52 protein-coding genes (1 of these 52 running past the window's edge) are annotated in these 57,671 nt (G+C 67.7%); 7 read left to right on the forward strand and 45 right to left on the reverse strand.

The features are described 5' to 3' along the window. The 3 genes from ispG to dxr all read right to left on the reverse strand — a co-directional run. A partial coding sequence (gene ispG, locus BLR41_RS20815; RefSeq protein ID WP_092632012.1) for a flavodoxin-dependent (E)-4-hydroxy-3-methylbut-2-enyl-diphosphate synthase occupies positions 1-1,086 on the reverse strand: 1,086 nt, incomplete at its 3' end. Between the two features lie 247 nt (positions 1,087-1,333). After that, positions 1,334-2,614, reverse strand: coding sequence for a M50 family metallopeptidase (locus BLR41_RS20820; protein WP_092632015.1), 1,281 nt, complete (start codon positions 2,612-2,614; stop codon positions 1,334-1,336). After that, positions 2,614-3,867, reverse strand: coding sequence for a 1-deoxy-D-xylulose-5-phosphate reductoisomerase (gene dxr / locus BLR41_RS20825; protein ID WP_092632018.1), 1,254 nt, complete (start codon positions 3,865-3,867; stop codon positions 2,614-2,616). Before dxr ends, BLR41_RS20820 begins: the two co-directional genes overlap by 1 nt. 307 nt (positions 3,868-4,174) lie before the next feature. Between dxr and BLR41_RS20830 the strand changes: the two genes are divergently transcribed. Beyond that, positions 4,175-4,474 (forward strand): DUF2631 domain-containing protein, encoded by a 300-nt coding sequence (locus tag BLR41_RS20830; RefSeq protein ID WP_092632254.1) that lies wholly within the window; start codon positions 4,175-4,177, stop codon positions 4,472-4,474. Between the two features lie 227 nt (positions 4,475-4,701). Here BLR41_RS20830 and rlmN read toward each other — a convergent pair whose 3' ends face one another. Then, on the reverse strand, positions 4,702-5,817 hold the full coding sequence (rlmN, locus tag BLR41_RS20835) for a dual-specificity RNA methyltransferase RlmN (protein ID WP_092632021.1): 1,116 nt from the start codon (positions 5,815-5,817) through the stop codon (positions 4,702-4,704). A gap of 204 nt (positions 5,818-6,021) precedes the next feature. On the opposite strand from rlmN, the gene BLR41_RS20840 reads away from it, so the two are divergent. Beyond that, positions 6,022-6,708 carry a metal-dependent transcriptional regulator gene (locus BLR41_RS20840; RefSeq protein WP_092632024.1) on the forward strand — a complete coding sequence of 229 codons (687 nt, stop codon included), beginning with the start codon at positions 6,022-6,024 and terminating at the stop codon, positions 6,706-6,708. A 70-nt stretch (positions 6,709-6,778) separates the two neighbouring features. Here BLR41_RS20840 and BLR41_RS20845 read toward each other — a convergent pair whose 3' ends face one another. From BLR41_RS20845 to rpsB, 7 genes are all read right to left on the reverse strand, one after another. Further along, positions 6,779-7,261, reverse strand: a complete 483-nt coding sequence (locus BLR41_RS20845; RefSeq protein WP_092632027.1) for a hypothetical protein — start codon at positions 7,259-7,261, stop codon at positions 6,779-6,781. A 327-nt stretch (positions 7,262-7,588) separates the two neighbouring features. Continuing rightward, a complete protein-coding gene (locus tag BLR41_RS20850; RefSeq protein ID WP_092632030.1) occupies positions 7,589-8,341 on the reverse strand; it encodes a class I SAM-dependent methyltransferase in 753 nt (250 codons plus the stop codon). Positions 8,342-8,350: 9 nt separating this feature from the next. Further along, positions 8,351-9,196, reverse strand: coding sequence for a phosphatidate cytidylyltransferase (locus BLR41_RS20855; protein WP_092632033.1), 846 nt, complete (start codon positions 9,194-9,196; stop codon positions 8,351-8,353). Positions 9,197-9,236: 40 nt separating this feature from the next. Then, complete coding sequence (frr, locus tag BLR41_RS20860) at positions 9,237-9,794, reverse strand: ribosome recycling factor (RefSeq protein ID WP_092632036.1); 558 nt, start codon at positions 9,792-9,794, stop codon at positions 9,237-9,239. A gap of 121 nt (positions 9,795-9,915) precedes the next feature. Further along, on the reverse strand, positions 9,916-10,668 hold the full coding sequence (gene pyrH, locus BLR41_RS20865; RefSeq protein WP_092632038.1) for a UMP kinase: 753 nt from the start codon (positions 10,666-10,668) through the stop codon (positions 9,916-9,918). Positions 10,669-10,944: 276 nt separating this feature from the next. Further along, positions 10,945-11,760 (reverse strand): translation elongation factor Ts, encoded by an 816-nt coding sequence (tsf, locus tag BLR41_RS20870; protein WP_092632041.1) that lies wholly within the window; start codon positions 11,758-11,760, stop codon positions 10,945-10,947. 95 nt (positions 11,761-11,855) lie between these two features. Further along, positions 11,856-12,692, reverse strand: a complete 837-nt coding sequence (gene rpsB, locus BLR41_RS20875) for a 30S ribosomal protein S2 (RefSeq protein WP_092632044.1) — start codon at positions 12,690-12,692, stop codon at positions 11,856-11,858. Between the two features lie 516 nt (positions 12,693-13,208). On the opposite strand from rpsB, the gene BLR41_RS20885 reads away from it, so the two are divergent. Continuing rightward, positions 13,209-13,841 (forward strand): murein hydrolase activator EnvC family protein, encoded by a 633-nt coding sequence (locus tag BLR41_RS20885; RefSeq protein WP_092632050.1) that lies wholly within the window; start codon positions 13,209-13,211, stop codon positions 13,839-13,841. An 88-nt stretch (positions 13,842-13,929) separates the two neighbouring features. Here the strand turns inward: BLR41_RS20885 and whiG are convergent, their stop codons facing one another. From whiG to ftsY, 21 genes are all read right to left on the reverse strand, one after another. After that, positions 13,930-14,922, reverse strand: a complete 993-nt coding sequence (gene whiG, locus BLR41_RS20890; RefSeq protein ID WP_092632053.1) for an RNA polymerase sigma factor WhiG — start codon at positions 14,920-14,922, stop codon at positions 13,930-13,932. Further along, a complete protein-coding gene (locus BLR41_RS20895; protein WP_092632056.1) occupies positions 14,897-15,877 on the reverse strand; it encodes a tyrosine recombinase XerC in 981 nt (326 codons plus the stop codon). Before BLR41_RS20895 ends, whiG begins: the two co-directional genes overlap by 26 nt. Before the next feature lie 69 nt (positions 15,878-15,946). Then, a complete protein-coding gene (gene dprA, locus BLR41_RS20900; protein ID WP_092632059.1) occupies positions 15,947-17,098 on the reverse strand; it encodes a DNA-processing protein DprA in 1,152 nt (383 codons plus the stop codon). Further along, on the reverse strand, positions 17,095-18,618 hold the full coding sequence (locus tag BLR41_RS20905; protein WP_092632062.1) for a YifB family Mg chelatase-like AAA ATPase: 1,524 nt from the start codon (positions 18,616-18,618) through the stop codon (positions 17,095-17,097). The genes dprA and BLR41_RS20905 overlap by 4 nt, the downstream gene beginning before the upstream one ends. Position 18,619: 1 nt before the next feature. After that, entirely contained in the window at positions 18,620-19,021 is a 402-nt protein-coding gene (locus tag BLR41_RS20910; RefSeq protein ID WP_092632065.1) for a YraN family protein, read from the reverse strand. A 311-nt stretch (positions 19,022-19,332) separates the two neighbouring features. Continuing rightward, the gene (locus tag BLR41_RS20915) at positions 19,333-19,656 is read right to left on the reverse strand and encodes a DUF2469 domain-containing protein (RefSeq protein ID WP_043572207.1); all 324 of its coding nucleotides are present in this window, start codon (positions 19,654-19,656) and stop codon (positions 19,333-19,335) included. A 21-nt stretch (positions 19,657-19,677) separates the two neighbouring features. Beyond that, entirely contained in the window at positions 19,678-20,460 is a 783-nt protein-coding gene (locus BLR41_RS20920) for a ribonuclease HII (RefSeq protein ID WP_218120297.1), read from the reverse strand. A gap of 2 nt (positions 20,461-20,462) precedes the next feature. After that, positions 20,463-21,413 carry a signal peptidase I gene (gene lepB / locus BLR41_RS20925; RefSeq protein WP_218120298.1) on the reverse strand — a complete coding sequence of 317 codons (951 nt, stop codon included), beginning with the start codon at positions 21,411-21,413 and terminating at the stop codon, positions 20,463-20,465. A gap of 352 nt (positions 21,414-21,765) precedes the next feature. Then, positions 21,766-22,125: a 50S ribosomal protein L19 gene (gene rplS / locus BLR41_RS20930; RefSeq protein WP_043572209.1), complete on the reverse strand. Its 360-nt coding sequence runs from the start codon at positions 22,123-22,125 to the stop codon at positions 21,766-21,768. 444 nt (positions 22,126-22,569) lie between these two features. Then, positions 22,570-23,340, reverse strand: a complete 771-nt coding sequence (gene trmD, locus BLR41_RS20935; protein ID WP_092632262.1) for a tRNA (guanosine(37)-N1)-methyltransferase TrmD — start codon at positions 23,338-23,340, stop codon at positions 22,570-22,572. A gap of 142 nt (positions 23,341-23,482) precedes the next feature. After that, positions 23,483-24,025, reverse strand: a complete 543-nt coding sequence (rimM, locus tag BLR41_RS20940) for a ribosome maturation factor RimM (protein ID WP_092632265.1) — start codon at positions 24,023-24,025, stop codon at positions 23,483-23,485. A gap of 10 nt (positions 24,026-24,035) precedes the next feature. Continuing rightward, positions 24,036-24,275: an RNA-binding protein gene (locus tag BLR41_RS20945; protein WP_092632068.1), complete on the reverse strand. Its 240-nt coding sequence runs from the start codon at positions 24,273-24,275 to the stop codon at positions 24,036-24,038. Further along, a complete protein-coding gene (gene rpsP / locus BLR41_RS20950; RefSeq protein ID WP_092632071.1) occupies positions 24,272-24,727 on the reverse strand; it encodes a 30S ribosomal protein S16 in 456 nt (151 codons plus the stop codon). The genes BLR41_RS20945 and rpsP overlap by 4 nt, the downstream gene beginning before the upstream one ends. A gap of 234 nt (positions 24,728-24,961) precedes the next feature. Continuing rightward, positions 24,962-25,753: a CPBP family intramembrane glutamic endopeptidase gene (locus tag BLR41_RS20955; RefSeq protein WP_092632074.1), complete on the reverse strand. Its 792-nt coding sequence runs from the start codon at positions 25,751-25,753 to the stop codon at positions 24,962-24,964. Positions 25,754-25,906: 153 nt separating this feature from the next. Next, positions 25,907-26,980 (reverse strand): metal-dependent hydrolase family protein, encoded by a 1,074-nt coding sequence (locus tag BLR41_RS20960; RefSeq protein WP_176798086.1) that lies wholly within the window; start codon positions 26,978-26,980, stop codon positions 25,907-25,909. A 194-nt stretch (positions 26,981-27,174) separates the two neighbouring features. Beyond that, complete coding sequence (ffh, locus tag BLR41_RS20965) at positions 27,175-28,719, reverse strand: signal recognition particle protein (protein ID WP_092632077.1); 1,545 nt, start codon at positions 28,717-28,719, stop codon at positions 27,175-27,177. A 93-nt stretch (positions 28,720-28,812) separates the two neighbouring features. Next, a complete protein-coding gene (locus BLR41_RS20970) occupies positions 28,813-30,561 on the reverse strand; it encodes a DEAD/DEAH box helicase (RefSeq protein ID WP_092632080.1) in 1,749 nt (582 codons plus the stop codon). A gap of 297 nt (positions 30,562-30,858) precedes the next feature. Continuing rightward, on the reverse strand, positions 30,859-31,497 hold the full coding sequence (locus BLR41_RS20975) for an ATP-binding protein (RefSeq protein WP_245694666.1): 639 nt from the start codon (positions 31,495-31,497) through the stop codon (positions 30,859-30,861). Positions 31,498-31,976: 479 nt separating this feature from the next. After that, on the reverse strand, positions 31,977-32,315 hold the full coding sequence (locus BLR41_RS20980) for a P-II family nitrogen regulator (RefSeq protein WP_092632082.1): 339 nt from the start codon (positions 32,313-32,315) through the stop codon (positions 31,977-31,979). Further along, positions 32,312-33,652 (reverse strand): ammonium transporter, encoded by a 1,341-nt coding sequence (locus BLR41_RS20985; protein ID WP_092632085.1) that lies wholly within the window; start codon positions 33,650-33,652, stop codon positions 32,312-32,314. The genes BLR41_RS20980 and BLR41_RS20985 overlap by 4 nt, the downstream gene beginning before the upstream one ends. Before the next feature lie 164 nt (positions 33,653-33,816). Further along, positions 33,817-35,373, reverse strand: a complete 1,557-nt coding sequence (gene ftsY / locus BLR41_RS20990) for a signal recognition particle-docking protein FtsY (protein WP_092632088.1) — start codon at positions 35,371-35,373, stop codon at positions 33,817-33,819. A 155-nt stretch (positions 35,374-35,528) separates the two neighbouring features. On the opposite strand from ftsY, the gene BLR41_RS20995 reads away from it, so the two are divergent. Together BLR41_RS20995 and BLR41_RS21000 are read left to right on the forward strand one after the other, a co-directional pair. Continuing rightward, entirely contained in the window at positions 35,529-36,749 is a 1,221-nt protein-coding gene (locus BLR41_RS20995; protein WP_245694668.1) for an anhydro-N-acetylmuramic acid kinase, read from the forward strand. Beyond that, positions 36,725-38,239: a sodium:solute symporter gene (locus tag BLR41_RS21000; protein WP_092632091.1), complete on the forward strand. Its 1,515-nt coding sequence runs from the start codon at positions 36,725-36,727 to the stop codon at positions 38,237-38,239. Before BLR41_RS20995 ends, BLR41_RS21000 begins: the two co-directional genes overlap by 25 nt. A gap of 99 nt (positions 38,240-38,338) precedes the next feature. Here the strand turns inward: BLR41_RS21000 and smc are convergent, their stop codons facing one another. The 8 genes from smc to BLR41_RS21045 all read right to left on the reverse strand — a co-directional run bounded on the left by smc (position 38,339) and on the right by BLR41_RS21045 (position 47,966). Then, positions 38,339-42,007, reverse strand: a complete 3,669-nt coding sequence (smc, locus tag BLR41_RS21005) for a chromosome segregation protein SMC (protein WP_092632094.1) — start codon at positions 42,005-42,007, stop codon at positions 38,339-38,341. A gap of 121 nt (positions 42,008-42,128) precedes the next feature. Beyond that, the gene (locus BLR41_RS21010; protein ID WP_092632097.1) at positions 42,129-42,422 is read right to left on the reverse strand and encodes an acylphosphatase; all 294 of its coding nucleotides are present in this window, start codon (positions 42,420-42,422) and stop codon (positions 42,129-42,131) included. A gap of 1,001 nt (positions 42,423-43,423) precedes the next feature. Continuing rightward, positions 43,424-44,095, reverse strand: a complete 672-nt coding sequence (locus tag BLR41_RS21020) for a nucleoside/nucleotide kinase family protein (RefSeq protein WP_092632103.1) — start codon at positions 44,093-44,095, stop codon at positions 43,424-43,426. 209 nt (positions 44,096-44,304) lie between these two features. Next, positions 44,305-45,237, reverse strand: a complete 933-nt coding sequence (gene mutM / locus BLR41_RS21025) for a bifunctional DNA-formamidopyrimidine glycosylase/DNA-(apurinic or apyrimidinic site) lyase (RefSeq protein ID WP_092632276.1) — start codon at positions 45,235-45,237, stop codon at positions 44,305-44,307. A gap of 137 nt (positions 45,238-45,374) precedes the next feature. Further along, positions 45,375-46,133, reverse strand: coding sequence for a ribonuclease III (rnc, locus tag BLR41_RS21030; RefSeq protein ID WP_092632106.1), 759 nt, complete (start codon positions 46,131-46,133; stop codon positions 45,375-45,377). A 12-nt stretch (positions 46,134-46,145) separates the two neighbouring features. Beyond that, positions 46,146-46,328 carry a 50S ribosomal protein L32 gene (gene rpmF, locus BLR41_RS21035; RefSeq protein WP_092632109.1) on the reverse strand — a complete coding sequence of 61 codons (183 nt, stop codon included), beginning with the start codon at positions 46,326-46,328 and terminating at the stop codon, positions 46,146-46,148. A 2-nt stretch (positions 46,329-46,330) separates the two neighbouring features. Further along, positions 46,331-46,906, reverse strand: coding sequence for a YceD family protein (locus BLR41_RS21040; protein ID WP_245694672.1), 576 nt, complete (start codon positions 46,904-46,906; stop codon positions 46,331-46,333). 316 nt (positions 46,907-47,222) lie between these two features. Next, a complete protein-coding gene (locus BLR41_RS21045; protein ID WP_092632111.1) occupies positions 47,223-47,966 on the reverse strand; it encodes a F0F1 ATP synthase subunit B in 744 nt (247 codons plus the stop codon). Between the two features lie 284 nt (positions 47,967-48,250). Here BLR41_RS21045 and BLR41_RS21050 point away from each other — a divergent pair, with 284 nt between their 5' ends. Further along, complete coding sequence (locus tag BLR41_RS21050) at positions 48,251-49,300, forward strand: NAD-binding protein (protein WP_092632282.1); 1,050 nt, start codon at positions 48,251-48,253, stop codon at positions 49,298-49,300. Between the two features lie 91 nt (positions 49,301-49,391). Here BLR41_RS21050 and BLR41_RS21055 read toward each other — a convergent pair whose 3' ends face one another. Beyond that, on the reverse strand, positions 49,392-49,829 hold the full coding sequence (locus BLR41_RS21055; RefSeq protein ID WP_092632114.1) for a guanyl-specific ribonuclease: 438 nt from the start codon (positions 49,827-49,829) through the stop codon (positions 49,392-49,394). A 119-nt stretch (positions 49,830-49,948) separates the two neighbouring features. Between BLR41_RS21055 and BLR41_RS21060 the strand changes: the two genes are divergently transcribed. After that, the gene (locus BLR41_RS21060) at positions 49,949-50,404 is read left to right on the forward strand and encodes a GNAT family N-acetyltransferase (protein ID WP_092632117.1); all 456 of its coding nucleotides are present in this window, start codon (positions 49,949-49,951) and stop codon (positions 50,402-50,404) included. 48 nt (positions 50,405-50,452) lie between these two features. On the opposite strand, the gene coaD is transcribed toward BLR41_RS21060, so the two are convergent. The 4 genes from coaD to recG all read right to left on the reverse strand — a co-directional run. Next, complete coding sequence (coaD, locus tag BLR41_RS21065; RefSeq protein ID WP_092632120.1) at positions 50,453-50,938, reverse strand: pantetheine-phosphate adenylyltransferase; 486 nt, start codon at positions 50,936-50,938, stop codon at positions 50,453-50,455. A 101-nt stretch (positions 50,939-51,039) separates the two neighbouring features. Next, positions 51,040-51,603: a 16S rRNA (guanine(966)-N(2))-methyltransferase RsmD gene (gene rsmD, locus BLR41_RS21070; protein ID WP_092632287.1), complete on the reverse strand. Its 564-nt coding sequence runs from the start codon at positions 51,601-51,603 to the stop codon at positions 51,040-51,042. A gap of 143 nt (positions 51,604-51,746) precedes the next feature. Then, entirely contained in the window at positions 51,747-55,124 is a 3,378-nt protein-coding gene (locus BLR41_RS21075; protein WP_092632123.1) for a pyruvate carboxylase, read from the reverse strand. Between the two features lie 536 nt (positions 55,125-55,660). Then, positions 55,661-57,671: the 3' portion of an ATP-dependent DNA helicase RecG gene (recG, locus tag BLR41_RS21085; RefSeq protein WP_092632129.1), read on the reverse strand. Its footprint extends 242 nt past the window's final position; 2,011 of the gene's 2,253 nt are visible here — the last part of the coding sequence; its start codon lies beyond the right edge, outside the window; the stop codon is at positions 55,661-55,663.

A 57,671-nucleotide genomic window follows, 5' to 3' on the forward strand; every position in this document is an offset into this window, starting at 1 on the left:
GGCTTCCTCGATGAGGGTTTCCACGATCTGGTTCTCCGGCACGGTCTTGATCACCTCGCCCTTGACGAAGATCTGCCCCTTGCCGTTGCCCGAGGCCACCCCGAGGTCGGCCTCGCGGGCCTCACCGGGACCGTTGACCACGCAGCCCATCACGGCCACGCGGAGGGGAACCTCCATGCCCTCCAAACCGGCGGTGACCTCGTCGGCGAGTTTGTAGACGTCGACCTGCGCCCGGCCGCAGGACGGGCAGGAGACGATCTCCAGCTTGCGCGGCCGCAGGTTCAGCGACTCCAGAATCTGGGTGCCGACCTTGACCTCCTCGACCGGCGGGGCGGACAGCGACACGCGGATCGTGTCGCCGATGCCCTGCCGCAGCAGCGAACCGAAGGCCACGGCCGACTTGACCGTGCCCTGCATCGCCGGACCGGCCTCGGTCACACCGAGGTGCAGCGGGTAGTCGCACTGCTCGGCCAGCAGTTCGTAGGCCCGCACCATCACCACGGGATCGTTGTGCTTGACCGAGATCTTGACGTCGTGGAAGTCGTGCTCGGCGAACAGCGAGGCCTCCCACAACGCCGACTCGACGAGCGCCTCCGGTGTGGCCTTGCCGTACTTCTCCAGCAGACGCTTGTCCAGCGAGCCCGCGTTGACGCCGATGCGGATCGGCGTGCCGTGGTCCTTGGCCGCCTTGGAGATCTCCTTGACCTGATCGTCGAACTTGCGGATGTTGCCCGGATTGACCCGCACGGCGGCGCAGCCCGCCTCGATGGCCGCGAAGACGTACTTCGGCTGGAAGTGGATGTCGGCGATCACCGGGATCTTCGACTTCTGGGCGATCGCGGGCAGCGCCGCCGCGTCGTCGGCGGTCGGGCACGCCACACGCACGATGTCACAGCCCGAGGCGGTCAACTCGGCGATCTGCTGCAGCGTGCCGTTGATGTCGGTGGTGTTCGTCGTGGTCATCGACTGCACCGAGACCGGGTGATCACTACCGACACCGACCGGCCCAACCTGTAACTGGCGGGTTTTACGCCGTTCCGCGAGTACCGGTTCGGGATTGGCGGGCATACCCAGATCGACGGTCATCGCGTCTTCTCCACCTTCGCAATGCGGATCGAATTGTCGGTCCCGCGACATGACGGGAACCTCGGGGTGACGGGGCCCGGCGGGTGAGAGGCACCGGACCGCCACCCACGATACCGGCACGGACCACGGCTCGAACGGGAAGTCACCTTTCGAGTGATGCCCGCCTTCTTACCAGGCCTGTCGAGTGAGGTTAGTAACACGGTGCGTGGTACCGCGGGGGCGCTCAGCCCACCGGCTCCGGGGAACCTCAGGTGAGTGTCACCGGGTTGACCACGTCCGCGACCAACACCAGCAGCGAGTACGCGATGAACACGATGCTGATCCCGTAGGCCAGCGGCATCAGCTTGGCCGTGTCGAACGGCCCCGGATCGGGCCTGCGGGTCAGCTTCGCGAAGTTGCGCCGCAGCGCCTCCCAGAACGCACCCGCGATGTGCCCCCCGTCCAGCGGCAGCAGGGGCAGCATGTTGATCAGGAACAGCGAGAGGTTCACACCCGCCAGCAGCTGGACCATCATGATCAACCGGGCACTCACGGAGAGCTCGTCGTAGGAGAGCACCTCGCCGCCCAGCCGACTCGCGCCGACCACCCCCACGGGGGAGTCCTTCGCTCGCTCCTGCCCGCCGATGGCGGCCACCAGATCGGGCACCTTGCTGGGCAGCTCGACAACCTTCTGCGCGGTCGCGCCGATCATGGTGCCGATTCGAGTGACCACTTGGCCGAAGTTCTGCCGCACCAGGTGATCGGTGGGGCTCACTCCGAGGAAACCGACCTCGACCAAGCCCTCCGCCTCACCCAGTCTCGGCTGGGGATTCTGCATGAGCTCGGGGCGGAGCGTGATCCTCTCCCCGTCCCGCTCGACGAGCACGGTCGTCGTGCCGGAGGCATCGCGGATCGAGTTGCGCAGCTCCGACCACGACTCGACCCACTGGCCGTTGAACCGCAGGATCTCGTCACCGGGCCGGAAACCCGCCGCCGCCGCGGGTGACTTCGGCGCGTCGGGCGGGCATTCCTGGGTGCTCTGACCGGCTGGCACCACGCACTCGCTGACCGAGCGAATCGTAGTGGTGGGCTCCGCGACCCCGTAGCCCATCAGCACCGAGGTGAAGATGCCGACGGCCAGGATCAGGTTCATGAACGGCCCCGCGGCCATCACGATGATCCGCTTCCAGGGTTTGCGCTGGTAGAACTGCCGGTGGGAGTCCTCGGGCCGGACCTCCTCGGCCACGGCCTGCCTGGCGTCCTCGACCATGGCCCGCCACGGCGCGGAGGAAGCCGTGCGCCCGTACTCCTCATCCCGCTTCGGCGGGAACATGCCGATCATCCGGATGAAACCGCCGAACGGAACGGCCTTGACGCCGTACTCCGTTTCCTTGCCCTGCCTGGAGAACAGCGTGCGGCCGAACCCGACCATGTACTGGGTCACCTTGACGCCGAACATCTTCGCCGTCGCGAGGTGGCCCAACTCGTGCCAAGCGATCGAGAACAACAGCCCGAGGAAGAAAATCAGGATGCCCAGCACGACAAGCATCAATGCGCTCTTTCCATACCGGCGAGTTCGCGGGCCCTGCGACGAGCCCACTCCTCGGCTTCGAACACCTCGTCCACGCTGGCCGGCTCGGCGCACCAGGCGTCGGCCCCTGCCAGTACCTCCTCCACAGTGTGCACGATGCTGGTGAAACGACTGTTACCGGCGACGAACGCGGCCACGGCCTCCTCGTTCGCGGCGTTGTAGATCGCGGGCAGGCATCCGCCCCGCCCACCGGCCTCCCGAGCCAACCGCACGGCGGGGAAGGCCGTGTCGTCGAGCGGCTCGAACGTCCACGAGGCCGCCTGCTCGAAGGTCAGCCGTGGGGTGACTCCGCCGATCCGGTCGGGCCAGCCCAGCCCGAGCGCGATCGGCAGCCGCATGTCGGGGGTACTGGCCTGCGCAATGGTAGCGCCGTCGACGTAGGTGACCATCGAGTGCACGATCGACTGCGGATGCACCACGACGTCGATGCGCTCGTACTCCACGCCGAACAGCAGGTGGGCCTCGATCAGTTCCAGGCTCTTGTTCACCATCGTCGCCGAATTGATGGTCACTACCGTCCCCATGGCCCACGTGGGGTGGGCGAGCGCCTGCTCGACGCTCACCTCGTGCAGCGCCTCACGGTCGTAGCCCCGGAACGGCCCCCCGGAGGCGGTAAGCACGAGCCGTTCCACCTCTGCAGCACGACCGGCCCACAGGCACTGCGCCAGCGCGGAGTGCTCGGAATCCACCGGGACGATCTGCCCGGGGGAAGCGGCCCTCGTGACCAGCGCTCCCCCCGCGACCAGCGACTCCTTGTTCGCCAGCGCCAACCGCGAGCCCGCGTGCAGGGCGGCGAGCGTGGGACGCAGGCCCCGCGAGCCGTCCATGCCGTTGAGGACCACGTCGGCCTCGGTCTCGCGCACCAGATCGGTGGCGGCGTCCGGTCCGGCCAACAGCCGTGGCAGCCGGAAACGGCCGGTCGAGTAGCCGAGCCGCTGCGCCTCGGCGTAGAGCGCGAGCTGCACGTCCTCGACGGCCGTGGCCCGAGCCACGGCCACGACCTCCACCCCGAGTTCGAGGGCCTGCGCGGCCAGCGCAGCGGGATCGTTGCCACCGGCGGCCAGACCGACCACCCGGAACCGCTCGGGGGCCTGCCGGATGACTTCCAACGCCTGGGTACCGATGGAGCCGGTGGATCCCAGCAGCGTGACGGTGTGCACGGTGTCGCGTTCGTCGTGCCGGGCGCGCGCGTCCGGTTGGGCGGAGACCATCGGGGGTCATTCTCGCCCACCGGCGACGTCACGCGTCATCGCGGTCTCGTTCCGCGGAACCGAGTGGCCGGCGAGCCGGCCCGCAGTGACCGGGAGGCAGGAGTGAGGGGCACCCGGGGTGACCGGTCACACTGCCGACAACGCTGCGGCGGTCACCGCCCGAGGGTGTGCGAGGATGGTCGACATCGGCGGTCCGCGTGCCGTGCGGCAGTTCGATCCGCGACGAAGCCGTGTACCGCCCCATGCCGACGATTCGGCGTCCGCGGCTCGGAGGCCGGGAGTCGCGACGGTTACAGGAGGGGAACGCGTGGCAAGCACGGAGCTGGAACAGACCCAGAGTGAACGGACACCGACCCAGGCGATCGATCCCGCCGAAGAGCCCTCGGTGGAATGGGGCTGGCACGGATCGTTCCCGAAAGGCATCCAGATCGCGGGCTGGTTCTCCACCTTCGCGATGGTGATGATGCTCATCGGCAACCACCAGGGACTCCTCAGTGGTGGTGGCAGCCCCATCAGCGCGGACATCTGGCTGATCGCGATCGCGCTGGGAATGGCGATCGCACTGATCTACGACCTGCGCAGGCGCCGCGTCTCGTGGCGACGCTGAATCCGGGGGCGAGGTTGACCCGCCCTCCGGGCAGTGGGCCGTATCGCCGGGGTTCGGGCGAGGAGCTAGCCGGCGTCGCGTAGGCGCACTACGCGACGCCGCTCCCACGGCCGCTCACCAATGCTTTCCTGGCGTGTTGTCGATGCGCGCGGATCTTCCCGGAGCCGGAAATCCTCGAAAAGGCACCGCCGAGCGAGCATCCCGACAACCCGGCCGGAAAACTTCGATCAGGAGTTCTCGGCGGCCAGCTGCCCGCATGCGGCGGCGATCTCCTGACCGCGGGTGTCGCGAACCGTGCAGGAAACTCCGGCCTCACGGACCCGCCGCACGAACTCGCGCTCCACCGGTTTCGGACTCGCGTCCCACTTGCTTCCCGGCGTGGGATTCAACGGGATGACGTTGACGTGGGCGAACCTCCCCAGATGCTCGTGCAGCAGTTTACCGAGCAGATCGGCCCGCCAGGGCTGGTCGTTCATCTCGCGGATCAACGCGTACTCCACCGAGACGCGCCTGCCGGTGTGCTCGGCGTAACCCCGTGCCGCCTGCAGCACTTCCTCGACCTTCCAGCGGTTGTTGACCGGAACCAGGGTGTCCCGCAACTCGTCGTCGGGAGTGTGCAGCGAAACGGCGAGCGTGACCTGGAGGCCTTCCTCCGTCATTCGTCGAATGGCGGGCGCGAGCCCCACGGTGGAGATGGTCACCGAGCGCTGGGACAGTCCCAGCCCGTCGGGGGCGGGGTCACAGATGCGGTGCACCGCGTCGATGACCCTCCGGTAGTTCGCCAGTGGCTCCCCCATCCCCATGAAAACGACGTTGGAGAGCCTGCCCGCCCCACCGGGCAGCTCACCGTCCTGCATCATGGCGGCGGCCTGCCGAACCTGCTCGACTATCTCCGCGGTCGACAGGTTGCGCTGCAGACCTCCCTGCCCCGTGGCACAGAACGGGCAGGCCATGCCACAACCAGCCTGGCTGGAGATGCAAACGGTGGCCCGTTCCGGATAGCGCATCAGAACGCTTTCCAGGGTGGTTCCGTCGTGAGCCCGCCACAACGTCTTGCGGGTCTCACCCTCGTCCGTGTCGAGGTTGTTCACGGCGGTCAACAGCGTGGGCAGCAGCTCGTTCGCCAACACCTGCCTGCTGGAGGCCGGGACATCACTCATCGACCACACATCGGCCGTGAGCCTGCCGAAGTAGTGCTGCGCGAGTTGCCGCGCACGAAACGGCTTCTCACCCAGTTCGGAGACGGCGGCACGACGCTGTTCCGCGGACAGATCGGCGAGATGCCGGGGAGGCATCCCCCGCTTGGGCGCGTCGAAGACGAGGGGTAGGGACTGCGAGGTCATAGCACCCGCAGTATCCCACGAGGACGAGCGAACGAACGCGGCGGTCACCCGCAACGCCCGACGGGGCACTTCCCGCGTCCCCATCCGCACCGGCACGAGGAACCTCTGTTACGGAGCGAACACATCCGGGCACGTGAAGTCGCACACGGTACCCGCTTCGCGGGGTGCGGGCGAGTTTTCGAAGCGCCGTCCTATCGTGAAGCCATGACTGGCATGGTTGAGCGCCACTCAGCCTCCGTGGAGGACTACGTACGGACGATCTACGGGCTGGGCGAACGCGGCGCGGCGGTCACGAACACCACGCTGACCGCTCGTCTGGGGCTGAGCCCGTCATCGGTGTCAGGGATGATCAACAAGCTGGCGCAGCTCGGCCTGGTCACCCACGAGCGGTACCGGAGTGTCGAACTCACCACCGAGGGGCGCAGACTCGCCTGCGACGTGCTGCGCAGGCACCGGCTGCTGGAGTTGTTCCTGGTGGAGATCCTCGGCTACACCTGGGACGAGGTGCACGACGAGGCGGACTCGCTGGAGCACGCCGTCTCGGACGAGCTCGTCGAGCACATAGCGGCCAAGCTCGAACACCCCACCCACGATCCGCACGGCGATCCGATCCCGAGTGCGGACGGAGTAGTGGAAAAACCCACGACCAGACTGCTGGAGCACCTGGAACCGGGCACCGTCGGCACGATCGCGCGGGTGTGGGACACCGACTCCGAACTGCTGCGTTACCTCACCGACCACGGTTTGACGCTGGGAAACCGGATCGAGGTCGTGGAGCGCAAACCCTTCGGCGGGCCACTGGTGGTACGAGTGGGCGACTCCGAAACGGTCGAGACGCACTTCCTCGGCTCCGAGATAGCCCAGACGCTGTCCATCACGGTCCAGAAGTGATTTCCGCCACAGCGGAACGGTGGTGGTACTGCACCGTAATGGTAACGGCCACGGTAGTGCCGGGACTTTTTCACTTCGGGTCGTCGGAGACCGAACAGTCCCCGGACCGGTGGCTTCCCCCGGAATGATGGCCACACCCTGACTCGTGGCCGCCGCTGGAGGCGTGCTCGTTATCCCGACAGCTCTCGCCGAACAACGCGGCAGGCTCCGCGGCGCCATTCCGGGAACCAGAGCACCCCCGCGAGTCCGCCGCGGCGAAACCGTCCCCGGTCCGTTCGGCATCGTAGGCGCCCAGGACGGCGAGCAGCAGGTCGAACCGGTTGTCGGTGAGCCGGACGACCACCCATCCGAAACCGAACAACCCCGCGAACACGAATCCCGCCACCCATTCGATCGGAGCGTGCTGGGCCAATAACAGCACGGCCACGCACAGCGCCAGCCCGGAGGCGAAGGCGGCGATCCGCGCCACGGTGACCGTGTTCCGCAGTGATCGGTACATCGGGCAGTTCCCGTCCAGAGCCCGCACCGCGTCGGTACGCTCGCCGGGCTCCATTCGTGCGACTCGATCCAATGCCGTCACGAGCGTTTCGACCGGTCCCCCAGCCATAGCTATCGCACTCCCGCCAACCAACCGGAATTCTCCGAAGCGACAGCCCCCCGACTTCGTTCGAACACAGTCGATCATGGAAACGCGAGAATGGCAAGGCGTCGTTCGGGTTACTGACCAGCCACGAAACGGGCCCGTTCGAAATCGGCGCTCCGAATCCGGAACGCTGGTGGACGGCGGAAAACGAAACCGACCGATGCGCCACGGCCACACGAAAACGCACGGAAGCGGGTCGTTCGATCGATAGGCACGACACCGAACGAAGAAAACCGATCACTCTTCGCGGCGAATTCGAATCCGGTAGTTCACCGGGAGAGAGGTGCCGGGAACCGATTCGACCGCCCGACGGGCCACGGACGGGGAAAACTCGATCCGCAGTACGGCTTCCAGGCTCTTCCGGTCGTCGAATTCCCAGCGGGTCTCGACGTCGAAACTGTCGAACCCGCGGGCGGCGAAGAAACGCTCTATCCGCTCGGGATCGAAACCGGCAAGGTCGGCACGCATCCACTCGCCGTACGGTGCGCTGCGCCCGTCCAGGTCGACGACCACCAGCGCACCACCGGACCGCAGCACACGCCGCGCTTCGGCGAGGCCTGCCTCGCAGCCCGGACCGAAGAAATAGGCGGTGCGAGCGTGTATCAGGTCCACGGATCCCGCTAGTAACGGCACCCGGTGAGCAGCGGCACGAACCACCCGGACCGAATCGCGGCACCGCGAAAGCGCGACCCTGCGCCGAGCACGGCGAACCAGTGGGCGGTAGGGCTCGACCCCCAGCACGCTGCGTGCCCGTCTCGCGAAAACCGGCAGATGAAACCCGGCGCCACAGCCGATGTCGACCACGTCGAGCCCCTGCCAGTCATGGAGGCGGCGGAGTTCCGCCCATATGGCACCGGTGACGTCCTGCGCGGCGTTTTCCAACTCGTAGACATCCGGCCAGTTCCACACGTTGGGGCTCGGTCGGACCTCGACCTCGTCGAAGCCCACCGCACGAGCGGCCGCGAGTTTGACCGAAAGTCCAGCCAACATCGCCCTAGGTCAGCTCGGAAGCAACCAGAACAGTGTGCTCCAGGCGACCACCGCCGAAGGCAGCAACGAATCCATCCGGTCCATCAGACCACCGTGCCCCGGCAACAGGGTCCCCATGTCCTTGATGTCGAGATCCCGTTTGATCAGCGACTCCATCAGGTCACCGATGGTGGAGCTGCAGACCACCGCCAGGCCGAACAGCGCCCCCACCCACCAGGCTCCGCCGAGCAGCAGCCCCACGGAGAGCACGCCCGCGGCCACTCCGGAGAGCAGCGAACCGACGAATCCCTCCCACGACTTGTTGGGACTCACCCGGGGGGCCATCGGGTGTCGCCCGAACAGAACTCCGGAAGCGTAACCACCGGTGTCGGAGGCGACGACACCGATCATGAAGCACAGCGCGCGGAAACCACCGTCGGGCGGAAGGGCCAACATGGCCCCGAACGCGGCGAAGACGAAGACGTAGGCGGTGGTGAACACCGAGGCCGTGACGTCACGCAGGTACCCGTCGACCCCCAGTCGAACACGCCAGACCAGACACGCCAGCGTCGTGAGGGCGAAGGCGACCAGCACGGCGGGCAAGCCGTAAGGCCAGGACAACCAGATGATCGCCTGCCCACCAAGCAGCACGGGGAACAGCGCCAGTCGAATACCGGCCCCACGCCGCAGTGCTCCCGCCAGTTCCAGCGCGGAAAGTGCCGCCGCCACGGCAACGATGCCGATGAACAGGTGGCGATAAGTCAGCAGAGCGGCGACGATTCCCGCGCCGAGCAACAGCCCGACCGCCAACGCGGCGGGCAGGTTCCGTCCGGCGCGGGAAGGGCGTGCGGCGTCGCCCGGCACGTCGACCGACATTCCGGACTCACCTTCGCGCTGGTCAGTGGTTACCACGTCCTCAGACCTCGAGCAGTTCGTTTTCCTTGTGCTTGACCAGCTCGTCGATCTGGGAAACGTAGCGATGGGTGATGTTTTCCAATTCCTTCTCACCACGCGTGCCCTCGTCTTCACCGACCTCACCGTCCTTGACGGTTCGATCGATCTCTTCCTTGGCCTTACGACGCAGATTCCGCACGGTGATACGAGCGTCCTCGCCCTTCTGCTTGGCGAGCTTGGCCATCTCCTTGCGCCGTTCCTCGGTCATCTCGGGGATCTGTATGCGGATGACGTTGCCGTCATTACTGGGATTGACCCCGAGATTGGAATCCCGGACAGCGCGTTCCATGGCACCGAGCTGACTGGCATCGTACGGCTTGATGACCACGAGCTTCGCCTCGGGCACGTTGATGCTCGCCAACTGATTCAGCGGAGTCGGCGAACCGTAGTAGTTGACGACGATGCCGGAAAACATCGCCGGATTGGCACGGCCGGTCCGAACGGTGGACAGATCGTCCTTGGCCACCGTCACCGCCTTCTGCATCTTCTCCTCGGCTTCGAGAAGAGTCTCGTCAATCACGGCTGCTCCTTCGGTACGGGGCCGGCAGGCTCCGACGGGTTTGTCGACACTGGTTACCGCTCCGGCGGGGAGTGATCGCACCGGAGCCCGAACAGGATCCCAGCACGAGCTCCGGGGAGTGCTAACCGGGGGTGCTGACCAGCGTCCCGATTTTCGCACCACTGGCGGCACGGGCTATGTTGCCTTCCACCAGGAGATTGAAGACGAGAATCCGCATGTGATTGTCCATGCACAAGCTGAAAGCCGTCGCGTCGGCGACCTTCAGTCCCCGCTCCAGAACCTCGCGGTGGGTAATGCTGTCGAAGAGCTCCGCGCTCGGTGTGGTCTTGGGATCGGCCGAGTAGACACCGTCCACCCCCTTGGCCATCAGCACCACCTCGGCACCGATCTCCAGAGCCCGCTGGGCGGCGGCCGTGTCGGTGGAGAAGTACGGCATACCGGTCCCGGCACCGAAAATGACGACGCGCCCCTTCTCCAGGTGCCGACTGGCGCGACGCGGAATGTAGGGTTCGGCGACCTGCCCCATGCTGATGGCGGTCATCACACGGGTGTCGATACCGTGTTCGCGCTCCAGGAAGTCCTGCAACGCCAGGCAGTTCATCGCGGTGCCCAGCATCGCCATGTAGTCGCCGCGAGCACGTTCCATACCCCGTTGCTGGAGCTCCGCACCGCGGAAGAAGTTCCCGCCCCCGATGACGACCGCGACCTCGACCCCGTTGGCGACCACCTCGGCCAGCTGTCGCGCGACCGTACCCACGACGTCGGGATCTACCCCCACGCTGCCGCCGCCGAACATCTCGCCACCCAGCTTGAGCAGTACTCGTCGGTAACCGGCTTCACCGACATGGCCAACGGGTACGCCGTCGTCAGTCACTCGTTCCTCCTGAGAAAACGCCCCGCCCTCGGGCTGCGAAGGCGGGGCGCGGACACCGATTCCTGGAGCGGTCCGGAAACGACGAGGCCACGTACGGGCGCCGACTCACGTGCCGGATTCACATCCCGCTCGCTCGTGGTCCCGTTCCGCGGTCATCCCGGAACAGCTCCCGCGCGGAGTGCTCCGCCGGAGACGGAACACTCCGGTAAACATCCTGGCCGCCGGAACCGCGGAGCGCACGACAAAAGCACGATTCCACGGCCGGCAACGCGAAGCTCAGGACTGACCGACTTCGAACCTCGCGAAACGGGTGATGCTGACTCCGGCCTCGTCCAGCAGATCCTTGACGGAACGCTTGTTGTCCTGCACGGAGGGCTGGTCCAGCAGCACGTTGTCCTTGTAGAATCCGTTGAGCCTGCCCTCGATGATCTTGGGCATGGCCTTTTCCGGCTTGCCCTCGGAACGGGCGGTCTCCTCGGCGATCCTGCGCTCGTTCTCGACGATGTCCTCGGGGACGTCCTCCCGGGAGAGGTACTGCGGCTTCAACGCCGCGATCTGCATCGCGGCGCCCCGCGCGGCCTCCTCGTCGGAACCGGTGTACTCGACCTGGACCCCCACTGCGGGCGGCAGTCCCGCCGCACGACGGTGCAAGTAGGTGGCCACCTGGCCGTCGAAGACGCTGATCCTGCGCAGTTCCAGTTTCTCGCCGATCTTGGCGGACAGGTCGTGAATAGCCGTGCCGACGGTGCTGTCACCCAGCTTGGCTTCGCCGACCGTCTCGACGTCGGTGGAGCCCGCTTCCTTGGCCGCGGCGACGATCTTGTCGGCCAGCTCCACGAACTCGTCGTTCTTCGCGACGAAGTCCGTCTCGCTGTTGAACTCGATCAGGACACCGTTCCCACCTGCGACCAGGCCTTCCGCGGTGGAGCGCTCGGCCCGCTTGCCCACGTCCTTGGCGCCCTTGATGCGCAGGTTCTCGATCGCCTTGTCGAAGTCGCCCTCGGTCTCCTCGAGCGCCTTCTTGCAATCCATCATGCCGGAGCCGGTGACGTCACGGAGACGCTTCACATCGGCCGCACTGTAGTTCGCCATCGTGCGTTGTCCGTCCTCGTCGGAGTGTGTACGCGGTGGGGAAATCGAAGTGACGGGGCGCGCCCGCCCGACAGGCACGGGCACGCCCCCGTTCGTCAGGACTGCGCCGGCTGCTGGCCTGCCTCGGAGTTCGCGGCGGCCTCGGACTCACCGGAACCGGTCAGCAGTTCCTTCTCCCACTCCGCGAGCGGCTCCTCGGCAGCTGCCTGCTGGTTCTCGTTGGTCTCGGCGCTCTCGCCGCGGCCACTCCGGGCCATCAGGCCCTCCGCGACACCGTCCGCGACCACACGGGTCAGCATGGCCGCCGAGCGGATCGCGTCGTCGTTACCGGGGATGGGGTAGTCCACCTCGTCCGGATCACAGTTCGTGTCGAGGATGGCGACGATCGGGATCCCCAGCTTGCGGGCCTCACCGACCGCGATGTGCTCCTTCTTGGTGTCCACGATCCAGATCGCGCTCGGGACCTTGGACATGTCACGGATACCGCCGAGCGTGCGCTCCAGCTTCTCCTTCTCGCGGGTCAGCATCAAGATCTCTTTCTTGGTGCGCCCCTCGAAACCACCGGTCTGCTCCATCGTCTCCAGCTCCTTGAGACGCTGCAGCCTACGGTGCACGGTCTGGAAGTTGGTGAGCATACCGCCCAACCAGCGCTGGTTGACGAACGGCATGTTGACGCGCTGCGCCTGCTCGGCGATGGCTTCCTGCGCCTGCTTCTTCGTCCCGACGAACAGAATGGTGCCGCCGTGGGCGACGGTCTGCTTGACGAAGTCGTAAGCCCCGTCGATGTAGGACAGGGTCTTCTGCAGATCGATGATGTAGATGCCGTTGCGCTCGGTGAAGATGTAGCGCTTCATCTTCGGGTTCCAGCGGCGGGTCTGGTGCCCGAAATGCACACCGCTGTCGAGCAACTGCTTCATGGTGACGACGGCCATGGCCTGCTTCGCACCTCACGTGTCGGGCGCGCCGTTCGACGGCGCGCGATTTCGGTTGCCGTGATGAGCCGGGTGACCCATCACCCTGGTACGCGCGGAGCCGCCGCCCGGACACCCTCGGTGAGACCGGGACCGCGGACGACTCCTCGTGACCGCCGCACCGTCGCCCCGCACCATGATTCCACCACCAGGGGCGGAAACCCTTTCGTATCGGTTGCCGTCCTCGGGCAACCCACACGGGCGGCTCTCCTCGGGACCGGCCCGCGAGGGATCGTCGGAACGAAGCACCTCGACCGATCCGGGAGACGGACTCCGAATACGGAATCCGGGGGTGATGCGATCGATACGCGCGTACGCGAAGTCGAACTCGTCGTAGGACGAGTCGCGGGAACGAGTGTACGCCACAACAGGTGGCAACCACATCGCGGTGGCGATTTTCCACAGCTTCTCGATCGGTCCACCCGAGGGAAACTCCGGCCTCGCCGGTGAGCGCACGACTCCGGCAGTGTGATCCGCATGCGTGGTTGGGTAGTAGCACTGGTGCTGGCCCTGGGAACCGGAACCGTCACCGCGTCGAGCAGCCCCGACATTCCCGTGGACTCCCCCGGAGGTCCCGCGGATCCTCCCGGCACGAGCACCCCCGGCCTCCGGCTGCGGGAGCCGTTGCGTGGCTCGGTGGAAGTGGTTCGGGATTTCCGAAGCCCACCGAACCGCTACGGCCCCGGCCACCGGGGAGTGGATCTGCGGGCGTCTCCCGGCGAAGCGGTTCTCGCGGCGGCCTCCGGAACGGTCGAGTACGCCGGGTTCGTGGTGGACAGGCACGTGATCGCCATCGGCCACGGCAACGGCCTGAGCACCACCTACGAACCGGTTCTCCCCGAAGTCACCACCGGGCAGTCGGTCGAGCGAGGCGAGATCATCGGCGCAGTAACCCGAGGCCACCCCGAATGTGCCGCGAAGACCCCCCGCACCTGCCTGCACTGGGGACTACGCGAGCACGAGACCTATCTCGACCCGTTGCTCCGGCTCGCCACGGGCCATGTCCGACTCCTGCCGTGGCCCCGTCCAACGGGGCCACCGGGACACCGACGGGGCCGCCACCCGCGGCTCTTCCCGCACCGCGCTCCCGGGAGGGCACCGGAGACGTGACGCGTTGGTTACCCGCTGTCCCCGGTACCGCTGCGCCGGCGGGATTCACTCCTCGAGCGGTTCGTCAACCCGGCGCGAAGATCCTCGATCAGTTTCCCGGCTCGGTCAATTTCCCCCGCAGACGCAACACAGCCCTGGTGTGCAGTTGACACACCCTGGACTCGGTGACGCCGAGCACCTTCCCGATCTCGGCGAGGGTGAGATTCTCGAAGTAGTACAGCGTCACAACGATGCGGTCCCGTTCGCTCAACCGCTCCACCGCCTCGGCCAGCTGGCGTCTGCTGTCACGGTCGACGAGGGTGTTGACCGGATCCTCGGCACGCTCGTCCGGCAGCGTTTCGGCCAGCGAAGCGGTGCCCCGCCCCACTCCGATGAGATCGTCGAGCGCGGCCACGCTGGTCATCTGCAGCTGCGCGAACAACTCTCGCAGCTCCTCGACGGACAGCGAGAGCTCCTCGGCCAGTTCCGAGTCGGTGGCCGTGCGCTGCAGCTTGGCCTCCAGGCGCTCCGAGGCGCGTTCGACGTCCCGGGCACGGCTGCGCACCGAACGGGGAACCCAGTCCTGCGCTCGCAGATCGTCGAGGATCGCCCCGCGGATGCGCTGCATGGCATAGGTCTCGAACTTCAGTCCTCGCTCGGGTTCGAACTTCTCGATCGCGTCGACGAGTCCGAACACCCCGGACTGGATCAGATCGGAGACCTCCACGTGGGCGGGCAGCCCGGTGCCGATGCGGCCGGCCACGTACTTGACCAGCGGCGCGTAGTGCAGCACCAGCCGATCACGAAGCCGCTGGTCCCGGTTCCGGCCGAATGCCTGCCACAGTGCGACTATCCCGGCCGTGACGTCTTCGCCCTCACGATCCTCGGCATGGCCGGCGGTGGAGGTGGCATCGCCCCGCGGCCACCACTCCTTCCGGAGCATCGAGTCGAATCGAGAGGTACCTTCGCCGCGCTGTCCGTTGCCGTGCCGGGGATGCTGCTCCGTCTCCTCCGCCTCTTCGGCGGGCCGCATGCCTGATCGCGCGGTTGCCGCTCGGGCCGCGCCCCCGGCATCGTCAGGAACGGGGGTGGGTTCGCTCATGGATCGCCTTCAACCGTTCGACGGTCACGTGAGTGTAGAGCTGCGTTGTCGAAAGCGTAGCGTGACCGAGCAACTCCTGTACGCTACGCAGGTCCGCGCCTCCTTCCAGAAGATGCGTCGCGGCGGAATGACGCAGACCGTGCGGACTCAACCGACCGGCATCGTGGACGGTGCTGACGGCGTCGTGGACGATACGTCGCACGCTGCGCGGATTGAGCCGACCACCGCGAACACCGAGCAGCAGAGCGTTGCCCGAGGCGGTACCGGACAGCTCCGGACGTCCGACCTCCAACCACCGGGCCAGGGCACGTGCGGCCGGAGTGCCGAACGGAACCGCTCGCTGCCGGTCGGCCTTGCCGATCACACGCAGCATGCGGTGTTCGTGATCGATGTGTTCCAGGTCGAGTCCACAAAGTTCGGAGACCCGCACACCGGTCGCGTAGAGCAGTTCGAGCACCGCGTGATCACGTAGCGCGACTGGGTCCTCCTGCTCGGCTCCGGCAGCGGCCGCACGCAGCGCCGAGTCCGCCTGATCCTCGCGAAGGACGGACGGCAACCTGCGTCGGCCGCCCGGAACGGACAGCCGAGGCCCGGGATCCTCCGCCAGCAGCTCCCGGCGATGTGCCCAAGCCGTGAAAGCCCGGACGGCCGCCGCACGCCGAGCGAGCGTGGTTCTACTGGCACCTCGTTCGTGCTCGGCGCTCAGCCAGGCACGAAGCGAGTCGATACCGAGATCGTGAAGCCTCGGGTCCTGCTCCGTGCACTCGGACACGAAATGTGCCAGTAACGAGACGACATCGGTGACGTAGGCACGCACGGTGTGGTTGGAGAGCCCTCTCTCCCAGGCCAGATACCGCTCGAAACGATCGACTGCCGTAGCCGGTTCGGTGGGAAGACCTCGACGAGTCGCGAGCAGGTCCGGCCTGGTCGACTGCTGGGAACGTTTCTGATTCATGCCGAGTGACGTCGCTGGGTACATTCGCCGGAATCAAGTAGCACGACGCCACGATACGCGCTCGACATCTCACTGCTCGCAACGTGTCCATCCTCGATCGTCACAGCGGACGAATCCGGAAATCTCCAACGCGCTCAGGCAGGTGACCACCGACTTTCGCGTTATCCCCGTGTCTTGTGCGAGCTGTTCGGCGGTACGACGGCGGGTCGGCGAGAGTGAATCGTGGACACGTTTGGAGACCTCGTCGAGTTCGTCCGTGGGACGTGGGCTGGGGTCACGTTCCGGCGCCGGGGCGGTACCGATGCCCGAGACAACCTCAAGCACGTCCGCGGCGGCGGTCACCAGTACGGCTTTTCCGGAACGGATCAGCTCGTGGCAACCGGACGAATTGGCCGAGGTGATCGGACCGGGCACAGCCATCACCGGTAGCCCCAGGGTGTCGGTGGTGGCCGCGGTGTTCCCCGCCCCGCTCCGGAGTCCCGCCTCCACCACAACGGTCCCGGCGGTCGCGGCCGCGATCAGGCGGTTGCGAATCAGAAACCGGTGTTTCCGCGGCGGGGTCCCGGGTGGGTACTCGCTGCACACCATCCCGTTCTCGGCGATCCGTGCGATGAGCCTGGCATGCCCCGCCGGGTAGTCGAGCTCCGGACCGCACGCCAGAATCGCCGCCGTAGCTCCACCCGCGGCGAGCGCACCGCGATGTGCGGCACCGTCGATTCCGTAGGCGGCTCCCGAGACCACGGTCGCTCCGGAACGGGCCAGTTCATACCCCAGTTCCGCCGCGCAGGACTCGCCGTAACCCGTCGCGGCACGGGCACCGACCACCGCGACCGCGTTGCGCAACACGGCTTCCGGTGAGACGGCCCCACGACACCAGAGTGCCATCGGAGCGGCCATCCCGGACAGGCCGACCTCGGTCGCCCCCTCCAGGAAAGCGGTCCGGCCACCGGGCCACTCCCGATGTTCGGGAGTAATCAGCCGAATTCCGGACCGGTGGGCGCGCTCCAACAGTTCGGCACCACACACGTGCTCCCGACGAGCGGCGGTCTCGTTGATCACCGCGCCGGGAACGTCGCCCGCTCGAATCCGATCGGCGGCGATCTCGGCACCGTGCACCGCGACGAAACCGTAGGAAGCCGGAGCCGGGGGTTCGGCGACGGCGGAGAGATACGCCCAGGCACACAGTCGCTCGTGGGTTACAGGGTCGACGGAGGCGTTCATGCGATGGCCCTGTCACGAAACTGCAGCGCAGCGGCAACGTGCTCCGCATCCGGGGATTCCGCCCCGTCAAGATCGCTCAGCGTCCAGGCGACGCGCAGACACCGATCGGCTCCCCTTGCCGTCAACGCACCCGTGTCGAGTCCTTTGTCCAGCAGTCTCGTGGCACTGTCCGGCAGTGGGAACTCACGGCGCAGCACGGGGCCGGGAACTTCGGCGTTCGAACGCCAGCCGTGCTTCTCCCACCGCAGGAGAGCGGCTCGGTGTGCTCGGGCCACCCGCTCACGCACTGCCGAGGAGGACTCGGGGGCTTCGGCGGCGGGCAGTTCCATCGTGGACATCGGACGCATCCGCACACGCAGGTCGATACGGTCCAACAACGGCCCGGAAAGCCTGCCGAAGTACTTTCGGCGAGCGTGCGGTGTGCACTGGCAGTCGATGTCCCTGGCGGGTGCGCAGGGACACGGATTGGTGGCCATGACCAGTTGGAATCGGGCCGGATAACGCAGGGTGCCCTCACTCCGGGACAATCGGATCTCCCCCTCTTCGAGAGCGGTCCGCATGGATTCCAGCCGTTTCGTCCCCCATTCGCAGGCTTCGTCCAGGAACAGCACTCCGTGGTGGGCGCGACTGACGGCACCAGGCCTGGCGAGCCCGGTTCCTCCGCCTATCAGACCGGGAACGGATATCGAGTGGTGCGGAGCCACGAACGGCGGGGTACGCAGCAGAGTGGCGTTCTCGGGCAGCTCACCCGCGACGGAGTGCACCGCGGTGGTCTCCAGGGCCTGCGGTACCGACAGTTCCGGAAGCAGGCCGGACAGTCTCCCCGCCAGCATCGTCTTGCCCGTCCCCGGCGGACCGACCATCAGGAGATGATGGCCCCCCGCCGCCGCTATCTCCAGTGCCCATCGCGCTTCCGGTTGCCCGAGGACGTCGACCAGATCCGGCGCCGGAGTCGACCGCGGCACGTCCTCGTCCGCCGGATCGGGGGCGGACCACAGCTCTCCGGTGCCTCGTATCCAGTCGAGCACCTCCCGCAGAGTCTCGGCGCCGAGGATCTCGATCCCTTCGACGAGACCGGCTTCCCGCAGCCCCTCCAACGGCACGACCGCACGTCGCATACCGCCAGATACGGCTGCCAACAGCCCGGGCACGAGTCCGCGTACCGGACGAATACGACCGTCCAGCGCCAGCTCCCCGAAGAAGACGGTTCCGTGGAGCCCGCCCGCGGGTACGCGTTCGGCCCCGGCGAGCACCGCCATGGCCAGGGCGATGTCGAACGAGGTGCCGGTCTTCGGCATGGCAGCCGGTGACAACGCCAGGGTGATGCAGGACTGCGGCCAGTACTCCCCGGAGTTCCTGATCGCGGCACGGACCCGGTTCTTCGATTCCTGCAGCGCCGCGTCCGGCAGCCCCAGCAGCTGAACACTGGGGATACCCCCACTCCGGACGTCGGACTCGATCTCGACCAGCACACCGTCCACACCGAACAACGCCACCGCCCAGGTGGTGTGCAGCGACAACTCAGCACACCTCCTCGTGGTGCTCGATGCGGACCGGCGAGTCGGGTGGCCACAGCACGGACAACACATCGAATCGGACCGGACAGTTGCGGACGTCGTGGGCCCGGAGCCAGGCGGCGGCGACCTCTCGCAGTTTGCGTACCTTGTGCGGGCTCACTGCCTCGACCGGGGAACCGTAATCGATCCCGGATCGCGTCTTCACCTCGCAGACGATCACGCGACGACCGTCGGTACAGACGATGTCGAGTTCCCCCTGCGAGCAGCTCCAGTTACGGGAGAGCACCACCAGTCCCCGTTGTCGGAGATACTCCGCCGCCAGTTGCTCGCCCGCTCTTCCCAGGGCGTGTCTCCTGCCGTGCGTGTCGTCGTCCGAGACTGCTCCGATGATGGGTCTCGGTGTCATGGGCGCCTCCGGGATCGGTTGGATCGGACACTTCCAACCTGCACGGAGCGCCACACGCCCACCAAACTCGAATCGTTCGGTTGTGAAGCACCGCAGGCGATGTGGACAACCGCGTTGCCGTGGCTCACCAGTTCGTGGCGGAGCTCGCTCACTCGGCCGGTGCCGGTACCTGAGCCGTCTCCCGGCCGCGTTCGGGAGACGACACCCTCCAGAAGGACGACACGTGGGTATTCATGCCGATCCCCGGCACCTCCCGTGGCATCCGTCCCGCACCCTCGCCGCTCGCCCCCCGATGCGAGCAAGCGAACCGGTCAGCCGAACGGAGTCCCGCTCTCCGGGAGCCGGAGTTCCGGCTTGTCGAGCTCCTCGACGTTGACGTCCTTGAACGTGATCACACGAACGTTCTTGACGAACCGAGCCGGGCGGTACATGTCCCAGACCCAGGCATCCGACATGACCACCTCGAAATACACCTCGGTATCCGAGTTGCGCACCTGAACGTCCACCCCGTTGGCCAGGTAGAAACGCCGTTCGGTCTCCACCACGTAGGTGAACTGACCAACGATGTCGCGGTACTCCTTGTAGAGTTGCAGCTCCATCTCGGTCTCGTACTTCTCGAGATCCTCGGCGCTCATGGCTGTGCGAGCCCTTTCCTGTCACTGATCGGTCCACGGATGCCCAATGGCGGCACTCCCATTGTCCATCACAGCTTGATCAAAAGCATCGAACAATCCGGATTCACTACTGTTGCCTCGTGGCGAACGCATACCGTGAGTAACCGCGGACTTCACCACGTTCGAGTAACTCCAGCGATGCTCCGTGGTGGGACCGTGTAACCGGAGAGCAGCGGTGTGTCGCGCTGTCGAATACCCTTTGTGCACGTCGAAACCGTATCCCGGGCACGAGTCGTGCAGTTCGTTCATCATTCGGTCCCGGCTGACCTTCGCGAGCACGGAAGCCGCCGCCACGCAGCCGGCCGCCCGGTCCCCCTTGCGCACGGCCACGCTGGGAGTGGCCAACCCCTCAACCCGGAAACCATCGGTGAGTACGTAACCGGGGTGAACCCCGAGACCGGCGACCGCACGGCGCATTCCTTCCAGGTTGGCGACGTGCACCCCCATGGCATCGATCTCGGCGGGTTCGACCGAAACCACGCAGTATCCCACCGCCGAAGAACGGACCACCTCGAACCAGTGATCACGCGCCCGGGCGGTGAGCAGCTTGGAGTCGGTCAACCCGTCGAACCGACGGCCCGAGCCCGCGCGCAGCACGCAGGCGGCTACCACCAGTGGCCCGGCGCAAGCGCCGCGCCCCGCCTCGTCGACACCGGCCACCGGGCCGAGCCCACGACGTTCCAGTGCGTTCTGCAGTGCCCAGCTACCGGCATCCCTGCGCACGATGGTGCGCGGCAACCCCAGCTCAGCGGATTTGTTCCGCAAGCTCAGCGTCGCTCCCACATCCGCGAGCGTGCGGCAACCAGCGAACCACGGCGAGTCGACCAGACGGCCGGTACGACCACCAGGTACCGCAGTCCTTCCCAGCCGGGAGGCTCCGACCACGGATCCTCGTCGGCCCGGAGGGCCACGGCCTGCGGGTTCGATTCCTCGATACCCTGCCACCGTCCCGGCGGCAGCAGAATCACCTGCGCCTTGCCGACCACGTTGTCGAGCGGAACGGCACCGGCACGACCACCACCACCCTGGTACCTGGAGTCCAGCGAGTTGTTCCGGTTGTCACCCATGACCCAGAGGTGATCCTCCGGCACGGTCACCGGACCGAACTCCTCCTGCTTTTGCGGGGTTCCGGGAGCCCAGTGGATGTAGGGCTCGTCGAGCGGCTCGCCATCCACCAGAACCCGGTTCTGCTCGTCGCAGCATTCCACGGTCTGCCCGCCGGTGGCGATCACGCGCTTGACGAAGTCCTTCTGGGCGGGCTCGACCAGGTGAAGCAGCGAACCGACGCGGTGGAAGAAACCGACCACGGGGTTGGCGGGTTCGGAGACACCGCCCTCGTCGGCCATCCAGCTCTTCGGTCCGCTGAACACGACCACGTCGCCGGGCTGGGGATCGCTGAACCGATAGGTGATCTTGTCGACGAGGATTCGGTCGTTGCTGCATCCGTCACAACCGTGCAGCGTCTGCTCCATCGAGCGTGAGGGGATCAGGAACACCCGCGCGACGAACAGCTGCAGCAGCACGGTCAGCACCAGCGCGGTGCTTATCAGGACGAACAGTTCCCACCAGAAGGAACCCTTCCGGGGCTTTCCGGACCGCTTCGAGGCGTTTCGCGCCGAGGAGCGCGTCTCGTCCGGCTGCTCGGCGGCTGCCTGCTCGTCCGAGGAGCCCTCCGGGGGGTCCTCGTCGGGTCCTTGGGAACGCATGACGTCGGCCACGCGGCCAGGCTACTGGATACACGACGCCCGTTTCCCGCGACCCCGCGCCGGAACACGCGTAACAGTTGCCGGATTCATCACGGTTGCGGTGCGCTTTTACCGATCTGTCACGATCATCCCACCCGGTTTTCGGACCGGGTGGCCCACGATCGGGCGGGACGCGTCGGCACCGAGCCCGCCGGTTTCACCTGATCGAAGGAAACCCACCCGCAACTCCGTACGGCGCGAAGGAGTCGGGCGGAAAACTCCGAACACTCGGGACGACAAAATGCACGGCCCCGAGCTTCGGGACCGTGCATCGTCGATGACGTTCCGCCCGGTGGTCGATAGCTGCCACCGGCGCGGGAGCGCGTCAGGAGGAGGACTTGGCCAACTTCTTCTCCTTGACGCGCGCAGCCTTGCCGACCCGGTTACGCAGGTAGTACAGCTTCGCCCGCCGGACGTCGCCACGCGTGGCGACCTCGATCTTGGCGATGTTGGGGCTGTGCACCGGGAAGGTGCGCTCCACGCCGACACCGAAGGAGACCTTGCGAACGGTGAAGGTCTCCCGAATGCCACCGCCCTGCCGGCGGATGACCACACCCTGGAAGACCTGGACACGCTCGCGCGAACCCTCGATGACGCGGACGTGGACCTTCAGCGTGTCGCCGGGCCGGAAGTCTGGGATGTCGGAACGCATCGACTGGGCGTCCAGCGCGTCCAGCTTGTTCATCGGTGGTCCGTCCTCATCCGTGTCGTTGAACGTTCACTCACGACAGTGAAATCTGTTCGGGCGAGCCGCGACTCGCGTCACGGCGACCGATCCGCCTCTCGGCCCGGACGGGCCGCGCGGATTCCCCTGTGACCCACCCGACAACACCGATCGGGCCTCGGGTGGTCACCGAGCCGTTTTGCGTCACCCCGTACCACGAGGAAGACGTCTGCCGAAGCAGAAAAGCGATCACCGGTGGTACTGCCACCGCACCGGTCGCATTGTCTCACCGGGCAGCTTATCAGCCGGGTTCGTCGTCCCCGAACGAGCCCCGGAACCACCGCGCACGAGAGCGTCGAGGCGCCTCCCCGAGCAGTCGGACCCGGCGACCGAACCCGGCGACCGAACCCGGTGGCCGAACCCGGCAGCCGAACAGGGCGACCGAACCGGGCAGTGCCGTCCCGGCTACTCCTCACCTGACGAGGCGCGCTCCCGTCGCAGCCGTTCCAGCAGCGCCCGGTCGTGCTCGTCCAGTTCCTCCGGAGGAAGCGTGTCGAGCAGCTCGGGGCGGCGGAGCCACGTACGCTCCAACCCCTGCTGTCTGCGCCAGCGCCGCACCGCCGCGTGGTCGCCGGAGCGCAGCACATCGGGGACGGAGAGCCCCCGCCAGGTTTCCGGGCGCGTGTAGCTCGGCCCTTCCAGCAGTCCGTCCGAGAACGAGTCCTGCTCAGCCGAGGCCGGATTGCCGAGCACCCCGGGCAACAACCGCACCACGGCCTCGATCATGGTCAGCGCGGCCACCTCACCACCGACGAGGACGTAGTCGCCGATGGACACCTCCTCGACGGGCATCCTGCGGGCGGCGTCGTCGATGACTCGCTGGTCGATGCCCTCGTAGCGGCCACAGGCGAAGATCAGGCGTTCCTCGCCCGCCCAACGACGGGCAGTGTGCTGGTCGAACGGCACCCCGGCTGGTGTGGGGACGACCAGGCGGGGGGTTTCGGACGTATCGGCAGCCACGCTGTCGAGCGCCTCACCCCACACGTCCGGTTTCATCACCATGCCGGGGCCACCGCCGTAGGGACTGTCATCGACCGAGCGGTGGACATCGTGGGTCCAGTCACGCAGGTCGTGCACCCCCACGGAGATCCTGCCCCGCTCGATCGCCTTTCCCAGCAGGGCCTCCCGTACCGGAGTCAGATAATCGGGAAAGATCGTCAACACGTCGATCCGCAACACAGCTCCCTTCCGGGGTAGGGCCGTTGCCTCGCCGAACCGCACGGCTGCGAGCCGGGGGCACCGCACAAAACGCACCGGGTTCGGAGCGCGCACCTCGAACGGACGCTCCGGCGGTGGGAAACGGCGGTTCGTCACCGGCTCAGAAGAGTTCCAGCAGCCCCTCGGGGGGATCGATGGTGACGGTGCCGTGGTCGGTGTCCACGTCGACGACGATGTCGGCGACGAACGGCACCAGGGCCTCCCGGCCGTCCGGGAGGGCCAACCGCAACAACTCCCCCGCCGGGGCGTGCAGCACACCGAGCGAACTTCCCAGCTCGGCACCGTCCGGACCGACCGCCCGCAGCCCTTCCAGCTCGTGGTCGTGGAACTCGTCCGGATCCTCGAGTTGTTCCAGTTCCTCCGGCCGAACGCCGAGCAGCACACCCCGAAGGCGCTCGGCGTCCTCACGCGTGGTCACTTCCACGGCTCTGACCAGCAGCCGTCCGGCGTGCCACCGGACGGCCGCCAGTTCGAGCGACTCGGGACGCGTTCCCCGGGCCTTCCACAGCACTCCGAGTACGGCGCCCGCGACGAAACGTCGTTCCGGACTGTCCGTGCGGATCTCCACTACCAACTCGCCCTGGACCCCGTGCGGTTTGACCACACGGCCGACCACGAGTGGAGCCGCCTGTTGCTCGGCCATCATCGGGCTCTCAGCGATCGGTATCGACCACGTCGACCCTGATGCCACGGCCGCCCACACCGGAAACGACGGTGCGCAACGCGGTGGCGGTCCGACCACCCCGGCCGATCACCTTGCCGAGGTCGTCGGGATTGACGTGAACTTCGAGAGTACGACCACGACGAGTGGTCAACGACTCGACACGCACCTCGTCGGGATTGTCCACGATCCCTCGGACGAGGTGCTCCAACGCGTCGGCGAGGACAGTCACTCCTGGCCTTCCTCGGCCTGTTCCTTGTTCTCGTCCGCAGCGGCGGAGGACTCGGACTTCTTGCCGCCACCCTTCTTCTTCGGGGTGGTGGCGTCCGCGCCCGGCTCCTCGTCGGCGGCGGCCAGCGCTGCCTCGAAAAGCTCCTGTTTGGGGGTCTTGGCTTCCTTCACCTGCAGCGAGCCCTCGGCTCCGGGAAGCCCCTTGAACTTCTGCCAGTCACCGGTGACCTTGAGCAGGTGCTGCACCCGCTCGGTGGGCTGGGCACCGACGCCGAGCCAGTACTGCGCACGCTCGGAGTTCACCTGGATGTGACTCGGCTGCTGCTTGGGGTGGTACTGGCCGATGGTCTCGATGTCCCTGCCGTCACGGCGAGTTTTCGCGTCGGCCACGACAATACGGTAGTGCGGTTCACGGATCTTGCCCAACCGCATCAACTTGATCTTAACTGCCACGGGTGGTGGTGCTCCTCAAACTCTCGTTCGTGCTCCGGTGAGCATCACTGTGCACCAGCGCCGGACGCGCCGGGATGCTCATACTTCGACCAGCCACGAAGCGGTGAGAGAGCCCGCTCGTGGCGAACAGCTCCCTATTGTGCCAGACCCCTTTTCGAGCAGGAGCCCACGGTCTCCGGCTCGGGCACACCGCCGTGAGCGGAAGGCCCGAGGGACGGATCCCCGCTCGGTCTCTCAGGCAGGCAACATGCCCAGCGACATGAGCAACAGCCCCAGCGCGGGCAGGAAGTTGTTCACCTGGTGTGCCACGACGCTAGCAGTCAACCTTCCGGTGACCAGGCGGGCCAGCCCTATCGGGATCGCTATCACGATCAGCAGCAGGGTACGGGCGGGTTCGAAGTGCCCGATGGCGAATATCGCGGTGGTGAGCAGAAAAACGGTCAGCTGGCTGAACCTGAGCCGCTCCATCGCTCCCCAGAGCAGCCCACGGTAGAGCAGCTCCTCGCAGACCGGTGCGATCAGCCACACGTGCAGAAAAATGATCACTGCCAGCACCGGGGGAAGCCGCACGTCCTCGAGCAGACTTCCCACTGCCGAGTTGGCCTGATCCACGCCGACCCAGCGGGTCCAGAGCGCCGAGGCCACGGTGCTGAGCACCAACCCGCAGAAACCGATGAGCAGTCCCGTCCGCACATCCGAACGTCGCCAACGCAGTCCGAAATCCCGCACCGGCCCGTTCCCGCGCACCATGGTCGCGACGACGGCCACCAGACCGGCCAGCACCGTGGGAGCCATCAGCACGAGCACGAACACGGGCCCCATCCAGCCCTGCTCACCGAAGTCCCCCACCAGGGCCGCGAGCCCCACCGAGACCAGCACGAACACGGCCTCCGCGAGGAAGAACGCCCCGAAGCCCCATCGCGGAGCCGCCGACACGGCCGTCCTGCCGTCCGGGCTCGGAGTGACTCCGCCGGACTGTTCCGGATCGACGTCTCCGCCGGATCCGGATGACTGCGGTGCCGTCACGGGCGCCTCCGTGCGAGCCGAGTGACTTCCGGGGCGTGGAACGAGCCACCCCCGTCGGGTCGACAGACTACCGTCGAGGTGCGGGGGTCGGCACCTGGATATATCGCCGGGCCGGGACGCCCGGATCCGCGGAGTGAATTCCGGAACGCTCCGTCACCGCAGCACACGGCCGCGCAACAGGATTCGCTCCGGGGAACGCAGTGCGTCCAGGTCCGCTCGTGGGTCCGCGGCGTAGCAGACCAGATCGGCCGCGGCACCGTGCTCCAATCCCCCGTAGCCGAGCCAGCGACGAGCGGACCAGGTCGCGGCACCCAGCGCCTGTTCCCGAGACATCCCGACTCGGTGCAGCGCGACGATCTCGTCGACGAGCCTGCCGTGCTCGATACCACCCCCGGCGTCGGTGCCCGCGTAGATCGGCACACCGGCCTCGACGGCCTTGCGCACGGTGCGGTCCCCGTCGCGATGCAGTCGGTGCATGTGGGACGCGTAGTCCGGGTACTTGGTGGCGGCGGCCGCGAACGAGGGGAAGTTCTCGATATTGATCAGTGTGGGAACCAGTGCGATTTCGTCCCGCGCCATCCGCTCGATCATCGCGTCGTCGAGGCCCGTACCGTGCTCGATGCAGTCGATCCCCGCGTCCAACAGCCCGGCCAGCGCCTGTTCCCCGAACACGTGCGCGGTGACCCGTGCGCCGTGTCGATGCGCGGTCTCGACGGCCTTGTGCAGCACGTCCGGGTTCCAGAGCGGAGCCAGATCCCCCACCGAACGGTCTATCCAGTCCCCGACCAGCTTGACCCAACCGTCGCCCTGTGCGGCCTGCCTCGCCACCGCTTCCGGAAGCTCCTCCGGGTCGTCGAGCTGTTCGGCGAGATGCGGGATGTAGCGCTTCGGCCGCGCCAGATGCCTACCGGCGCGAATGATCCGGGGGAGATCGGTTCGGGACTGCAGCGGCGTGGTGTCCAGCGGCGAGCCGCAGTCCCTGATCAACAGCGTGCCCGCCGCCGCGTCGGTCTCGGCCTGGGCTACCGCCTCGTCGAGATCCACCGGGCCCCGGGGCCCGATTCCGACGTGGCAGTGCGCGTCGACGGGACCGGGGACCACGTACCCGCCGTCGATGATCGTGACGGCGTCCTCGACCGGCTCAGTACTGATCACACCGTCGCTGACCCACAGATCACGCGATCTGCCCTCGGGCAGCAGCACACCACGCAGATGCAGCCCCGTCACGAACACTCCTCGGTCATCGAACCGCTCCTCGCGAACCGGACACGGACCTCGGCCACGGCCCCGCCTCACCCGGACCCGCGTGGGACGGCCTCCGGCGGGGCGCTTCCGGTGGCACCGCTTCTCCGGGCACGCCCACCGCTCCGGGAACCCCACCGACGGCTTCGGAAACCCGGCGAGCGATCGCGAGCGCGGGGTTACTTCTTCTTCTTACCGAAGTCGAGTTTCGACGGGTCGAATCCGGGGGGAAGCTGATTGAGCCCCCCTGGCAGCTGGGAAGGATCAGCTCCCTGACCACCACCGGGCATACCGGGAAGACCGCCGGGCATCCCGCCGCGTGCCGCCTTGGACTGCGTGGGCCCCTTGTTCTTGCCCTTCTTCCCCTTCTTGCTCTTGTCCTTCTTGGTGGCCTTACGGCCCCCGCCGCCACCGCCACCGCCGAACTGGCCCGCCATCTGCTGCATCATCTTGCGGGCCTCGAAGAACCTGCTGACCAGGTCGTTGATGTCACTGACCCGTACGCCGGAACCATTGGCGATACGCTGCCTGCGGGAGGCGTTGATGATCTTCGGATCGGCACGCTCGGCCGGGGTCATGCCGCGGATGATGGCCTGCACCCTGTCGAGGTGAGCCTCGTCGAAGTTGGCGAGCTGGTCCTTCATCTGGTTGGCCCCGGGCAGCATGCCGACCAGATTCTGCAGCGGCCCCATCCGGCGGACCGCCTGCATCTGCTCCAGGAAGTCCTCCAGCGTGAGCTCGCCCGTACCGAGCTTCTCGGCCGCCTGCTCGGCACGATCCGCGTCGAAGGCCTGCTCGGCCTGCTCGATCAGCGTGAGCATGTCGCCCATGCCGAGGATGCGACTGGCCATCCGGTCGGGATGGAAGACGTCGAAGTCCTCGATCTTCTCGCCGTTGGAGGCGAACATGATGGGCTCACCGGTGACCTGCCGGACCGACAGCGCGGCGCCACCCCGCGCGTCACCGTCGAGCTTGGTCAGCACCACGCCGTTGAAGCCGACTCCGTCGCGGAACGCCTCGGCGGTACTCACGGCGTCCTGACCGATCATGGCGTCGACCACGAACAGGATCTCGTTCGGATTCACCGCGTCGCGGATGTCCGAGGCCTGCTGCATCATCTCCTCGTCGACACCGAGGCGGCCCGCGGTGTCGACGATGACGACGTCGTGCTGGGCACGTTCCGCCTCGGCGACACCGCGACGCGCGACGTCCACGGGGTCGCCGACACCGTTGCCCGGTTCGGGGGCGAAGACCGGTGAACCGGCACGCTCCCCCACCACCTGCAACTGCGTCACGGCGTTGGGGCGCTGCAGGTCGCAGGCCACGAGCATCGGGGTGTGTCCCTGCCCGGCGAGCCACTTGGCCAACTTGCCTGCCAACGTGGTCTTACCGGAACCCTGCAACCCCGCGAGCAGGATCACCGTGGGTGGCTTCTTCGCGAGCGTGAGATCCCGCTTCTCGCCACCGAGGATGCCGACCAGCTCCTCGTTGACGATCTTGATCACTTGCTGGGCGGGATTGAGGGCCTGGGACACCTCGGTGCCCTTGGCCCGCTCCTTGACTCCCGAGATGAAGCCGCGCACCACCGGCAGTGCCACGTCGGCTTCCAGCAACGCGATACGGATCTCGCGCGCGGTGGCGTCGATGTCCGCCTCGGACAGGCGCCCTTTGCCGCGCAGGTTCTTCAGGACCGAAGTGAGCCGGTCGGAAAGAGTGTCGAACACGGGGTCACGGGCTCCAGAGTCGTCGATGTTCCTACGCCGAGGGTAACCGCCCACCTACGGTGCCCGAAGGCGGACAGGGACACGAACCGATGTTCAGCCTCGATCGACCGCGGGACGCTTGTCACCGCCGGAACGTGCTCCACCCGCACCGGCACGCCCCTTGCGCCGGGAACTCGAGCGCTCCCTGCCCCCGGGCCTGCGGGACCAGCCACCGGAACGACGAGGCGGTTCTCCCTCGGTGCGGCTGATCCGCAGTCCACGTCCGGCGACCTGCGTCTTGCGCAGCTTGCGCAGCATCTCCTCCGGCATCTCGGCGGGCAGCTCCACGAGGGTGTGCTCGTCGCGGATGTCGATGTGCCCGATCCGCTTGCTGGAAAGACCGCCCTCGTTGGCCAGCGCCCCCACCAGGGCGCTGGGGGTCACGCGATTGCGACGACCGACCTCCACCCGGAACATGGCCGTGTCGGAATCCGAGGACTCGAACTCGGCGGAGCGCTGCGAGTTGCGACGCGATTTCGACTCGGGCTCGGGTTCCGGCTGCAACAGCAGCGGACGGTCGCCCTGGGTCATGCTCGCGAGTGCCGCTGCCACCCTGGCGGCGGGCACCTCGCTGTTCTGTTCGTAGTCGCGAACCAGCTGCTCGAAGATCTCCAGTTCGCCGCTCTGCAGCGTCTCGGTGATCCGCTGCCGGAAACGTTCGAGCCGTCGCTCGTTGACCGCTTCGATCGTCGGAAGGTCCATCCGCTCGATGGACTGGCCGGTGGCCTTCTCGATGGAACGCAGCAACTGCCGTTCCCGCGAGGTCACGAACAGGATCGCCTCGCCGCTGCGCCCGGCGCGACCGGTACGACCGATCCGGTGTACGTAGGACTCGCTGTCGTGGGGGGCGTCGTAGTTGAGCACGTGCGAAACCCGGTCCACGTCCAGTCCGCGCGCGGCGACGTCGGTGGCCACGAGAATGTCGGTGCGGCCCTGCCGCAGCTGCTCGATGGTGCGCTCCCGCTGCGCCTGGGCGATGTCACCGTTGATCGCGGCGGCGTTGAAACCGCGCAACCGCAGCTGCTCGGTCAGTTCCTCGGTGAGCTGCTTGGTGCGGGCGAACACGATGGCCGCGTCGACCGGTTCGACCTCGAGCAGTCGTGACAGCGCGTCGACCTTGCGGACACCGCGCACCTGCCAGTAGCGCTGGCGAATGTTGGCCGCTGTGGTGGTGGAGCTGCGAACCGCCACCTCCACGGGGTTGTCCAGGTAGGACTGGCTGATTTTGCGCACGGCGTTCGGCATGGTCGCCGAGAACAGCGCGACCTGCCGCTGGGACGGAACGGACTTCAGGATCCGCTCCACGTCCTCGATGAATCCCATGCGCAGCATCTCGTCCGCCTCGTCGAGCACCACGTGGCTCAGCTCGGACAAGTCCAGCGACCCCCGGTCGAGGTGGTCGATGAGGCGTCCCGGCGTGCCGACGATCACGTGCGCGCCGTCACGCAGCCCGCCGAGCTGCGGTCCGTAGCTCTGTCCACCGTAGATGGGCAGCACCCGGAAACCGGGCAGGTTGGCGGCATAGGTGCGGAACGCCTCGGCCACCTGGATGGCCAGCTCACGGGTGGGAGCCAGCACGAGGGCCTGCGGTTTCTTGCGCTTGTCGAGATCGATGTTGGAGAGGATGGGCAGTCCGAAGGCGGCGGTCTTGCCGGTGCCGGTCTGTGCCTGACCGGTTACGTCACGCCCCTGCAGCAGCGACGGGATGGTCTCGGACTGAATGGGCGAGGGAGTCTCGTAACCGAGTTCGGTGAGGGTCTGCAGTACGCGGCTGTCGAGATCGAGCTCGTCGAATGTGGGCATGTAAGTCTGGAGTCTCCTCGTGTGGTCGGGGCGGCTGAAGCACTGCGGACGAACCCGTGGCGGCATCCACGACACGGATCGCACGAATCGGGTTCGCTGACCGACGGCACCGTTCACGCACCGTCGCCTACGCATCTCGGGCCGCGCTCACCCGCAACGCACACTCTGTTGCCAGTCACTCGCAGCTCGATGAATCTCAGCCGGCAGCGCCGGGTGCGTCCGGCGCGTACCGTCCAGGATAACGGTCGATCACGTCCGTCTCGGCCCCCCGTCGGCCCTTCGGGGAACAACGTGACACTACGGAACCAGTTGAACCCCGCCAGTAACCTCCGCGCGAGTGAGTACGTACACCCGGTGCCATCCTCGCAACCTACCGAGGCGATACAGGTACTGCCTGGGGAGCCGGGCACGGCGTACGTGTCGAGCGAACGCGCGTGCCGCTATCATTCTGCCACGTGCTCGCTGCCCCGCCAGCGCGGCGGTGGGTGGGACCTCCAACCAGCACAGCACGGGTCTCCGCCCGGTGAGGGTGGCAAGCGCGACCAGAAAACCCCGCGCGGCGCGGCGTGTGGCGGGCACGTGCACCACCACGACGCCGGGAGCCAGCAGGCACGCCACCACGACCCTGACGTAGTGCAGCGGATGGACGATCGCCCGGTAGAGCCGGCGAGGGACACCGGCACCGAACCCCGCGAGCAGCACCCGGTACAACTGCGCGGAATCCAGCACGACGGTGGGGACGGAGCAACGGAGCGAGCCCAGCAGTGTGGTCTTGCCCGCGCCCGGCAGTCCCGCTACGACGAGCAGATCCCTGGGGCCGACCCGGATAAGCGAAGCGGAGTCGTCGTGTGGTCCATCACGGACAGGAGACGTGGTGGTTCCGACGACAACACGGGCGAGCAGACCAGCGCACCGGAAGTCACTTCGTGTACTCACTTCGCGTTCACTGTACCCGACTCGCGGACCGCCCGGCGGGATCGCCGGAAAACCGGACCGACCGGATGGCCCGACCCCACGACGGGCCATCCGACGGGCACCCCCTGGGACGCGGAACACTCCCCGACGACTTCCGCCCGACCCCCAGCACGGGCGGGAGCTCCACCCCTCACCGGGGAATGTTCACGGCGTCACACCGGAATTCTGGCGTTCGGACGGCCCTCGGCGAGAGCGTGATGACCCCTGAACCGAGCTACGTATTGCTACGCATATCCGGATGTGCCGCGCTGCCGGGGCCTACGCAGCCGGTACCACGCGGAGGACCACCGCACCCGGTCCGGACGCGAAAACGGCCGTTCCCGGAGTCGGCGGCACCGACTCCGGGAACGGCCCGGGAGTCCCACTTCTCGAATCGGGGTTCCGGCCCGGGGAGGCACGAAGGGGCCGGACCCCGGCGGACGCCGAACGGCGTCGCCCGCTCAGACCGCTTGTTCTCCGGTCTCACCGGTGCGCACCCGCACCACGGACTCGACAGGTGTGACCCACACCTTGCCGTCCCCGACCCTTCCGCTGCGGGCAGCGGAAACGATCGCCTGCAGCACGTCGTCGGCATCGGCGTCGTTGACCAACACCTCCACCCTGGTCTTGGCCACCACGTCGACCTTGTACTCCGCGCCGCGGTAGATCTCGGTGTGCCCCTGCTGCCTGCCGTACCCCTGCACGTCGGCGATGGTCATCCCCCGGATCCCCAGGGCGGTCAGGGCGTCCCGCACCTCGTCCACTTTGGCCTGTTGCACGACGGCTGTGACGAGCTTCATCGAACACTTCCTTCCAGCGTTTCGATCGAGCCGTGTTCGGTGGTACGCGAGCCGCGCACCGTGTTGCGCGCGTCCCCGAAGTTGTAACCGGACTCGGCGTGTTCGGTTTCGTCGATGCCGATGTCCTCGTCGGCGGGCTCGAGGCGGAAACCGATCGTGCTACGAACGAGCCAGGCGATGCCCAGGCTCAGCACCAGGGAATACGCCAGCACCGCGACAGCCCCTACGGCCTGTCGCCACAGCTGGTCGAAACCGCCACCGTAGAACAGCCCCGCCACGCCCGCGGGAGCACTCCCGGAGGCGAAGAGCCCTACCAGCAGGGTGCCGACGAGACCACCGACCAGGTGTACACCTATGACGTCGAGCGAGTCGTCGTAACGCAGCCGGTACTTGAGCTCCACCGCGAGCGCGCAGACGACACCGGCGATGCCCCCCACCGCGATGGCTCCCATCGGGGTGACCGCAGAGCAGGCAGGTGTGATCGCCACCAGTCCCGCGATGATGCCGGAAACCGCTCCCAGGGTGGTCGGTTTGCCGTGTCGGATCCGCTCGACGAGCATCCAGGCGAGCATGGCCGCGCCCGCACCCACGAGCGTGTTCACGAAGACGATGGCGGCCGTGGTTCCCGCCGTCAGCGCGGAACCGGCGTTGAAACCGAACCACCCGAACCACAGCAGTCCCGCTCCCAGCACCACCAGCGGGAGGTTGTGCGGTTTGCCCGTCTCCCTCGGCCAGCCGGAGCGGGGGCCCAGTACCAGCACCAGCGCGAGCGCGGCCGCTCCCGCGTTGATGTGTACGGCGGTTCCACCCGCGAAGTCGATCGCCGCGAGTCGGTTCGCGATCCAGCCCCCGACCGCGGTCACCTCACCGGCCGCGTTGGTCTCGTCGAAGGCGAAGACCCAGTGGGCCACCGGGAAGTACACCAGGGTGGCCCACAGCCCGGCGAACAGCACCCAGGGTCCGAACCGGGCACGGTCCGCGATCGCACCGGAGATCAGCGCCACGGTCAGGATCGCGAACATGGCCTGGAAGGCGGCGAACGCGAACGTGGGGATCGAGCCGGACAAGCTCTCCTGCCCGACGAACCGCGACATCCCGAAGAACTCCACGGGGGAGCCGAGCAGCCCCACGCCACCGAGGTCGGAACCGAACGCTCCGGAGTATCCGTAGATCACCCAGAGCACCCCGACGACGCCCAGGCTGCCCAGGCTCATCATCAGCATGTTGAGCACGCCGCGGGAACGAACCATGCCGCCGTAGAACAGCGCCAAGCCGGGTGTCATGAGCATCACCAGAGCAGCACACACCAACACCCAGGCGGTGTCACCTGAATTCACGTCGCCTCCCGTACGATCCGGCGCTCCAAGTCGAGTCCGAATACTCGGCAACGTGTGTTTCCCGATGACGTTTTCGTCGTGTCGAGGGGGTGAAATCCGCACCGGCGACTGTTAAGTCCCGATTGGCGGAATCACCGGCGTGTTAACACCCCGGAGTACTCCGGTCAACCGAGCAGCGCGTCGACGAACGCCTCCGGTTCGAACGGGGCGAGATCGTCGGCTCCCTCTCCCAGGCCGACCAGTTTGACGGGCACGCCGAGCTCGCGCTGCACCTGGAAGACGATCCCTCCCTTGGCGGTCCCGTCGAGTTTGGTAAGCACGATTCCCGTGACGTCGACGACGTCGGCGAACACCCTCGCCTGGGCGAGCCCGTTCTGACCGGTCGTGGCGTCGAGCACCAACAGCACCTCGTCGACCTGCGCACGCTTGCCGATCACACGTTTGACCTTGCCGAGCTCGTCCATCAGGCCGGTCTTGGTGTGCAGCCTGCCCGCGGTGTCGACGAGGATGGCGTCGACACCGGAGTCGGCACCACGCTGCACCGACTCGAACGCCACGCTCGCCGGGTCGGCTCCCTCGTCGCCCCGGACCACCTCGGCGCCGACACGTTCGCCCCACGTCCCGAGCTGTTCCACCGCGGCGGCGCGGAAGGTGTCGGCGGCGCCGAGCAGCACCGTGCGCCCGTCCGCGACCAGCACGCGAGCGAGCTTGCCGGTGGTGGTCGTCTTGCCGGTTCCGTTGACCCCGACGACCAGCGCCACCGCGGGCTTGCCGCCGTCCGCCGGATCGCCGTGCGGCAGCGCCTGGACCGCGCGGGACTGCGTGGTGGCCAGCGCGTCCACCAGCACCTCGCGCAGCAACGCCCTCGCCTGCTCGGGAGTGCGCACGCCGCGAGCGGCCACCTCGGTACGCAGCCGCTCGATTATCTCCGAGGCCGTGGTGGCACCGAGGTCGGCCATCAGCAGGGTGTCCTCGATCTCCTCCCAGGAGTCCTCGTCGAGGTCACCGGCGCCGAGCAGCCCGAGCACGCTCTGCCCGAACATCGACTGGGAACGCGCGAGCCTGCCACGCAGCCGCTCCAGCCTGCCGGTGGACGGTTCGATCGGCTCGACCTCGACCTCGGTCTCCGCGGCCGTGCCCGGTTCGGCACCGGCCTGGGAGTCCTCGGGCCGTTCGGGGCTTTCGGGAGGCACCGTGCCGGTGGCTCCGCCGGAGGCGGCGGTCGCGGTGGATTCGGAGTCCTCGTCCCGCGGGGCCGGTGTGTCGGTCTCCGGGACCGGTTCCGACTCGGCTGGAGGCTGTTGCTCCGGAACGGTGGGAGCGGTGGCGGACTCGGCAGCCGGTGGTTCTCCCGTGGTAGTCGCGGTGTCGTCGGTTCCGACCGTGGTGTCATCGGCCTCGGAGGAACTGGGCAGCGGAACATCGACCATGCCGCGCCGTTGACTGTCCCTGGGAACCGCGGCGTCGTCACCGACACCCGGCTGCCCCTGCGTGTCGGTTCGCTCCTCGACGGGATGCTCGGGTGCGCCGGTCGTACCGCCACTGGAGAGGCTGATTCCACTGCCCGCGCGGTAACCACCCCGGCCCGCGGACGTATCCTCCCGCTCCTGTTGAGCGAGGCTGACCCGCCTGCGCCGAGCGAGCAGGATGCCCGTGCCGACGAGTACGGCCAGCACCACCAGTGCGGCAACGATGATCAGGATCACATTCGTGGTGGACACACGTCCATCGTCGCACCCGAAGAGCGCACCGCCGGACGCGACCCGCGCGGCGGGTTCGCGCGGAAAGCCGTGTCGGGCTTGCACTGACCCCCGCGGTGATCTACACCACCAGGATGAAGCCGTGGCGGGTGATCGGGCTACTTTCGGGAACCTCGATGGACGGGGTGGACGTCGCCGCTGTCGAATTTCGGCTGCGGGCGGGGGTGATCGAGTCGCTTCCGCTGGGCTACGACTCGTTGCCCTACCCCGAGACGCTGCGTCGGGAGCTCGTGTCACTGACACGTTCGGAGGACAAGGGGCCGTCCGCGTGGTGCGGGCTGGAGGCCGAGACCGGCCGGGCGTTCGCCGCGGCCGCGAGGTACGGCGTCGAAGAGCTGGCCCGCGGGCGGGCGGATCTGATCGGATCGTTCGGCCAGACCGTCCGGCACGAGACGGTGCGGGGCGGCACGCTGGGCACGCTGCAGCTGGGCGGCTCCGCCCGGATCGCCGAAGCCACCGGACTTCCCGTGCTCGCCGACCCGCGCAGCAGGGACGTGGCCGCGGGTGGGCAGGGTGCGCCGTTGGCGCCGGTACTCGATGTGCTCTGGCTCGCGGGCCTCTTCCCTCCCGTGTGGACCACCTCGTCACCGGACGGCGTGCTGGCACTGAACGTGGGCGGTATCGCCAACATCACGGTGGTGGGCCGAGGAGAACCGATCGCCTACGACACGGGGCCGGGAAACGCGCTGATCGACGCGGCCGCCGAACTGGTCGGTGCCGAGGAAGGGCGCGACACCGACGGCACGTTGGCCGCGCGTGGCCGGGTGCGTCCGGATCTGCTGGAAAGGCTGCTGGCCGACGAGTACTTTCACCTCTCCCCGCCGAAGACGGCCGACAAGGAGCACTTCGGGCTCGAATACCTGCGAAACGCGCTGGCGGCGGTCTCGGAGGTCGCCGCGCCGGACCTGCTGCGCACCGTCACCGAACTCACGGTCCGCACCGTGACCGAAGCGTGTGCCGCGCACGAACCGGGCCTGGTGATCGCCTCGGGCGGAGGAGTGGCGAATCCGGTTCTGATGTCCGGGCTGCGGCGCGAGCTCGGCAGGCACGGCGCCGAGCTGAACACCAGCGGACAGCACGGGATACCTCCCGATGCCAAGGAGGCGTTCCTGGCCGCGCTGCTCGGTTTCCTCGGGATGCACGGGATCGCGGGCAACATAGCGTCCTGCACCGGTGCGGAGGGGCCCCGCGTGCTGGGCACCCTCACCCCGGGAAACCGGCCGTTGTCGACCCCCGAACCCGTCGGGACCCCGGTGACAGCACTCCGGATCTCGGCGCCGAGCGCGTTCCACACCCCCGGCCGGGAGAGCACATGCGCATCATCGACCTGGCAGTGATCGGCGTCTACCTGCTGGCGATGCCCGCCCTCGGGATTCTGCTGGCGGGCAGGCAGCGCGGAACCGGTGACTACTTCCTGGGCGGACGTGACCTGCCCTGGTGGGCGGTCTGCTTCTCGGTGGTGGCCACCGAAACCACAACGCAGACCGTGATCAGCGTTCCCACCGTGGCCTATCTGGGGTCGTTCACCTACCTGCAGTTGGCCATCGGGTACCTGATCGGCAGAACGATCGTGGCTTTCGTGCTGCTGCCGCGCTACTACACCGGCGAACTGGTCAGCGCCTACGCGTTCCTGGGGCAACGCTTCGGGCGAGGAATGCAGGGCACGGCCTCGGTAACCTTCTCGATCACCAGGTTGCTGGCGGACGGGCTGCGGCTGTTCGCCACGGCCATCCCGGTGAAGGTGATGCTGGCCTCGTTCGGTGTAGCCGCGAGCTACTGGCAGATCGTCCTGGGGCTCTCGGCGCTGACGGTGATCTACACCTACTTCGGGGGTATCCGGGCCGTGGTCTGGGTCGACGTGGTGCAGTTGGGTGTCTACGTGGGCGGCTCGGTGCTCGCGGGGATCATTCTGCTGAGCAAGCTGCCCGGCGACTGGTTCGACCGGGCGCTGCGGGCGGGCAAGTTCGAGCTGTTCGACCTGAGCTCGCCGGTACTGACGAGTCAGTACTCCTTCGTCACCGCCCTGTTCGGCGGAGCGGTGTTCGCGATGGCCTCGCACGGTGCCGACCAGTTGATGGTGCAACGGCTGCTGGCCTGCCGCACACTCGCCGACAGTCAACGCGCGGTGATCACCAGTGGCCTGCTCGTGCTGCTGCAGTTCGCGCTGTTCCTGGGTATCGGTTCGATGCTGTGGGCGTTCTTCGCGGGGGCCGACCCCGAGCAGTTGGGCCTGAGCAGCGGTGACGCCCTGTTCCCGCGGTTCGTCGTGAACCAGCTTCCGCCCGGCCTATCCGGGCTGTTGATCGCGGGAATCATCGCGGCCGCGATGAGTACGCTGTCCTCCTCGTTGAACTCGCTGGCCACCTCGACCGTCAGCGACCTGTATCAGCGACTGAGCGGCAAGGTCCACGAGGAGCGGGTACTGCTGCGACTGGCGCGGGCGGTCACGGTCGGGTGGGCGCTGGTGTTCGTCGTGTTCGCCGCGCTGTTCACCAGTACCGACAACCCGGTGGTCGAGGTGGGCCTCGGAATCGCGTCCTACACCTACGGGGCCCTGCTGGGGGCCTTCCTACTGGGACTGCTGGTGCGGCGTGCGCGACAGCCCGACGCGGTGGCGGCGTTCTGCTGCGCACTGCTGGGGGTGCTCTGGCTGGCGTTCGGCGCGGCTTTTCCGGACGGGCAGGGAGGTCACGCACCGCTGGCGTTTCCCTGGTACGCACCGATCGGCGTGGTGATCACGCTGTTCGTGGGTGGTGTGCTGTCGCTGCGACACCGTCCGAGCCGGGAGGAAACCACGCGCGAGTCCGAACTGTCCGAGGCAGGCTGAGTCCCCGGTAGCGGCGCCGGTAGCGCACCGACACGGCGGCACCGTGACCGCGCCGCACGGTGCCACGTCCGCTGCGCGGGAGTGCTCCCGAGCGCCCCGTCAGGGACCCGCCTCTCCCCCGGGTGGGCTCCCCTCGGACGGGCCCGCGGCGTGCGCGGGTTCGGTGGTCTCGACGGGCTCGCCGTTACCCGAGGCCAGCCGTTGCGATATCACGGTGGTGATCCCGTCGCCGCGCATGCTCACGCCGTACAGGGCGTCGGCGATCTCCATGGTGGGCTTCTGGTGCGTGATGATGATCAACTGCGAGTTCGCCCTGAGTTGATCGAGCAGACCGATCAGGCGCCGCAGGTTCGTCTCGTCCAGCGCGGCCTCCACCTCGTCGAGCACGTAGAACGGGGAGGGGCGAGCCCGGAAGATCGCCACCAGCATCGCCACGGCGGTCAACGACTTCTCCCCGCCGGAGAGCAGGGACAGCCGCTTGACCTTCTTGCCCGGCGGTCTGGCCTCCACCTCCACACCGGTGGTGAGCATGTCCTCGGGGTCGGTGAGCACGAGCTTTCCGGAACCCCCCGGGAACAGGACCGAGAAGACCTTCTCGAACTCGGCCGCTACGTCGTCGAACGCGGTCGAGAAGACCTCCAGGATCTTCTCGTCGACCTCCTTGACCACGTCGAGCAGGTCCTTGCGGGTGGCCTTGAGATCCTCCAACTGTCCCGAGAGGTACTTGTAACGCTCCTCCAGGGCGGCGTACTCCTCCAGCGCCAACGGATTGACCTTGCCCAACGCGGCCAGATCCTTCTCCGCGCGGTCGGCCCGCCGCTGCTGGGTGTCCCGGTCGTAAGGCAGCGACGGCGGCTTGCTGACCTGCTCCCCGCGTTCCTTGGCCGTCTCGTACTCCGACAGTTCCGTCGGGCTCGGCGGTACCGCGACATCGGGCCCGTACTCCTGGACCAGATCGTCCAGCCCCACGCCGAAGTCCTCGACGATCTTCGTTTCGAGCTGTTCGATCCGCAATCGCTGCTCGGCACGAGCAACCTCGTCACGGTGCACCGCGTCGGTGAGCTTCTCCAGTTCCCCGGACAGCTCACGCACCTGGTTACGCACCGTCTGCAACCGGCTCTCGTTCTCGGAGTGCCGCTGTTGCAGCTCGTCGCGCTGCTCACCGGCCGAGCGCAGTGACACCTCGATGCGCTGCAACGCGGTGCGGCAGCCCTCGATCACGGTCTCGGCGACCCGTGCGCCACGCTGCCTGGCCAGTCGTGCCTGTTCGGCGCGCTCCCGCTGCTGCCGTTCCTGTCTGGCGGAACGCCGCAGCTGTTCGGCCCGACCCTGCAACGCGCGTGCGCGCTCCTCGGCGCTGCGCACCGCGAGTCTGGCGTCCATCTCCCGCTGTCGCAGGTCGTCCAGTTCGGAAGCCAGCCGGTCCCGTTCGGTGGTGTCGGGTTCCTGCTCGTCGAGCTGCTCGGACTGCACCACCTCCAGCCGTTCCTGGAGCTCGGCGAGCTTGGCCACCGCCTCCTGCCGCGAACGCTCCACGTCACCGCGCTGGGTGCGCAGCCGTTCGACTTCAGCGGCGGCGGACCGGGCGGCCTCGAGCAGGCTGGCCACCCGCTCGGAACTGCGTGCGTGCCGCACCCGGAGTTCGTTGCGCTGTTCCCGCGCGGTGTTGACCTCGGCCTCGCGGGACTCCAGTTCGGAGCGAGCCCCCTCCAGGGCGGCGCCGTGCCGTTCCACCGCGCGCCGTGCCTCGGCCAGCTCGGACTCGGCCTCGTCCACGGCGGCCTGCACCTCGATGGGGCTCCGGTGGTCCGAGGCGGCGGAGCCGCCGGAGGACCAGCTGCTGCCGAGCAGGTCCCCCTCCGAAGTGACCGCCCGCACCCCGGGGTGCCGCTCCAGCAGTCGTTCCGCGCTGTCCAGGTCCCCGACCACCGCGACCCGGTCGAGCAGCACCGTCAGGGCGGGCAGCAGCTCGTCGGGGGCTCGCAGCAGGTCCACCGCCCAACGCGCCGAACCGTCCAGCTCCGGCCAGGCGGTTCGGTCGGGGCGGACGGCGGCCCCGACGAGCAGGCCGCTACTGCCCGCCTCGTCCTCCTTGAGCACTCGTAGCGCGGTGGCCGCGTCGGTGACCCCGCGCACCGCCACCGCTTCGGCGGCCGTCCCCAGGGCCGCGGTCAGGGCGGGCTCCGCCCCGGGTTCCACGCTCAGCAGGGCCGACACCGAACCGAGCAGGCCGGGAACACGTTCGCCCGCGGCCAGCAACGTGGCCGCACCGTCCTTGCGGTCCAGCCCCATCGACAGCGCCTCCACCCGAGCCTGCCAGGAGGCCGTCTCACGTTCGGCGGCCCGCTCGGCCTCGACGAGTTCGTCGACTCGTCGCTTGGCCGCGTCCCTTGCCTCCTCGGCGTTGGCACACCGCTGTTCGACGCCGTCGTCGTCGCCGTGCTCGGTGTCGTCCGCCGCGGCGGCCTCCTCGTAGGCCTGCTGCGCCTCGGCGGCGCGCTGCTCGGCCTCGGTGGTCGAGGCCGTCAACCGTTCGATCTCCTCGTCGGTGGCTGCCACCTTGCTGCGCATCGACTCGACTTCGCCGGAGAGGCGCGCGGCTCCCTCCCGGCGATCGGCTATGGCGCGCACCGCGGCCATGTGTGCGTTCTCGGCCTCCCGCAGTGCCGACTCGGCTTCCGAACGGCTCGTCACCACCTCGGCGAGCGCCTCGCGGGTGCGCTCGGCCTCCTCGTTGGCGGTCTCCTCGCGCTCGGCCGCTTCATCCGCTTCGGCCTCGAGTTCCTCCGGGTCGCGCTCCGAGCGGTGCTGCTCCGGTTCGGCACTGAGGTGCTTGTGCCGTTCCTGCGCCAGTCGCAGCGTCCCGCCGAGCCGTTCCTGCAGCGCGGAGAGCCGGTGCCAGGTGTCCTGGATGCGTGCCACCCGAGGAGCGTCGGCGCTGACCTGCTCCCCCAGCTGCTTCTCCTGTTCCTGGGCCTGCTGCAGCGCTTTTTCCGTCGCTGCCCGCTTGTCGCGCGCGGCCTGCTCGTTGGCTTCGTCACGTTCGAGCTCGGAGCGAGCGGTCACCAGGTCGTCGGCGATCAGCCGCAGCCGCGCATCCCGCAGTTCAGCCTGGATGGTCTGGGCCCTTCGGGCGATCTCGGCCTGCTTGCCCAGCGGTTTGAGTTGCTTGCGCAGCTCGCCGGTCAGATCGGTCAACCGGGTCAGGTTGGCCTGCATCGCCTCCAGCTTGCGTAGCGCCTTCTCCTTGCGCTTGCGGTGTTTGAGCACGCCCGCGGCCTCTTCGATGAGCCTGCGGTGCTCCTCGGGCTTGGCCTGCAGGATGCTGGAGAGCTGCCCCTGACCGACGATGACGTGCATCTCCCGGCCGATTCCGGAGTCGGACAGCAGTTCCTGCAGATCGCGCAGCCTGCAGGCGTTGCCGTTGAGCTCGTACTCACTGGCACCGTCGCGGAACATGCGGCGCGTGATCGACACCTCGGTGTAGTCGATCGGCAGCGCACCGTCGGCGTTGTCGATGGTCAGATTGACCTCGGCACGCCCGAGCGGCGCCCGCCCCGAGGTTCCGGCGAAGATGACGTCCTCCATCTTGCCGCCCCGCAGCGCCTTGGCGCCCTGCTCCCCCATGACCCAGGTCAGCGCGTCGAGCACATTGGACTTGCCGGAGCCGTTCGGCCCCACCACGCACGTGATCCCCGGTTCGAACCGCAGGGTCGTGGTCGACACGAAGGATTTGAAACCCTTCAGCGTCAGGCTCTTCAGATGCACCGCTGCTCAACGACCTTCCCGCGAAATGACGGCTGTGCGCTACTGCCGGGACGCTCGGAGGAAACCGTCGGTGCCGTGGCAGACCGCACTGCTCCGGCCCGAGGACCGATTCCCGCGGAACTCACCGTTCGACGAACCCGGAGAGTCCACCACGTGGTGCCGCCCACTGCTCTGCGACGTGCTCGACAGCTCCCGGCGTATCACCCGATCGAAGGAGATCCAGCAATCTTTCGCAGGCGTGTCGGGGTCCTTCGGCGACCACTTCGACACGGCCCCCCGGCAGATTCGTCGCGCTACCGGCCAGCCCCAGCTCCAGGGCACGCGACCGCGTCCACCACCGGAACCCTACTCCCTGCACCCGACCGTGCACCCATGCGGTCAACCTGCTGGATTCGGCCTCGGTTCCTTCCGACATGCCCGATCAACCGCTCCTTGTCGTAGTCGTTCTCGTCGTGTGAGGTGGTACCGATGATGCCTTCCGCTGGTGCCGACGCGGGAATCGCGACTGCACCGAACGGCGGGCCACCCCCGCCTCGGCGGACGGGTGCCGGATGGCTACCGTAATGCGAACGAACGCGGCCACCCCCACCGCTCGTGCACCACGGGGAACCGTGGCACCCGCCGGCCGGGACACCACCTACGGACGCGAGGACGAGTGAGCAACCCGATGGATCCACTCCACGAAGACCGGAACGCCCTGTCGAAACGCCTGGCGGTACTGGCCGGTTCGGGGGTGATGGTGGCGACCGCGTTCTCGACGATGGCGGCCGTCGCACTGGGCAACGTGGAACAGCGGGAAGCCTCGCTGCCCGAGTCCAGCGGTGGCGCGGCGAACTCGACGAGCTACGAGAACACCGGTTCGCGGGAGGGCACGACGAGCTCGCGGAAACCGAGCTCCAGTTCCTCCGAAACGCCCCACGGCGGGGTGCCCGCCGCGGGTGGCGAAACCGCGGAGGAGTCGAGCGGCGTATCGCGTGAGGACCGCTCGGACCACTGGGAAGACGACTCAGCGCAGGATCCGAGCACGGGGACTACGGAGACTCACGACGACGGCGACTCCAAACCCCCGCCTACCGAGCCTCCCGAGTCCACGGACCCTACAGACACACAGACCGAGCCTACGAAAACACAGCCTGAGCCAGACCCAACAGATACGAAGACCGAACCCACGGACCCCACCCCCGACCCGACAGAAACCGACACCTCCGAGTCCGAGCCTGAAGGCACTCCCGACGAAGGCACCACGAACAGCGCCTCGGGAAGCACTCAAGAAACCAGTGACACGACGGTGACGGCGAGTTCTTCGGAGAGTGCGGCGAGTTCTTCGGAGAGCACTTCGCCCGCGCCGTCCACCACGCCGCTCGAACCCTCGAGCACGAGGACGGTCTGAGCCGAGACCGCGAGAACGGGGAAGGACTACCCGATGTCCCCCGGGATCACCAGGTCGGCGTTTCCCCTGCTCTCGGCGATCAGCGCCGCGTTGCGCTCGTCGCTGCGCATCACCCACTCCCGCGCGCGGCCGCGCGACATCCCGTTGCGGACGTGGCGCGCGATCAACCGTCCGACCCGTTTGCCGTCGTCCGGTTCCAGATACCAGCACTCGTCGAGCAGGCCGCGCACCTCGGTCCAGGGCTCCCGATCCAGCAGCAGGTAGTTGCCCTCGGTCAGCACCAACGGCACCTCGGCGGAGATCGGGATGGAACCGGCGTAGGACTCCTCGACGGAGCGGTGGAACTCCGGGGCGTAGACCACCTCGTCATTCCCTCCCCCGGTCTGGGCACGCAGGCGACGCAGCAACGACAGGTAGCCCGACACGTCGAAGGTGTCCGGCGCCCCCTTGCGGTTCTGCCTGCCAAGCCTGCGCAGTTCGGCACCGGCGAGGTGGAACCCGTCCATCGGGACGAGTGCCGCGCTGTCGCCCAGCCCCTGCAGCAACTTGTCCGCGAGCCTGCCCTTTCCCGCCGCGGGCGGACCGGCTATCCCGAGAATCCGGCGCCTGCCGTCGCGGGCGAGTTCCCGGGCCCGTTCGAGTAGTTCGTCCAACCCCTCGCGGTGGACGACGGGCGACCGTCGCGGTGGTCCCGTCACGAGTCCGTCCTTTCGAACACCGTCGAAAACCCGAGGACGAACGCCTCGGACCCTGCCATGTGATCAGGCTACCGGCACCGGTGAACCGGTTCCCTCGCTTCGGGGCACGAACTCCCATCCGGAGTTCACCGGAGTGCGCACGGGCTGACACGTGTGGTGGGGCGGCTTCCGCCCCACCACCTTCCCCGGGGAAGGGCCCCGGATGCGAATCACCAGTGGGGTTCGGGCGGAACCGGCTGACAGCCGGGGCAACTGTAGGCGGATCGGTTGGTGAACGCCTCCCGCCGGACCGAGGCACCACAGCGCGGACACGGCGAACCGGCGCGCCCGTAGACCGAGAGGGAACGGCTGAAGTAACCGGACCGACCGTTGACGTTGACGTACAGCGAGTCGAACGAGGTTCCACCGGCGACGAGCGCCTCGCCGAGGACCTCGACCACCGAGTCCAGCAGGCGGTGGAGCTGCTCGTCATCCAGTGCGGCCGTGGGGTGCGCCCAGTGCAGTCGGGCACGCCAGAGCGCCTCGTCGGCGTAGATGTTGCCGATACCGGAGATCAGGTTCTGGTCCAACAGGGCTCGTTTGATGCCCGTCCTGCGGGCGCGGAGGAGTCGTACGACAGCCTCCCTGTCGAAGGCGGGCTCCAGCGGGTCGGCCGCGATGTGCCCGATGGAGTCGGGCACGGCGAGGTCCGCCGAAGGCACCAGCTCGGTGAGACTCAACCCACCGAAAGTCCGCTGATCGACGAATCGCAGCTCGGGGCCCTCGTCCTCGAAACGGAACCTCACGCGCAGGTGTTTCTCGTCGTCGGCCCGGCGCGGCTGTATCAACAGCTGACCGCTCATCCCGAGATGAGCGAGTACTGCCTGGCCCCCTGCTGCCGTCTCCCCCACTGCCTGGGGTCCGCTGCCGGAAGCACGACCGTCGGGGTCTCCCGAGTCCCCCAACGAGAACCAGAGGTACTTGCCCCGCCTGCGAACGCTCTCGATGACCCGGCCGACCAGCACGGACGCGAAATCCTCCGGCCCCGGGAGGTGTCTACGCACGGCACGCGGGTGCAATACCTCGACACCGGCCAGTTTGCGACCCGAGACGTGCTCGGCGACCCCGCTGCGGACGACTTCGACTTCGGGTAGTTCTGGCACGAAGCCATCCTCGAACACGACTCACGGCTGCCGTACACCGGGTTGTCACCAGCCGGGTTGTCACCAGTCGGATCGTCTTCAGCCGGGGCGGCACCAGCGGGGTAGTCGCCGGGCCGGGTTCCTCGGAAGCACCTCGCCTACTGCTCGGCCGGACTGCCGAGGTCCGTCTCGCCGTTGAGCTGATCCGACAGGGCACGCCAGGCGGTCTGCGCCGCCTTCTGCTCGGCGTCCTTCTTGGTTCGCCCGTCACCCTGGCCCAGGACCTCACCGTTGACCACGGCGTAGGCGCTGAACTCCTTGCGGTGATCCGGGCCCTGCTCATCGATTCGGTAGTCCGGGACTCCCAGGCCGGCCGATGCGGTCAACTCCTGCAAACTGGTTTTCCAGTCCAGGCCCGCACCGAGCATGGGCGCCTCGGCCAACAACGAGTCGAACAACCGGTGGATCACCGCGCGGGAGGTCTCCAGCCCGTGCTGCAGATAAACGGCCCCGAGGACCGCTTCCAGCGAGTCGGCCAGAATGCTCGCCTTGTCCCTGCCTCCGGTGAGCTCCTCGCCACGTCCCAGCAGCAGGTACTGCCCCAGACCGCCCTCGCCCAGTTCACGAGCCACGGCGGCGAGCGCGTGCATGTTGACCACGCTCGCCCGCAGCTTGGCCAGTTGCCCCTCGGGAAGATCGGGGTGGTCACGATACAGGTGATCGGTGATCACCAGTCCGAGTACGGCATCCCCCAGGAACTCCAACCGTTCGTTGGGCTCCAAGCCGCCGTTCTCGTAGGCGTAGGAACGGTGTGTCAGGGCAAGCGTCAGCATCTCGGCGTCGAAATCGACGCCGAGAGCCGCTACCAACGCAGACCGGTCCGCTTCACGCTCCCGGGACTGTTGCTTTCCCCCCACTCTCGGCGCCTATCAGGCAGGGGTGGTGACCTGACGGCCCTTGTACTGACCGCAGGATGGGCAGGCGACGTGCGGGAGCTTCATCTCACGGCAGGCCCGGTTGGGGCACGCCCGCAGGGTCGGAGCGGAGGCCTTCCACTGCGAACGGCGCTTACGGGTGTTCGACCGGGAAACCTTGTGCTTGGGGACAGCCACGGCTACTTCTCCTCTTCGGTCCCACCGAACCGCTCACGCAATGCGGCCCAGCGAGGGTCAATCGTCTCATGATGGTGTTCCGGACCGAGATCGGCCCATTTGGCACCGCATCCGGAACACAGTCCCGGACAGTCGGGCGAGCACAGCGGGGCGGTGGGCATCGACGGCAACACCGTGTCCCGGACCACCGGCTCCAGATCGATCAGATCACCGGACATCCGGCTGACTTCGTCCTCATCGGTGCTGGTGTCGGTGGCGCTGTCCGGATAGGCGAACAGCTCCCGCAGCTCGACGTCGACATCCTCGGAAATCGGGTCGAGACACCGCGCGCACTCGCCGCTAGCGTTCGCCCTGACGGTACCGGATACCAACACGCCCTCGACCACTGCCTCCAGCAGCAGATCGAGCTCGATCGGCTCTCCCTCCGGAACCCGGACCATGTCGATACCGAAACCGGCCGGGGCCGGAGGTATGCGGGTGTAGTTGCGACTCGTACCGGGACTGCGGCCGAACTCCCGGGTGTCTATCACCCACGGACCGTCCGGTGCGGATCGCACGACTTCGTGATTCTGAGGCATCTGTGGTTTCGGCTAGGCTGTTTCGCGATTGCTGGACCCGCTCGGAACCGAGCTCGGTCGGACCACCGGTCGACCGACGAGCGACCCGACAAGCACCTCACGTTGCCGGGCACGATGCTCCCCGGCTTCGAGTGGCGGGGCCGGCCGGGGCCGAGCAGAGCCACCCCTCAGGCTACGCCACCAGGGGCCGTCGGCCGAAACCACACGGCTGGTGCGCACGATGAGCGAGAGCACACCCGAAACCCGACCAGGGGTCGAAGAGCGCCGGTTCGACTCGCGAGCGCACCGGCGAGGTGGGTGGTCACCCGCCGGGGAGTCAGTGTTCGCTGACCGCGGTGCCGTGCTCGGAGGTCTGCCACTCCTCGTAGTCGAAGGGCGCGCTCATGGGACGTCGGAGCTGCTGCCTGCCCTTGCCCACCGTGCGCAGCGTACGGCCGAGCAGTTCCTCGAAGTCGGCCAACCGGGAGTCGACGTAGGCGTCGCAGTCGCTACGCAACCGCTCGGCCTCCTCGTGCGCCTCGTCGACCACTCGTTTGGCCTCGTGCTGCGACTGCTGGACCACCTCGGTGTCGGAAACCAGGCGGGCCTGTTCCGAACGCCCCTCGTGGATGGACTGGTCGTAAGCGGCGCGTCCGGCCTGCACCATCCGGTCGGACTCGGACTGCGCGCGAGCGATGTAGTCCTCGTACTCGCGGCGCGCGTTGTTGATGGTCTGCTCGGCGTCCGCCCGGGCCTGGGCGACGATCTCGTCCGCTCGTTCCCTGGCGTCGGCGAGCATCTTCTCCGCCTCGGCCCTGGCCTCGGAGGACGTCTTCTCCGCTTCGGAACGTGCGGTGCTGAGGCTGTCGTCGGCCTCGGACTTGGCCTTGTTCACCAGTTCGTCCCGGTGATCGAGCACGTCCTGCGCGTCGTCGAGCTCCGAAGGGTAGGAATCGCGAACCTCGTCGAGCAGCTCCAGCACGTCGCCGCGCGGCACGACGCACCCGGAGGTCATCGGAACACTTCGCGCTTCCTCGACGATCGTGACGAGCTCGTCGAGCGCCTCGAACACCCGGTACACGTCGATCTCCCTGCAGTCGTATTCACCCGAAGGATACTTGCCAGGCCCGTTCAGGCTCTCAGAACGCACGGACCCGGGTATCGATCACCCCGCGATCCGGTGGTTTCGAAGCGCTCACACGAGCCGATCATGTGTGATCCCAGTCTGCCCGGCGGCACCGGCGGGATGCGGGATATCCGCAGCCGCGTGTCCGTCACGCGGCACCGGGACACCGGTGGGAAGCCGGGCCGACCGGTAATCGAGACTGGGCGAAGACCAGTGTCACGATCCGGCGGGAGGTCATGTTGCCCACCGTACTTTTCCGTTTGCTGCAACGTCTGATCAGCATCCGGTCATGGACGACCCCCGCCCTGGTGATCACGTTCGTGTTCTTCACGAGCTGGCCGCTGATGGAGCTGTTCGAACGCGCCGACAGCGAACTGACGGCTCCGGAGAACTACTGGTGGTGGTTTCTGGTCACCACCTCCACGGTGGGTTACGGCGACTTCTACCCGGAGACCACCGGAGGCCACGTCGTCGGGGTGTACGTCATCGTCGGGGGGATCGCGACGTTGACCACCCTGTTCACCCATCTGGCGACCACCCTGGAAACGGCGAGAGGCAGAAGAATGAGCGGCTCCGGAAGCCTGCACATCTCCGATCACATCGTGGTGCTGGGATACGGCGCCGGGCGCAGTGAACGCATAATCGACGAGCTGCTCGCCGACGGTAGACATCCGGTCGTACTCGGCGCCTGGGACGACGTGGACCACCACCCCGTTCCGGACCGGGGGATCGGTTTCGTGCGTGGCGACCTGACCGCGGAGGACGTGCTGCACAGGGCCGGGGTGCACCACGCCCGTTCGGTGCTGATCGACGCGCGCGACGACAACGAGGCTCTCGCCGTGGCGGTGAGCGTGCACCACGTCAATCCGGAACTGGAACCGGTGATCGCGCTGCGGGACATGAGCAGGGCCGAACACATGCGGTACGTGGACGAAACGATCCGCTGCGTCCAGTGGCACACCCCGCACATGATCACCGAGGAGCTGCTGGATCCCGGCATCACCCAGGTTTACAGCGAACTGGTGACCCACGGTGGAGGGAACACCTACTCGTGTCGGCTCCCCGAGTCACTGGGGCCGGTCTCCTACGGCGACTGCCAGTTCGCCCTGGGCGACCGGCACGACGCCACGGTGCTGGCCGCGCGGACCGACTCCGAACTGCTCATCAGCCCGTCCTGGCGCACGAGACTGCCCGCGGGCAGCACGCTGTACTACATCTGCGCCCAGCGGATCTCGCAGGAACAGCTGGCGCGCGCGGTACGTGCGACGAGCGAGTCGCGCGGCACGTGAGGCGGACCGGTCAGAGACGTGACGAATCGGTACCGCGCGGCTCGGCACGGCGCCCGGTGGTCACGGGCGCCGTGCCGACTGGTCACGGGTCTCAGGAGTTGACTTCGGTCAGCCGGAAGCTCTCGTAGTGATCCGCGGTGTAGAAGTACTCCCCCTCGGAGCCGACGACGAACCGGCGGGCGCCGCGATGGTCGATCCCCGGAGTCTCGACCGTGTACTCGTGGTAGTAGCCGTCCGGGCAGTCCGGCAGGATCCCCTCCCAGTTGTGGAAGACTCCGCCGTCCTCCGGATAGGGGTAGGGACCGCCCTGTTGGATCAGTCGCACCGTGTCGGTGGCTTCCGGTGGAAGGGAGGAGAGCGCGACTCGTTCGAAACCGGAAGTGTTCCCGCACGTGGCCGCGGCGGTCACGGCGGAGGAACGTTCGGTGACGGGTTCCGCCGAGGCTGCCGCCACGGGGCCGAGCAGGCCCAGCACGGCGATCAGTCCCGTCAACATCAACCTGGAAAGTCTCACAGCGTGTTGGCGCATAACCGGCACGTTAACCTCGCTGTGCAACCCACACCAGGCCCAGCCGTGAACAGTGAATGACGAACCACGGCAGCGAACACGAACCCGCAGCGCACCCGCACCACTAGACTGCCGGCCCGATGGACGAACGATTCAACTTCCGCCCCGCCCGGGCCGCGGACGTGGCAGCCGTGGTCTCCCTGCTCCACGATGACGAACTGGGCCGCCACCGGGAACGTCCCGGAGACCCTGCCTACGACACCGCGTTCGCGGAGATCGCCTCGGACCCGAACCAACTACTGGTGGTCGCCGAGCTCGACGGCGAGATCGTGGGAACCCTGCAGCTGAGTTTCATCGCGGGCCTGTCGCACGTGGGCACCAAGCGGGCCCAGTTGGAAGCGGTGCGGGTCGGATCGGAGTACCGCGGTCTCGGGATCGGCGGGCGGATGTGCGAATGGGCGATCTCGGTGGCCCGCGAGCGCGGCGCGGGTCAGGTGCAGCTGACCTCCGACAGCGGTCGGACAGCCGCACATCGGTTCTACGAGCGGCTCGGCTTCAGCGCCACCCATGTCGGCATGAAACTGTCGCTGGACTGATCGTCCCCGGTGACCGGATCCGGGCACCGGGGTCGACCCCGCTGCCGGTCACTCGGCCGTTTCCGCCAACCGGTCGAGCAGTCGTCGTTCGATTCTCGGCGGCAACAGGTTGGACACGTCGCCGCCGTAGGTGGCCACCTCCTTGACAAGCGAACTGGCCAGGAAGCTGTAGAGCGGATTGGTCGACATGAACAGCGTCTCGACTCCGGAGAGCCGCTGGTTCATCTGCGCCATCTGCAGCTCGTAGTCGAAATCACTGACCGCACGCAGCCCTTTGACGATCGCACCGATCCCGTTGGCCTTGCAGTAGTCCACCAGCAGACCGTGCCAGGAGTCGACGACCACGTTCGGCCACGGTTTGCTGACCTCGCGAAGCATCTCGATTCGCTCGTCGACGTCGAACAGGCTCTTCTTGCTCTTGTTCACGAGCACGGCGACGGTTACCTCGTCGAACAGCCCCGCCGCTCGCTCGATGATGTCCAAATGGCCATTGGTGACCGGATCGTAAGAACCTGGACAGACGGCACGCCTCATGAGCGGCAACTTAGCAGTACCCGCCGGTAGGACTCAGGACGAGGTGGTGTGACTCACCACCGGACGCACGGGAGACGAGCGGGCGGTAGAACCGCCGGGCGTCATTCCGGACGAACTCGTTCGGCCCAGTATACGGCCGCGTCCCCGTAGCGCTTGTTACGCAACTCCTCGATGCCCGCGGGCCACAGCGGAGCGGGACTGTTCCAGAAACGCTCGACGATGATCAGGCCGTCCCGGCTCAGCCAGTCGTTGCGAACCAACGCCTGCCAGCACTCGTCCAGTTCGGCGGAGTCCATCGCGAACGGGGGGTCGGCGAACACCAGGTCGTAGGGTTCACCCGGGGAACGGGCCAGCACCGAACGCACGGGGGACTGCTCGATGCCGACGGAGCGGAAACCGAGCGTCTCGGCGTTACGTCGCAGCACCCCGGCCGCGCGGCGGTCCGCCTCGACGAAGGTGGCGTGTTCGGCACCGCGCGAGAGCGCCTCGAACCCGAAACCACCCGAGCCGGAGAACAGATCCAGCACTCGGGTCCCGGACAGTTCCGTCATGGCCTCCAGCGCGCTGAACAGTGCCTCGCGCACTCGTTCGGTGACTGGTCTGGTGCCACGTTGCGGCACCTCGATACGGCGCCCACCGGCGGTTCCCGCGACGATTCTGGTCACCGGACCATCCTCGCCCACCGGTGTCGCGAGGTCACCGCAGGGGCCCGGCACGGCGGTTCGCGGACGGGAAAACCGCCGCGCGAGGAGCCGCGGCTCCCCCGGAAGAACCGCGGTCCTCCGGAGGAGCCGAGCGACGGATTCGTTCAGCCGATCTCGATGACCAGATCGCCACCCTCGACCTGCTGCACCGCACCGATGGCCACCCGCTTGACCGTGCCGCTCTGCTGGGCGGTGATGGCCGCCTCCATCTTCATCGCCTCGATGGTGGCGACCGTCTGGCCGGTCTCGACCGTTTCGCCCTCCGAGGCGGAGAGCGTGACCACCCCGGAGAACGGCGCTGCGACGTGCGCCGGGTTGGTGCGCTCGGCCTTCTCGGCGACGGGGAGCTCGGAGGCGACCGAACGGTCCCTGACCTGTATCGGGCGCATCTGGCCGTTGAGGATGGCCATGACGGTGCGTACCCCGCGTTCGTCGGCTTCGCTGATCGCCTCCAGGCCGATCAGCAACCGCACACCCTGATCCAGGTCCACGGCGTACTCCTCGCCCGCACGCAGCCCGTAGAAAAAGTCCTTGCTGCTCAGCAGCGAGGTGTCGCCGTAGGAGTGACGGTGCTCGTTGAACTCCCTGGTGGGTTTGGGGAACAGCAGCCGGTTCAACGTCTCCCGCCGATCGGTCGCCAGCCCCTTGCGATCCTCCTCGGAGAGGTCGACCAGCTGCCGTTCGGCGGGCCTGCCCTGCAGGGCACGGCTACGGAAGGGTTCGGGCCAACCACCGGGCGGGTCCCCCAGCTCGCCCTGCAGGAACCCGATCACCGAATCCGGGATGTCGAACCGGTGAGGCTCGGCCTCGAACTCGGTCGGGTCCACCCCGGCACCGACCAGGTGCAGCGCCAGATCCCCCACGACCTTCGAGGACGGAGTGACCTTGACCAGCCGGCCGAGCATGCGGTCGGCGGCGGCGTACATCGCCTCGATCTCCTCGAACTTGTCGCCGAGCCCGAGGGCCACTGCCTGGGTTCGCAGATTGGACAGCTGCCCGCCGGGGATCTCGTGTCGGTAGACACGCCCCGTGGGAGCCGCCAGTCCCGCTTCGAAGGGGCGGTATATCTTGCGGACCGACTCCCAGTAGGGCTCCAGATCACACACCGCGTCCAGATCAAGACCGGTTTCCCGTTCGGTGTGGTCGGTGGCGGCCACGATCGAGGAGAGGGCGGGCTGCGAGGTCGTGCCCGCCAGCGATGCAGACGCACCGTCCACCGCGTCCACCCCGGCCTGCACGGCGGCCTGGTACGTGGCCAGCTGCCCGCCGGGGGTGTCGTGGGTGTGCAGGTGCACCGGCAGGTCGAACTCTCGCCGCAGCGCGGAGACCAGCGTGGCGGCGGCGGGCGGACGCAGCAGTCCGGCCATGTCCTTGATCGCCAGCACGTGCGCGCCCGCCTCGACGATCCGTTCCGCCAACCGCAGGTAGTAGTCCAGGGTGTAGATCCGTTCCTCGGGGTCGGAGAGATCCCCCGTGTAGCAGAGCGCCACCTCCGCCACGGAACGTCCGGTGTCGCGCACCGCCCGAATGGCCGGGCGCATCTGTTCCACGTCGTTGAGCGCGTCGAAGATGCGGAAGATGTCGATACCGGTGTCGGTGGCCTCCGCCACGAAGTGCTCGGTCACCTCGGTGGGATAGGGCGTGTAGCCGACCGTGTTGCGCCCGCGCAGCAGCATCTGCAGACAGATGTTGGGGACGGCTCGGCGCAGCGCGGCCAACCTTTCCCACGGGTCCTCGGCGAGGAACCGCAACGAGACGTCGTAGGTGGCCCCACCCCAGCACTCCAACGAGAGCAGTTCGGGCGTCGTGCGGGCCACGTAGGGAGCCACCGTGGTGAGATCCTTGGTGCGGACCCGGGTGGCGAGCAGGGACTGGTGGGCGTCCCGGAACGTCGTCTCGGTGACCCCGACCGCGTCGGAGTCCCGCAGCCACCGCGCGAAGCCCTCCGGTCCCAGCTGGTCGAGCCGATCCTTCGATCCGGCGGGGGGCGGGGTGTCGAGATCGGCGGCGGGGAGTTTGCGTCTCGGCTCGGGGGCAGCGGGGCGTTCCCCGTAGGGCCGGTTGACGGTCACGTCCGCGAGGTAGCTCAGCAGTCGGGTTCCCCGGTCGGCCGAGTGGCGCGCGGTCAGCAGCTTCGGGCGCTCGTCGATGAAGGACGTGGTGATCCTTCCGGCGCCGAAGTCCGGGTCGTCGAGCACTGCCTGCAGGAACGGAATGTTGGTGGCCACACCGCGGATCCGGAACTCGGCGACGGCTCGGCGCGCCCGCGCCACCGCGGTGTCGAAGTCCCGGCCACGACAGGTCAACTTGACCAGCATGGAATCGAAGTGAGCGCTGACGCTGCTGCCGGAGAAGGCCGTTCCGCCGTCCAGTCGGACACCTGCACCTCCCGGCGAGCGATAGGCACTGATCATTCCGGTGTCGGGGCGGAAACCGTTGGCCGGATCCTCGGTGGTGATCCGGCACTGCAGCGCCGCACCGCGGAGCCGGATGCCCTCCTGGGCCATGCCGAGCTCCGGCAGTGTCTCCCCGGCGGCGATACGCACCTGGGACTGCACCAGATCAGCGTCGGTGACCTCCTCGGTGACGGTGTGTTCCACCTGAATCCGGGGATTCATCTCGATGAACACGTGCCGTCCCTGTTCGTCGACGAGGAACTCCACCGTTCCCGCGTTGACGTATCCGATCTCCCGCGCGAAGGCCACCGCGTCGGCGCAGATCCGCTCCCGCAGCTCGGGGTCCAGATTCGGGGCGGGGGCGAGCTCCACGACCTTTTGGTGCCTGCGCTGTACCGAGCAGTCGCGTTCGTAGAGGTGAACCACGTTGCCCGCCGAGTCGGCGAGGATCTGCACCTCGATGTGGCGTGGATTCACCACGGCCTGCTCGAGGAACACGGTGGGGTCGCCGAAGGCGGATTCGGCTTCGCGCATGGCGGCTTCCAGCGCCTCACGCAGCGACTCGAGATCGTTGACCCTGCGCATACCGCGACCACCGCCGCCCGCGACGGCCTTTACGAACACCGGGAACTGCATGTCCCCGGCGGAGTTCAGCAGCTCCTCGACGTCGTCGGAGGGGGTGGAGGACTCGAGTACGGGCACTCCCGCCGCTTTGGCGGCCCGGACCGCGCTGGCCTTGTTACCGGTGAGCTGGAGGATCTCGTGTGATGGGCCGATGAAGGTGATACCGGCCTGCTGGCAGGCCTCGGCCAGGTCTGGGTTCTCGGACAGGAAACCGTAACCCGGATAGATCGCATCGGCGCCCGCTGTTCGGGCCGCCCGGATGATTTCCTCGACGGACAGGTAAGCCCGAACGGGATGACCGGCAGCGCCGATCTCGTAGGACTCGTCCGCCTTCAGCCGGTGCAGTGAGTTGCGATCCTCGTGGGGAAACACGGCCACGGTTTTCGCGCCGAGCTCGTATCCGGCGCGGAACGCGCGGATGGCAATCTCGCCACGGTTGGCGACGAGGACCTTGCGGAACATGCCGGCTACCTCCTGGGGCAGGTGTCGGATCGCCTGCGAACAATACCCCGAAAATTCTCCTCTTCGGGAGCTGTTCTCGCGTGATGGAACTCATGATCCACAGGCTTCCCATATGCGACCTGCAACTCCGGCACCGGCGAACAAGGATCAACCAGTAGAAATAATCTACATATTCACAAAAACACGAATATGACAAATTTTTTCGATAGGGTTGTCGGTGGGATCGGTGGCAACGAACACCGCAGGTGTCGATGCTCGCGCGCTCCGCGCGAACACACCAGTCGGAGCGACGTACGCTCCTTCCCGAGCGAGACCCGAGTCACCGGCAACCGTCCCGGCTCATCGCGGTACTCGGTTACGTGACCTTCGGCGCCGCGGCTTCCCGCTCCGGCGCGGACGGCGCGAAGCAGTGCCGGCCCTCGCCCGAGTAGGAGCCGCTCCCCCACGAGGACGGGAGGTGTGGGCCTGCACGCCCGGGACACCGGTCAGGCACTGCGGCAGGGGCGGCACCCGGACACCGGGGCCACGAACTCCCGCTAGGACTTCTCCAGGAACTCAGCACGCTCCTCGGCCAGAAGTTCGGTGATCATACCGGCCAGCCCCGGGTGGGAGCGCAGTTCGGGGTCCTGCCGTACGACGGCCTCCGCCTCGCTGCCCGCCTCGGCGATGACCTCCTCGTCGTGCACCAGCGACAGCATCCGCAGCGCGGACTTCGTGCCGGACTGCGCCTCGCCGAGCACGTCGCCCTCGCGACGTTGCAGCAGATCGAGCCTGGCCAGTTCGAACCCGTCGGTGGTGGAGGCGACGGCATCCAGGCGCCCGCGCGCGGGTGTCTGGGGCATCGCCTCGGTGACCAGCAGACACAGCCCGGGAGCGCTTCCCCGCCCCACCCGGCCGCGCAACTGGTGGAGTTGGCTCATTCCGAACCGGTCCGCGTCCATGATCACCATCGTGGAAGCGTTCGGCACATCGACACCGACCTCGATCACGGTGGTCGCCACGAGCACGTCGAGTTCCCCGGCTGCGAACCGGCGCATCACCGCGTCCTTGTCGTCCGCGGCGAGCCTGCCGTGCAGCACTCCGAGACGTAGATCCCGCAACGGCCCCTGGCGCAGTCGCTCGGCGAGTTCGACCACCGCGAGCGGGGAACGCCGCGAGCCGTTCCCCTCCGCGCCGCCCTGCCGCTCGGCCACGGGTTCCGGCGCCGCTTCCCCCTCGGCGGACTCGCCGCCTGCCCCCGAGCTCCCCTCGGAGTCGACAGCGGTTCCGTCCCCCACCCTGGGACAGACCACGTAGACCTGCCGTCCGGCGGTCACCTCCTCGGTGACACGCTGCCACACCCGATCGAGCCAGGCCGGTTTCTCCGCGGCCGGAACCACGGTGGTGCTGATCGGGGACCGGCCTCGGGGCAGCTCGCGCAGCGCGGAGGTGCGCAGATCCCCGAAAACGGTCATCGCGACCGTGCGCGGAATCGGAGTCGCGGTCATCACCAGCAGGTGTGGACAGGCCTGTTCGGCGGCACGACCCCGCAGGGCGTCCCGCTGCTCGACCCCGAACCGATGCTGCTCGTCGACCACCACCAGTCCGAGGTCGGCGAACGAGACCTGATCCTGGATCAACGCGTGGGTGCCGACCACGATCCCCGCCGCCCCGGAAGCCGCGTCCAGCAACGCCTGCTTCCGCTGCCCCGCGGTCAACGAACCGGTCAGCAGGGTGACCCTGGTGGCGTGCTCCGGGGAGTCGAACTCGCCCGCCCGGGCCAGTTCCCCGAGCAGCTCCCGGAGTGAGCGGGCGTGCTGCGCCGCGAGAACCTCGGTCGGTGCCAGCATCGCGGCCTGCCTGCCGGAGTCGACCACCTGCAGCATGGCACGCAGCGCCACCACGGTCTTGCCGGAACCGACCTCGCCCTGCACCAGACGATTCATCGGATGTCGTTCGGACAGATCCTCGGCGAGCTGCTCGCCGACCTCGACCTGCCCCTCGGTCAACGCGAACGGCAGACGCCGGTCGAAGTCCGCTCGTACGCCTCCGTCGATCGGCGGACAGGCCGGAGCGGGTCGCGCGTCCTGCCGCAGCCGCGACCTGGCCAGCGACAGCTGCACCCCCAGAGCTTCGTCCCACTTCAGCCGGTGTCGTGCCTGGTCGATCTGCTTCGTCCCGTCCGGCCGGTGGATCCAGTGCAACGCCTGGTTCAACCCGAGCAGGCCGACGCGCTCGCGCAACGGCTCCGGCAACGGGTCCTCGACACCCTGCCAGCCGTCGAGCACCTGGGCCACACAACGTGCCAGTGACCAGGAGGGCAGCCCCTGCGCGGCGGGATACACCGGGATCAGGGCGGCCGCGAAATCACGCGCGGCGTCCTGCGCGTCTGCTTCGCCCTCCTCGGTGAACAACTGGTACTCGGGGTGGGCGAGCTGCAGCTCGTTGCGGTAGGCAGTGACCTTGCCCGCGAACATCCCCCTTCTGCCGGGGAGGAGTTCGCGTTCGCGCCATGCCTGGTTGAAAAACGTGCAGGACATGGAACGAGAACCGTCGGTGATACGTGCC

It is taken from the genome of Actinopolyspora mzabensis, from assembly GCF_900101095.1.
GTDB classification, from domain to species: domain Bacteria; phylum Actinomycetota; class Actinomycetes; order Mycobacteriales; family Pseudonocardiaceae; genus Actinopolyspora; species Actinopolyspora mzabensis.

Coding starts and splice junctions, on each gene's coding strand:
- whiG (WP_092632053.1), bottom strand. CDS start 14,922: ATGAGCGAACCCACCCCCGTTCCTGACGATGCCGGGGGCGCGGCCCGA.
- tsf (WP_092632041.1), bottom strand. CDS start 11,760: ATGGCGAACTACAGTGCGGCCGATGTGAAGCGTCTCCGTGACGTCACC.
- BLR41_RS21000 (WP_092632091.1), top strand. CDS start 36,725: ATGCGCATCATCGACCTGGCAGTGATCGGCGTCTACCTGCTGGCGATG.
- dxr (WP_092632018.1), bottom strand. CDS start 3,867: ATGGTCTCCGCCCAACCGGACGCGCGCGCCCGGCACGACGAACGCGAC.
- BLR41_RS20995 (WP_245694668.1), top strand. CDS start 35,529: ATGGACGGGGTGGACGTCGCCGCTGTCGAATTTCGGCTGCGGGCGGGG.
- BLR41_RS21040 (WP_245694672.1), bottom strand. CDS start 46,906: ATGCCTCAGAATCACGAAGTCGTGCGATCCGCACCGGACGGTCCGTGG.
- BLR41_RS21010 (WP_092632097.1), bottom strand. CDS start 42,422: ATGTCGGAAGGAACCGAGGCCGAATCCAGCAGGTTGACCGCATGGGTG.
- BLR41_RS21060 (WP_092632117.1), top strand. CDS start 49,949: ATGGACGAACGATTCAACTTCCGCCCCGCCCGGGCCGCGGACGTGGCA.
- dprA (WP_092632059.1), bottom strand. CDS start 17,098: ATGAACGCCTCCGTCGACCCTGTAACCCACGAGCGACTGTGTGCCTGG.
- BLR41_RS20915 (WP_043572207.1), bottom strand. CDS start 19,656: ATGAGCGCCGAGGATCTCGAGAAGTACGAGACCGAGATGGAGCTGCAA.
- BLR41_RS20850 (WP_092632030.1), bottom strand. CDS start 8,341: ATGTTGGCTGGACTTTCGGTCAAACTCGCGGCCGCTCGTGCGGTGGGC.
- BLR41_RS20885 (WP_092632050.1), top strand. CDS start 13,209: ATGCGTGGTTGGGTAGTAGCACTGGTGCTGGCCCTGGGAACCGGAACC.
- BLR41_RS20910 (WP_092632065.1), bottom strand. CDS start 19,021: ATGACACCGAGACCCATCATCGGAGCAGTCTCGGACGACGACACGCAC.
- rplS (WP_043572209.1), bottom strand. CDS start 22,125: ATGAACAAGCTGGACGCGCTGGACGCCCAGTCGATGCGTTCCGACATC.
- BLR41_RS20820 (WP_092632015.1), bottom strand. CDS start 2,614: ATGCTTGTCGTGCTGGGCATCCTGATTTTCTTCCTCGGGCTGTTGTTC.
- BLR41_RS20840 (WP_092632024.1), top strand. CDS start 6,022: ATGACTGGCATGGTTGAGCGCCACTCAGCCTCCGTGGAGGACTACGTA.
- BLR41_RS20845 (WP_092632027.1), bottom strand. CDS start 7,261: ATGGAGCCCGGCGAGCGTACCGACGCGGTGCGGGCTCTGGACGGGAAC.
- BLR41_RS20895 (WP_092632056.1), bottom strand. CDS start 15,877: ATGAATCAGAAACGTTCCCAGCAGTCGACCAGGCCGGACCTGCTCGCG.
- coaD (WP_092632120.1), bottom strand. CDS start 50,938: ATGAGGCGTGCCGTCTGTCCAGGTTCTTACGATCCGGTCACCAATGGC.
- BLR41_RS21075 (WP_092632123.1), bottom strand. CDS start 55,124: ATGTTCCGCAAGGTCCTCGTCGCCAACCGTGGCGAGATTGCCATCCGC.
- rimM (WP_092632265.1), bottom strand. CDS start 24,025: ATGGCCGAGCAACAGGCGGCTCCACTCGTGGTCGGCCGTGTGGTCAAA.
- BLR41_RS20980 (WP_092632082.1), bottom strand. CDS start 32,315: ATGAAGCTCGTCACAGCCGTCGTGCAACAGGCCAAAGTGGACGAGGTG.
- BLR41_RS21055 (WP_092632114.1), bottom strand. CDS start 49,829: ATGCGCCAACACGCTGTGAGACTTTCCAGGTTGATGTTGACGGGACTG.
- BLR41_RS20970 (WP_092632080.1), bottom strand. CDS start 30,561: ATGCCCACATTCGACGAGCTCGATCTCGACAGCCGCGTACTGCAGACC.
- BLR41_RS20855 (WP_092632033.1), bottom strand. CDS start 9,196: ATGTCGGTCGACGTGCCGGGCGACGCCGCACGCCCTTCCCGCGCCGGA.
- rlmN (WP_092632021.1), bottom strand. CDS start 5,817: ATGACCTCGCAGTCCCTACCCCTCGTCTTCGACGCGCCCAAGCGGGGG.
- rpsB (WP_092632044.1), bottom strand. CDS start 12,692: ATGGCCGTCGTCACCATGAAGCAGTTGCTCGACAGCGGTGTGCATTTC.